Source organism: Lysinibacillus sp. NPDC096212 (genome assembly GCF_044763105.1).
GTDB lineage: Bacteria > Bacillota > Bacilli > Bacillales_A > Planococcaceae > Lysinibacillus.
This window is the reverse complement of record NZ_JBIWFQ010000035.1, coordinates 1-54,126: the sequence shown is the minus strand read 5'-3', so window position 1 is coordinate 54,126 and position 54,126 is coordinate 1. Positions and strand designations below refer to the sequence as shown.

Genomic DNA, 54,126 nt, shown 5'->3' with positions numbered 1-54,126 from the left:
AACTTGAAAAAGCTGCCGCCTGCAAAATACAGACAGCAGCTTCAAAAGGTTGCTTAGCTTTTTTTCAAAATGTCCTTTACAAAGGGTACACTTTATGTTGCTGAGATGGCTTGTTTTTCCTTATTGCACTTGCTCTTGTTGCTGTTTGCTTTTAATCAACTCGGATATTGTGACAAATGTATAACCTTGTTTTTTAAGTTCTGGTAAGATTTCTTCCAGCGCCTTAATGGTCTGCGTACGATCTCCGCCTCCATCATGGAACAAAATAACATCTCCAGGCTTCGATCCCTTCATCACTTTTTGGATAATTTTGTTAACTCCTGGCTGTTTCCAATCTTGAGTATCCTGATGCCAAGACCACATAACTACTTTGTATCCATCCTTAACAGCAGAATTGATCATTTGATCATTATAGTAACCACCTACAGGACGAAACAAAACTGGTGCAAATCCAGTAATACCATAAATTATTTCCTTTGTCTTACGTAGTTGTGCCTGTAATTCAGCTACGGAAGCTTTAAACGGATGTGAATACGTATGATTGGCCAGCTCATGCCCTTCAGAATAAGATCGTAAAACAAGGTCTGGATATTTTTCTGCATTTTTTCCAATAACAAAAAACGTCGCCTTTGCATCATACTTTGCCAATAAATCTAAAATAGCTGCGGTATATTTGGGATGAGGTCCATCGTCAAAGGTTAGAGCAATTATTTTGTCTTTTGTGTTAATATCCCACACAACTTCCCCTGTCTCCTCATAATAAGGTCGACCTTTATCCGCATAAGTTGTCAGCCCTGTAAAAAATACCGATATAATTAAAAAACAAAGGGATAAAACCAATATATATTTACGTGTCATAAGCATCACCTCCCAATTTCTAATTCACATAACTCCGTCAACTTACTATTTACGAATTACATTGAATTATACTTGTGAAGGTTTGGCTGTTTTCTCCTCTTAACTATTTCAAAAAAATTAAATTTCCTGTTATATTTTGAACGAAATGTGAAAACACTCACAAAGTACTTTCTTTTTTCACTAATTGATGTAAAATAAAAGACATAACTGATATATAACAACGCAAGAAAAAATCAATCATTCCACCATCTGTTATAATACAAAAAAAACAACAAAGGGGATCTTTCATTATGTGGATTATTACAGTTTTTGAACAAAATACTTATCGTATGTTCGAATATAAAACTAAAAACGAGGCAACGGTTGCGTTAAAAAATTTCAAGCAAACAGCTATGCTTTCTTATACAAAATAATTTTAAAGAATCAACTCATATGATACGGGTTGATTCTTTTGACTTTTTACGTATAAATCAATTTTCAGCAACATATCTTAACTTTTCAGGGTTTACCATATAATAAATTGCTTCGATTTGTCCATGTCCAACTTCGAAGCCAATTACTGCCTGAATTTTATTCTCGAGTATTAATGCTAAGCCAGTTGTACCATTAATATTCATCAATTCTAATGTATAATTTTCTTCATTATTTTCAAACTTACGAAAAAGAGCAGATAATAAACGGAAAACTTTTTCACGACCGTAAATAGGATGTAATGCAGCTGTAGCCTTTCCTCCACCATCTGCGTAATAAACAACATCTTCTTTTAAAATATGAACAAGCTCCTTGACCTTTCCTTGTTGAAAAGCAGACATGAAAACAGTCACTGTATTTTTTATTTCCAACTTGTCTGTAACTATACTATTTTTTCTAACTAGCTCAGGTAATTTCTTTTTTATTCTACTTAAAATTTTCCTGCAATTTATCTCACTTTTATCAACGATTGCAGCAATTGTTGGATACTCATACTCAAAAACTTCTCTCAGAATAAAAATAGCCCGCTCAATTGGATTTAGTTCCTCAATCAAAATCATAATTGCTAGTGAAATACTCGTATCATTTAAAATAGTAAACAAAGGATCATTCTCATGTAATGCTAGAGGTTCAGGCAACCATGTTCCCGTATATAATTCTCTTTTTTTCCTTGAAGACTTTAACAAATCCAAGCAACGATTCGTCACCATCTTGCATAAAAGAGCTTTTATATTGTCCATATGATTTACTCTGGTTTTCCCTATCTGCGCAAATACATCCTGTACGATATCCTCGGCATCTGATGCACTACCTGTCATGCGATAGGCAATTGAAAAAAGCAGTGATTTATACTCTTTATACAACTGACTTATTAACTCATTATCCATTGCTCACCTCATAAGCTGTTTATTTTTGAAGACTTGCTAATTCCCAAGTGTAGTATCTTATTCTTGCACCTATTTTTCCAGTTATCGTAAAATCAAGCCCCCATTTTCGTGTCCACACAAACCCATTATTTGGTCCTAAACTAATACAAAAGAATTTTACGGGATATGACTCGTGTAATATGTTCACTGGTGTTTGGTTTATTGATGCCTTCAATATTTTACTTAGCCTTGTCGCTTGTGGAATAGCTTCCTTACATGTCATACCATCTGGAAGATTATTTTTATAATCTACTACTAATGCGCAATCTCCAATGGAATAAATATGTTCCTCATCTTTAACCTGATAGAAATGATTAACAATAATTCGATGCTCTTCTGAGATAGGTAAACCTAATCTAGAAATGATTGGATTTGCTTCTACCCCAGGATTAAAGATACAAGTTCCTACAGAATATTTTTGGCCATCATTAGTAGATAACTGACCATCTTTACAATGAGAAACCCTTGTTTCATTTTTGACGACTACCCCAATATTTTCAAGATGGTTGACGAGTTTCTCACTTACTTTCACAGGTGCTTCTGGTAAAAGTCGATCCTTTGCATCAAAAAGTAAAACTTCCACTAAACTTGGATTAACACCTGCTTCTGCCAACTTTTCTTTAGACCACACAGCAATTTCAGCAGCTGTTTCAATACCTGCGATTCCTCCACCTACAACAGCTACCTTAAATAAACTTTGGTTTTGTTGTGATTTCTCCAAGGCTTTAAATGATTCCATCAGTGACAATAGTTGTTCTCTTATTTCTATGGAGCTCTGCTTATCTTTTAAAGTGATTCCACCAAAACCTTTAGATATCTCTCTAATTACACTTCCAAATGCCAGCACCAAGTAATCATAATGTAAATCTATAGTTTTCTCGTTTTCCATCTTAATAGTAATTTGTTGATTTTGCTTCTGAAGAGCTAATGCTTCCCCTTGAATAAATTCAATCCCGTTCTGACAATATTCGGTAAAAGGTATTTTCAAATTTATATCCCTTATCGCAGCCCGAACAAGTAATACTTTTTTTAAATGATAACTATTTTTATCAATTAAAATAACTCTTACTGATTTTCCGATTTGACCTTGAAATTCCTTTTTTAATCCCTCTAATAAATTTATTCCAGCATAACCCCCGCCTACAATGACAATATTCTTCATCATAACTCCTCCTTTTTTCCTTATAACGAATTTACTTAATCGGTTGTGACATCATTTATAAGGTTTTTAAAAGTTATGATCGAGGATAATACATTTGCGTCGTTCGTTTTAGGTAACAAATAATTTTTAATGAAAAGTCGAACACCTTTTTATCTATCGCCATATGTATATAGAGAAAAGGAGTGATTTCGGATGGTAATAATTGAGCCTATTATGATTAAAGGCCATTTTTTCACTGCAGTAGTTGTTCAATTGCCAAAAACAACACTGCTGACAATTTCAAATGATACGGGCTACATTATGTGTGGGGCTTTAGATGTTGGTCTATTAAATGACCGCTTAGCAGACCGGAAGATTATTGCTGGTCGAGCAGTTGGTGTGAAAACAATTGATGAGCTATTGACGGCTCCATTAGAATCCGTGACATATGAAGCGCATCAACTTGGTATTACTGAAGGAATGTCTGGCGTAGAGGCATTATTAAAAATGGTATAATCGATATTTTTGGATATAAATAAAGCGTCAAAGCATTAAACTAGGCGCTTTTTCTTCATTATAAAACTCAATTGAACGATTTCATCTTGCATAGTATGAGCCTTTTGAAAGGTGGTATTCTATGTATTATACAAATGTTAGTCAGCAAACTCCCCGTGTCATAGTTGTGACTGGAACCGGAAAAGTAATGGCTAAAGCAGGCTATGTCCAGCTTCAAGTAGAGGTAAGTACACAAGCGAAAAATGTACAAGATGCACAGCAGGAAAATGCGATGATTATGACTCGTGTCATACAATCCATTTTAGCTCTTCATATCCCAAAAGAACATATCCAAACGGCAGGCTACAATATTGCACCTCATTATGAATTTGAAAATGGTAAACAAGTTTTTAATGGCTATGAAGTGACAAATGCCATTTCCGTTAAAGTAACTAATACAAATCAGGTTGGCTCAGTCATTGATACAGCTGTGCAAAATGGTGCAAACCGCATTTCCTCTATACATTTTAACATTGAAAATACGGATACATACTACCAGCAGGCACTCAGCTTAGCTCTTCATAATGCCCAAATGAAAGCCAAAACAATTGCTGAAACGATGCATTTGCCCATCCAACCCCAGCCAATCGAAATCATTGAGGAACATGAAACTGGACCTGTCCTATATAGATCAATGGCGACGGTTGATTCCACCATTTCTACACCTATAGAACAAGGTCAAATTACTATTAATGCGAATGTCAGAGTGAAGTTTCAATATTAAATGAGCCTTCTACCTCATACCTGAAGGCTCTTGAGGTTATTGAAGCAGCCTCCAATCCAATCAACTTACACACTGAATACGTTTTAACTAGTGACATCGAACTTTTACTGAATAGGAGGCTATTTATTTTTATCATTCCCATATACGTTCTAGAGTCACTTCATGATCCTTAACACTTAACTGAAAAACATCTGGGTTACTTAGACGTGTCCAAAATTGAAAGTTAACATCGCTATTATAGTTTTTCAAAAGTAAGGTCATTATATTTCCATGACTAGCGATAATTGTATGTTCAGACTCACTTTTGAAAGTTTCCTCAACGACGTTAACGATACGTTCCATCGCTTCATTACTTGACTCTCCACCCTCAAACTTTAACTCCATATCGGTAAAAGTTGCTAGAAGTTTTTCATACCAATCGGGCAAATCACTTGTGCTTAATATGCGTTCTGAAAGGCGTTCGTCAATTTCAACATTTATATTTTCCCTCTTACTTAGCGGTTCTATAGTTTGAATTGCTCGTAAAAAGGGACTAGTAATAATTTGATCAATTTTTTTGTCAGCGAAAAACTCTGTTAAAACTTCAGCCTGCTGAAAGCCCTGTTCTGTTAAAGAAGCATCCGGTGACTGTCCCTTGGCTTCGCAATGCCTTATTACATAGATATGTTTAGCCATTTCTAACCTCCTAGAAGAAATATGGAGGACCGATCATTATTATCCACTACTTTTGAAACAAGTTCTCGTCTTAACAATATGCATTAACCTCACTGATTGTAAGTTTTTATTTTACGTTTATTATACCTCCTTTGCTAATTAGTTCCAATTCGTTTGATGCATCACCAATCTTACCTCTCTTTTGGTTTTCCGTATGTTTTTCTTTCTGGTAACCTTCTAAATTAACGCTTATGTCAGATGATTCACTGTTCGCTATAACCCCTAATGATTTTGGTGCCTCTTTGTATGAGATTGTAATATCCCCTGAAGACGTTTCTACAAATAGTGCTTTTCCTTCGCTGATTTCTTTCATTAAGACTTCACCGCTAGTCGAAGTAATTTTCGTTTTCGGACTGTTGACCCTAGTAATATAGCTATCACCATTTGTAGCAGCTATCGTTAATTCATTTAAAGAACTGTCTACGATACTTAATTCACCATCTTTTGATGTAATTGTACCTTTATCAGCCGATAGTCCTTTAATGATTTTAGCGCCAGAATCCGTTGAAATCGAAAGTTCTTCTGTTTCAATGTTGTTAATTTTGATATCACCATAACTATTTTTTAATGCAATCTTACTCACTGCATTTTTAGGGATATAAATGTGAATAGTATCTTTTTTTCCAAAGCTAAAGTTTTTCATAGCCCCTTTTTCAGTGTCTTGTTGAAGTACCTTTACTTTATTTCCGTCTTTCTTAATTTCAACAGGATTGCTTTGCTGCTTTTGTTGTTGCTTACCTTCAAATTCAATTGTTAGTTTATCAGATTCTGTATTTTCTAATGCTATATTCCAGGACTCTATGTTTAGTTCTAGTTCTTCTATTTGCTCAACACCAAAGGACTGTTCTTCAGTGATGCTCTTTTCTCCATTGATTTTAAGAGTGAAGAATATTCCTCCTACCGCAATAACGAATATTAAGGCTATGATTGCTTTTTTCACTTTACATCCTCATTTCTCATTTTTAAGTTAAATCTACTTTGTCGACTTTATAATAGGACAGATAGCCGATAATAAGCCCTAATAGACACATTATTGTTGGGACAATGATAAATTGAGATAAACTTGTAGATGTATCCCCATTTGAAACCGTTGCATTAATCAAAAATCCAATTAAAACAGCGGATGTAATTGTCGCAGCTGTTGATTTTTTTCGCATACCAAAATACAAAGGAATTAAGCTTACCCCAGCCATCATAAAAGCAATGATAAAAGTAGACGGTATAGTAGCTACCATATCCTGTATCTCAACAGGAGATTCAAAGAAGTTCATCATTGGATTTAAAAAATAAACAGCGATATTCATCATTAAGGTCGCAATGATAATGCTAAAGAAACAAAATCCGAAAACTAAAGACAGCTTAGCAAAAATAATTTTTTTCCTTTTTAATGGATACGTAAATAATAATTGAACCGTCTTATTTTTGTATTCGTCAATGACTAAACGAGATAGAATTACACTCGAAAAAATGATAAAAACAATGCGAATTAATATATTTGTCAAAGACATAAAATCTGTATAATCTTGAAACATCTTTTCATCTGCAGAACCAACTGCCATAAGTGCCACTGCCGCAAAAATTCCAATAATACAAATGGTTAAGCCTTTAAAATAGCTAGACATACTATTCTTTTTCCATTCAAGTTTTAATAGTTTAAGCAATTTGATTCCCTCCATTAATAAGGTTTAAGAAATACTCTTCTAAATGCTGTTGCTGTTTTTCAATGCTATTGACAGTAATATTATTGAATATAAGTTCTTTATTAATTTGAGATTGAGAAATATCATGTTCAAAAATTCGAATACAATGCTGATTGACAATCTCATATTTTCGAATTCCTAACTTGTTCTCTAGCACATGAATCGCTTTTTTCACATCGTCTATTTTAATCTCCAGATACTCCATGTTCTCTTTTCGAATATCGTCCATTTTTACTTCCTTTAATAATTTCCCATGATGAAGGATGCCAATTGTATCTGCTATTGATTCAATTTCTGACACGATATGACTTGATATTAATATAGTGATTCCAAGCTTCTCCTTTAGATATAACAAGAGCTCTCGAATATCTTTAATACCTATTGGATCAAGACCATTTATCGGCTCATCCAAAATAAGAATTTCTGGTTTAGCAACAATGGCACGTGCGATACCTAATCTTTGCTTCATTCCTAGAGAAAATTCATGTATTTTTTTATGTTCAACACCATTAAGACCTACTATCTCTAATGCCTCTTCGGTAGCTCCTTTTTCATAAACTCCAATATACTCACAGTGAAGCTCTAAATTCTCCTTCGCTGTTAGCCTGTCATAAAATTCCGGGTACTCGATAATACTGCCTATTTTACTTAAGTATTGATAGGAAGTAGTAGAAATGGATTGATTCAATATTTTAATTTCACCTGAAGTTGGTTTTACTAAATTTAAAATCATCTTCATAATCGTTGTTTTTCCAGCCCCATTCGGACCTAAAAACCCATAAATCTCTCCCTTCTTAACATTCATATTGACATTCGAGACAGTTTCGATTCCTTTAAAGCTCTTACTTAATTGATGTAGTTGAATAACAGTTTCCATGTTATGTGCTCCTTACCATTTTGAATTCGTTACATTAAGCTTAATAAACGAAAGTAAAATCAAAGTAAACTCGATGGAAAATGACAGTAATTTTTTCAAGATAGTAAAGATATAAAAATCAGAAGCTGTTATGATGAAATTGAAATGAGGGATAAAAATGGAAACTGCTGAAAAAATCCTAATCGTAGATGATGAGATTGGTATCTTAAAATTATTAGAAATTACGTTACGGAAAGAAAACTTTATCAATATTGATACTGCTTCAACAGGTAAAAGTACACTACAGCTTGTAAAAGACAAGCATTACGATATTATTTTGCTCGATATAATGCTACCAGATATAAGTGGCTTTGAACTTTGCACAGAAATACGCAAGCATACAAATACACCTATTATTTTTGTCAGTGCTCGCTCTACCGATTTTGATAAATTAACAGGATTGGGTATTGGCGGAGATGATTATATTACAAAACCTTTTAATCCTTTAGAAGTCGTCGCTCGAATAAAGGTCATCCTTCGACGTCAAAAAATGTATGAAAGTGCTCAACAACAGCAGACTACAAAATTTGATTTCGGTTATTTTGCTCTCAATCCTGAATCTGCAACATTAACCGTTCACAATCAGCTCGTCGAATGTACGGCTAAAGAGCTAGAGCTACTGCACTTCTTTTGTAAAAATCCAAATCGTATTTTTACAACTTCACAGCTCTACGAATTCGTGTGGGGAAATGATGTATATGGTGAGGAGAAAACCGTCACGATTCATATTTCGAAGCTAAGGAAAAAGCTTGGGGATGATACGCGTAAACCTAAAATAATTGTGAACTTAAGGGGCATTGGGTATAAATTCATTCCACTGAAAGAGGATTCACTATGCGAATAAACACTCGATTTACGTTACATCTTGCATTGGGGATTATTCTGTGGATGCTTTTGAGTGGAATTTGTATTGTGATCGGACTCGAAGGTATTCTCCCACTCTTTAAAAAATCTGTTAGTGAAGCTTATCAGAGTCTACTAGTCGCATGGATTTTCGGATTCAGCACTATTGTTTGTATCGCTGTATTTGGCTGGTATTTCGGGGGTCCTCTTGGTTTTATAATGTCTTGGATCCATCAGCTATCACAGGAAAACTATACACAACCTGTTGGACTATCTAAAATCTATACACGCAAAGGAAAGCTCCGTATGCGTTATATGTTATATCAAGAGGTACTTCAACACCTACAATCCTTATCAGGAAAATTAAAAGCTGCTGAAACAGAACGTGAAAAGGTTGAACAAGCAAAACAAGAATGGATTGCCGGTATATCCCATGATTTAAAAACGCCATTAACGTATATTACAGGCTACTCTACCCTACTATTAAACGATCAATACGATTGGTCCAAGGAGGAAGCTCGTTCCTTTATTCAAGAGATTGCAGATAAAGGCAAGCATATGGAGGAACTTATTCAAGATTTAAGTCTTGTCATTCAGTTTAATAATACAGACGGTCAGTTACCCTTGCATAAAACAAATCAGGATATTGTGGATTTCACAAAAAGAATTGTTGCCAATATAAGCAACAATCCACAGGCCAATGACTATATATTGCATTTTAAAACTGATACATCTGTTATAAACATTGACATTGATACAAAATTCATGCAACGCATATTACAAAACATTCTTATGAATGCCGTTATCCACAATCCACCTAATACAGATATTTATACACAGATTTTTAACAGGGCAGAGCATGTAGAAATCCACATTGTGGATAATGGCATAGGTATGTCTCAACACATGATGGACAATATATTCCAACAATATTATCGAGGAACTACTACAGAATCTTCTTCTGAAGGTACTGGACTGGGCATGGCGATTGTTTATAAACTCGTTCAAGCTCATAACGGCACTATCTCAGTACAGAGCGAACCTTCTAATGGGACAACGTTTATTATTACATTACCTAAAAAGTAATATGGGAATTGAACACTTTTGGATGTCGCCCGAGTTGTCAGTTGTTGGACTTGAGCAGTTCTTCGGCGGGCCTGATCACTTTCAGGGCGGACCTGATCACTTTTGAGTCATATCCGATCACTTTCGGGGCGGACCTGATCACTTTTGAGGCTTACCCGATCACTTTCGGGGCGGACCCGATCACTTTTGAGGCTTACCCGATCACTTTCGGGGCGGACCTGATCACTTTCAGGGCGGGCCTGATCACTTTTGAGTCATATCCGATCACTTTCGGGGCGGACCTGATCACTTTTGAGGCTTACCCGATCACTTTCGGGGCGGACCTGATCACTTTTGAGGCTTACCCGATCACTTTCGGGGCGAGCCCGATCAACTTGAAGGCCTGCCAGAACCATTCATGAAATCGTATTGTTTGACATATATTAAAGCATCATAAATCGGTTCAATAAGGAGGATTCCATGCAATCTGAAAAATTGCGACTAAGAAAGATTCAACATCTTGCTCATGAAATTACTGATGAAATGAATAAAGGTGAAGAACTTACTCACTTAGAAACTTTGATTCCCGTTATTGATAATTTATCTCGTGCTATTGGTGATTTAACAGATTCCTATGGACAGTATTCATTAGATTATGTAGAGGAAAAAGTGAAGAATGCTCATGCGCTTTTATTTAGCAAGGTAAAAGTCGATGTCTATTTATAAAGATATTGGAAAAGGGTAACCATTTATATGGTTACCCTTACTATTTAATGCGTTTCAGGATTAAATGTCTTACAATCTGTTTCTTCACTATTAGATGCCTGTTGTCCCTTTTGACTTACAACATAGATTTTTTCTGCACCACATCTGTTTCCAGAGTTCCAAAATGTACAGTTATTAACTTCACAAAGAATTTCTTGTGCCATTGTTTCCACACCTCCTCTTTTTTATCATTAACAAAATTGAAGTATTCAATACAGAAGGTGTAATGAAACAGAAGAATATGGATGTTTACTGGCTTTTGGTAAAGAAACTCATCCATAATTCCAAAAAATGCTATTACCTACGAAGGTAATAGCATTTTTTTCGCGCATTATTCAATAACTTTTGTCGGTGTTGCCTCTTGAACAATTATCATGCCATCATATGCCTCAGCAGGTGTCATTTTAATCGTATAAAGCATCTGTGTGAACTTGTACCAAAAGCTAAAATCATCGCCGATATTGCCCATTCTTTGTTCTTTTGCTACGATGTCAGCTAACTCCTGAGATTCATTAGCCTTTTTAAAGTCTACATAGAAAATATTGTCCTTGACCTCACTAAAGGCGTCTACTAAAGCATCATGATGTTCAATCGTATAATTTTTTCTTTCGCCTGACCCATTTTGTGCCTGAAACGTATTGTTAACAAAGTCAGTCCCAATAGCATAGTACGCATCTTTATACACTTCGTCTAAGTATTGGCCCATAGATTTGTATCCTGCCATATTCGCTGAAGTTTTCTCTATATGCCCATTATGAGCAGACATCAGTACTTTATCATGATCTTGAGCCGCTTCAAAATCAACGATCCATTGTAAGTTGTTCGCTAAATACTCATCACGAAGACTCATATAATTGCTGTCATTTAAAAATAATTGCGTGCGTTGCTTGATGATTTGTGCATATTGAGCAGCAAATAAATATGCTTCTTTCGAGGATTGCTTTTCATAAGAATCTTTATTTTTTTGCAAATCCTTGATGATTGCATCAATATTTTTATCAAGCTCCTCTAGCTGACTAGTTGATAAATCTCTCATTGTTTTATTCGTTACATCTTTTAGCTGTGCCTTATATTTCTTACCGCCTTCACTATTAACCACTTCGTAATAATCTAGTAACCCTTTTTTACTATAATCATAGCGTTGCATATCGTTACCGTAAAAATAAATTTTATCTTTCTCATCTGCAGCCATGTTATAATCATGCATCCACTGAACAAACTCAATCATTTGCTCCGTTTTATAGATACCATAATCCAAAGCTTTTACCGCTTCCTCAGCTGTGCCAGTACCATTTAAAATAAACTGATTAATTTGCTGAGCGCCACCAAAATCTCCTTCTAATACAAAAACACGAACATTTTCATTGTTAATTAAAGCCTGAAATACATCCTTCTTTAATGTTTGGAATTCAACGTTTCCATGTGTTGCTTCTCCAAAACCAATTACTTTCACATAATTTGGAATATCGATATCTTCAACCGCGGATGTATATTTCGAAGCATCCTTAACGGCTTCTCCCTTGCCACATCCCGCTAGAGATAACAAAAGAAATAATGCTGAAATTAATAAAAAGCTCTTTTTAACAAATACCATTTATAAAATTCTCCCTTAAAAGTTTATCCCTTATCGCCCTATTGGTGAAGACTAAGTGGGGATGAGTAAATCCCCATTTCACTTTATACAGCTTTTCGTTGGAAATATAAATACCCTCCAAGGAAAAACAGTACGAACCCTCCTCCTACAACTGTTAATAATTGATCCCAAGATACGAAGAATACATCATCCATATTGCCGCCTACATACATCATTGAGAATGGTTGAGCCCATGGATAGTAGGGTCCGATAGTTTTTGAATTGATTGCTAATATAGAAGGTAAAGTAAAAATTACATTAACAGCAAATGGAGCAGCGAAGCTTTTAAACATGATAGACATCCACAACTGCAAAGCCACTAGTGGCAATGTCGCTACCCATCCTCCGATAATGCTCTTCCAAACAATCTCCATCGGGAAAGGATCTGTATAGCCCTTTATCATGCCTACAGCAAATATAGAACATAAATATAATAATTGCATCGCCATCATAAGAATCATGATTAACACATATTTTGCAGCAAATACTTTTCCTCTTGTTACCGGCAATGCTAGAAGCTGTTTCCAACCACCACATTGATGCTCATATCTACAAATAAGACTTGCAAATACCCCTGCAATTAAAGGTAGAAACAATAATGCGTACGTTAAATTCATTGAAAACAAAGAAATGTACCAATGATTCACATCAATACCTTGCATATTAGATTCCATATTTGATGTTAATCCGATAAAAAGTCCGATTATCGGTCCTGCTAAAATGATTGGCACCATTTTTGATTTTCTCAATTTAAACCATTCAGCGCTCAGTATAGACCACATTTACTTTACATCCCTTCTAGCAAAATCTATCATTCCGATAATATACAGTAAAATACCAATACCTACTCCAAGCATGACATTAATAACAGGCTCATCCCATTGATTCATTAACGATGGCCATTTCCAAATCATCCAGTCAGGCAATACAAATGATGAATAAGCAAAAATCACGCCGAAAATACCTACTGTAATTGGGATCCCTTGATTATGACAAACACTCGCAATCCAAAGTTGCAGTGCCAATATTGGCAACGCTGCAAAGTATGGATAGTAAGCAAATTTAGCAATTTCCATATAGGGTGTGCTATCGCCTAAATCTAAAAAGATTCCGTAAGCCAGTGTCATTAACATTAAAATCGTGGAAGACAAGAACAGTAAAATCGCTAGAACCGTGAACTTTGATAAATACACCGTTAATTTAGACACCGGTAGTGCAATTAATTGCTTCCAAGCGTTCGTTTCATTTTCAATGCTCGCCATAAATGAAGTTAAAATAGCAATCCCTAATACGATAGCAAGTGGTGTAAATGAATGAACATTTAATAAATAGAAACCCCAATCGTCCTCGCTTTGCTCTAACAAATAGTCCTTCCTTACGCCGTAATTTACCATTTGCATGGCAACAACACCAATTGGTCCTAAAGCTGTTAAAAACCATAATCCTTTGCGTTTAATTTTCAAAAAGTCAGAAGTTAACAGTTTCCCTATCATAGCGCTTGCTCTCCTGTTGTCATTTGAAGGAAAATCTCCTCTAAAGATCGTTTCTCTTCCTCTACTCGATATACCGAAATACCTTCTTGTACAAGGATTTGTACAATATGTGCTACTTTTTCATCTGAACATTCATCAAATAAAATGAGGTCATCCTTATGTTCTGCCTTAATGCCATTTGCCACTAATGAACGCCAGCCCTTTTCACTATCGCTCACTTTAATTACTACCTTTGGCTGAGCAAATCTACGCATTGCTTCAATTGAATCTTGGAAAATCATTTTCCCCTTTGTCACAATGCCCACTTGCGTTGCCATTTGATCTATTTCAGATAATAGATGGCTTGAAATAATAATCGTCATTCCATATTCTTCAGGAAGTCGTTTAATCAAATTACGAATTTCAATAATACCAGATGGATCAAGACCATTCGTTGGCTCGTCTAAGATAAGTAATTCAGGATTATGTAACAAAGATGCAGCAATACCTAAACGTTGCTTCATTCCAAGTGAAAAGCCTTTTACTTTTTTATCTGCAGCATCCTTTAAACGAACAATTTCTAATACTTCATCGATGCGTGACTTCGGTACACCTAAAATTTTTCTTAACGCTTCTAAATTTTCATAGGCCGTCAAATGTGGATAATAAGAAGGATTCTCTACTAATGAACCAACCTTTGCTAAAATATTAATTCGTTCCTTCGTTAAATCTTTTTGGAAGATTTTAATGGTCCCAGAAGTTGGCTTCATTAATCCAAGAAGCATACGAATCGTCGTAGTTTTCCCCGCTCCATTCGGTCCTAAAAATCCGTATATTTCACCTTTGCGTATTTTTAAATTTATATTTGATACAGCTTGCTCTTTACCAAAGCTCTTTGATAAATTTTCTGTTTGTATGATATATTCCATTGTCCTCACCTCTGTAATTATCATAAGAAATGAAGGTTAAAAACAGGTAAGGCTCAAGTTTAAATTTTGTTTAAAAAAGATACTTTATCATAACGTGGGTTGATTTCCGTTCCGACTGGGTGCTTTGCCGCTGTCGCTTCGCTTTCGGGCAGATAAAACATTTGTTGCTGACGCTTCGCTTTCGCACAGAGCAAAGCTTCCTGGGGGCGTCCGATGAGCCGCTTCGCTTCGCTGCAGGGTCTCGGGCCAACACGATGTTGGTCACGAAGGCGTTATCACAGGATGTGATGGTTTTAGCCTTCGTTCCTCTATCGCTAATCCCCAAGGAGTCACCCAGCCTCCACTCCAATCAACTTATTTACATGGCGTACGTTTTAACAAATGGTATCCCTACTCTTGTGATGAGCATTAAAAAGAAGATAGCAATTCCGATTGCCTTACTCCATTCTACTTTCCCAAGGAGTCTGTATGCATTATGAATAAAAAAACAGCATGCCATAAGCTTTGCTGGCATACTGTTTGAACAATTACTGAAATGAAGCATGCCTTAGCATGCTTCACGAAATATTCTATTTGTAGTGTTTAATTTTAATCTTTGTGCCGGATTCGCTGGACTCTATATCCCACTCTAAATCCATGCCCTTCACCATAATATCAACAATCGATAAGCCGATACCAGCACCTTTCGCATTGGATTCATTTTTCATTCCTTTTCCGTGATCCTTTATGATAAATGCATCATAGCGCTCCGTCGATTCGGTTTCGACGCCAATATATTTCCCGCTACTCGCATGACGTAATATATTTTGAAACAAATTATCAAATATACGTCCAAGCCAAATCGGATCAATTTGCCATTCATTTTTCTCAAATGGATGTAGCTCAATATCGATTTCAAAGCCTTCCTTTTCAAACACTGGATACCATGTCGTCATTTGCTCACGTACAAAACGTATAACGTTGATTTCTTTCGCCTCAAATTTATATTTACTAGCCGTCAGCAATGTATAGGACATTAAATTTTCTATTAAGGCGTCAATATTAACAATCGACGTTTCCATTGCCTTAATCGCTTGTTTTCCATCCTCTGATAATACCTCTTTACTAACTGAATATGATTGTGCTCGTATTTTCGTTAATGGTGTTCGTAAATCATGTGATAAATTAGCAATCAATTCACGTCTTAACTGTTCTTCCTTCTGCTCACGATTCTTACTCTCCCTAAGCTCACACACCATGCGATTAAAGCTTTGTTCAAGCTGACCAATTTCATCCTTCTTCTTGACCTTCGTTTCAATAGGTAAGCCATCTACATCACGAATTTCCATCGCTTCCTGAAGACGCAATAGTCGTCTTCGAATCCCTCTGAAAAATAAAAAGGAGACTATAATGAAAAATAATATAATCGCAATAACACCGAAAAATACGAATGCTCCATATTGTTCATAAACATTTTTAAGAGGTGGATTAAACACTTCTCTTGGAATCTCAAAAACGATAAACCCATTTGATTCGTCCTGTCCTAAAAAAGCTATAACTGTAAACGGATCTTCCCCATATCGCTCTTTAATAAATTTTGTAGTATACGCTGGAGTCCATTTCGATGGAAGCTGTTCCTTCACATTCACTTTTGTTAGTAAAGTTCCATCCTCGTTTACCCAAAACATAGAAGATTTTGGATATTGCTTTTGCCAATCCTCAAAATGTTGAGAAACGGCTACATCTGTAAAACTTTTTATACTTTTAGCTTCCGTATGCCATTTTTTCTCTACTTCGTTTTCTCTGAGAACTTCACTTGAAAAATCAGTTTTTCCTATTCCAAAAATAAAAGCGGCACTAGCAAAGTATGATAATTGAACAATAGAGATGGCTAAAAAAATAATCAACATATACTTTGCTAATAATGATCGGAAAAATTTCATAGCTTCACCCTATACCCAATGCCTCGAATGGTTTCGATAATCGTCGGTTTGGCTGGATTTACTTCTATTTTTTCTCTTAAGTATCGAATATGCACCATTAATGTTTTATCACCTTCTATGTAACTTTCACCCCAAACACCTTCATAAAGCTGTTCCTTCGTTAAAATTTGATTTAAGTGGCGAATAAAATACTGTAATAGATAGAACTGCTTACCTGTTAATTGAATTTCTTCATCGGTCTGCTTATTGATAATCCGCATATCTTTCGTATAAATTTTTAGATGCTGAAGATCTAGCACATCATCATTCTTTTGATATCTTCTTAGTAAAACCTCAACCCGAGCTATAAGTTCATCTGGGTGAAATGGCTTTGTCAAATAATCATCTGCAAAATTGAGACCCTCTATTTTATCCTCTACAGCAGTTCGTGCTGACAGCATTAAAATCGGGATTTCTTTATTTTCCCGCTTAATTCTTTTGCCAATCGAAAAGCCATCTAAGCCTGGTAGCATCACATCCAATATAGCGATATCCTTAGAGGCTATGTGCTGATCGACTTCTTCACCAGATTCAAGCCATGTAACCTCGTATCCTCTTTCCGTTAAATCCTTTGTCACCCATTGGCCAATCTCTTTTTCGTCTTCTATGTACAATATGCGATACAATAGTAATCCTCCCAATCTAAGCTATATTTTAGAAATAATGTTATTCTGTATTATACGATTTCATAGATTTGTACTCAATCGTTGTTTGTAAAGTGAGAGATTCATTTAATAAATGCTCGAACATCATATCTAGTGCTAGGTATGTCGATAAAACTAAAAAGTTGGGCGATAACTATCAATTATGCCTCGGCATAATTACGTCCGTAGGCTTTAATTCCATCGATAAAACAAGCTAACAATAAAAAAACGTATTTGGATCCCCCAAATACGTCTATATCTTTAATTATTAATAATAATCAACATATCATTATCATCAAACTGCCACATGTCCCCATAAGCAACTTCCCAATAGTAGCCGTTTGGGTCTTGAAAATAGCCACTATAGCCTCCCCAGAATACAGTTTCTGGCTCCTTGACGATTTTTGCTCCTGCCTTTTTAGCTAAATCAAATACTTGATCTACCTCTTCTTTAGATTTTCCATTATAAGCGAGTGTAATTCCGTTAAAGCCATCTCCTATCGCAGGTGGATTTGCTTCATTAATATCTTTTACTAAACGGTCAATCGGAAACAGTGAGATTTTTGTCCCTCCATTATTAAAGAAAATAACATCCGGATTTGTTTCTTCACCATAAACAATTACTTCAAACCCTAGACCCTCTCGATAAAATTTAAGAGACTCTACCATATCTTTTACACCCAATGTGATTAAATTTAAACGATTCATCCTACTCTCTCCTTTATAAAAGATTCAATTACTTATTCTATCTTAAGCATTGAATCCCCTTCTAACTTCTTGCAATTCTCATGTTGCTCCTGTCCATATAATCTTTGTATAAGCCATCTTTAATCCACAGCGCTCCATATTATTTTGGCTAATGGATGCAAATTTTGCGTGACCTATCATGAAACTACAGTTTCGTTTGGAGGCTCATTTAAACGAAACTATATTAATGCTTGATAAACATTAGTTAACCTATGCGAGCGAAACTTCATAATAGATTAAATTAACTTTCTAAACATCTGTATTTGAGTACCTTTGTTGGAAGAAGTATAATTTACGGTAATACCTATTTTTTCTGAAACATTATTTATAATTTTGAGACCTGTATTCTCATTTTTACGCATTTCCTGTTCAAAATCAAAACCTGATCCAAAATCTATAATAGATATACATTCGTGTACTTCCCCGTTTGAAGATACATAATTAATTATAATTTTATCGCTATCTGATGCATGATTTACAATGTTTTGGAAGATATTATCTAAAATTCTTTCAAACCATAATTTATCGATTTTCCAAACTATTAAATGTTTAATATTGTTATGAATTGTTATGTTTTCTTTCTTAAATAAATAATTCCATTTCTTTAGTGATTCCAATATAATTTCTTGAATATTTTCTTCTATTAAAGGAATGTCTACATCTTCTTGTTTTATAAAAGTTTCATCATACATATGATCAATTAATTTAGTTAAATAGTTAATATTATAATTAATTTTTTGGATGGCTTGTGGAAGATTTTTTTCATTCTCAATATAATACAGTTGGGTTTTTATTACTGATAAAGGCGTTCTAATATCGTGAGATAATTGATTCATATATTCTTTTCTTAGTTTTTCTTGTTGAGCAATCTTTAATTGATTATAGATTAATCTATCTAGTAGCCTATTTATTGCTAAACTAAGTTTTGATATTTCATCTTCCCCTTTAACGGGAAGCTTAACGGGTATTTTAGAATTGCTGTAAATGTTATCAATCACATCTCTAATATTATTAATATCATCTGTTAGCTTATCAATTATTTTTGATGATAAATAACCGTATAAAAAAACTATACATAAAAAGAGTATTATAATATATGGATATGCATCTCCAGAGTTAAATATAGAATATCCCTTCGAGAAAAAATTACTAATTAAGAAAAATAAGTAAAAAAGGTAATTTGATATTAAAAACAAAAATGGCATACTTATTAAGGATAAATATAAGAATAATTTATATTTTCTTCTAAAACTCACCTTTTCTCATTCCAATCAAGGTTAATAATTTAAACGATAACCATAACCATATATTGTTTCTATAATAGTTGGGTTTTGAGGGTCAATTTCAATTTTATCTCTTAAATGCTTTATATGCACCGATAAATTTCCATAAGTACTATAATTTTCCCACAAATAAGACATAATTTGTTCTTTTGAAAGGTTAATATTTTTATTATGAATGAAATATAAAAATAGATTTAGTTGTTTATCAGTTAATGATATCTCTTCATTATTAAGTTTATTATGTAATCTTTTGGTTTGCATATTAAATAGTAAATGTTTAATTTCAATAATAGAATGATATTTTTTGTTTGCTATAGAGTTTACTCTAGCTAGTAATTCCAATGGGTCAAAGGGCTTTACCAGATAGTCATCAGCCATGGTTATTCCCTTTATTTTATCGTCTATATTATTTTTAGCTGTTAAGAAAATAATGGGCAATTCTGGATTTTGCAATTTTATCCTGGAACATAAACTAAATCCATCCTCGAATGGTAACATAATGTCCAGTATTACAATATGTACACCATTAAATATTGATAAGTTACATGTTCCATCTTTAAAACAAATGACACTTTTGAAGTAATTAGAGAAGAAGTCTTGTAAAAATTCGCAAATATCTTCATTATCTTCAATAATTACTAAGTTTAGATGTTTTAGCATTCCACAATCCATTTTTATCTCCCCTCTCCAAAATATAGTCCAAGTAAATAATATTACGAGGACTATATTTAATTCTTTTTCTTTTTGCAACAATCCATTATCAAGTTTATATGATTTACATCATCGATATTTTTATGTCTATGTGAAATAAATAGTATTGTTTTGTTAGTAGCAAATAAATTTTTAATTACTGCTTCCTCAGTATCAATATCTAGGTTACTTGTGCCTTCATCTATTAATAACATTTCAGGATTAGCGGCAAGGGTTCTTGCAATTGATAATCTCTGTCTTTGTCCACCCGATATTGTTGCTCCATAGTCTCCTAACACTGTATTATACCCCATTGGAAATTTAATGATTTCTTCATGGATGCATGCCATTTTTGCAGCATGTACAATATCCGAAGATGAAACATTATTATTATAGAAGCGAATATTATCTTCTATAGTCCCATATTCAAAAGATCCTTTTCTGATCTTTTGAATGTTACTCTTTTTTCTATTTTTCAATAATTAATTTTCTTGAAGTAAAAAATACATATAAACAATATAAAATTAAAATGGTACTACACCAAGCTATACTTCCCACTATTGTGGCAGACATAGTATTATCAAAATAGTAATCTTTATCTATTATATACAGACCTAGCCTATACGAGAATGTTGAAAAAATAGTATAAGCAAAGGGTGCAGCAATTAGAATCATTGAGAATAGTGAAAATACGATAGAAATAATGCTACATATAACAATATTTCTAGACCAGACCATTACAATTGTGCTTAAAAGTAAAATGGGCACACTTAAAGAAAAAGTCATAATCAAATATGAAATTGTGATATCAACAATATTCTTAATTAAACTTTCTTTCCCCCAATCAATAACTGTCCCATAGATCAATAATAATATATAATTTAAAGCTGCTAATAAAAACAAACAGAACGAAGCCGTAATAATTTTTGCCCAGAAAAGTTTATTTTTCGAAAAGTTATATGTTATCCAGTTTAGATAGGTACCATTTTTGTACTCTATATAAAATACCGAACTTACTAAAGTACCAACAATAATAGGGAAGAACATAAAATATTGATTATAGAAAATAAAATAAACATCTTTAATATTCGAATCTTTATTGTTAACAATATAATTAATTATATTCATCGCTATAGGTAATAGATTTAATGCCAGTAGAAACCAAATAAACTTTTCTCTTTTTAATTTTAACAACTCATTTTTAAATAATATTTTCATTTTAATAAGCTCCTTCTTAAGAACACATTATTTCCTCATATAAATCCTCTAATGTGTATTTTTCAAAAGTATAATTACCATCTTTAATCAACTTTTCATCATCCCCACTATAAATATATTTATTAAAGTTTGATTCTAAATGCAATTTAGAAACATATGGGTTTTCCGAAAAATCGCTGGCAAGACTCTCTTTATTTTTTAAAGTAACAACATAGAATAGCTTATTATTATTGTTCTTAATTTTTGTAATAATTTTCCCTTTTTTTATAAATATTAATTCATCTGAAATTGACTCGATTTCTGTAAGATTATGACTAGAAATTAATATACAGTTAGTAGGTTTTCTTAAAGAGTTTTTAATCAAATTTCTAACAGATTTAATACCGAGTGGATCTAACCCATTTGTAGGTTCATCTAATAAAATAACCGAAGGATCCCCCATAATGGCCCTAGCTATTCCTAATCGCTGTTTCATCCCTAAAGATATTTCCGAATATTTTTTATCCTTAGCTTCATAAATGTCAAAACCATTAAGGATTTCCTTATAATCTATATTTTCAAGGTTTGTGTATGCTCCATGAAGCTTCAAATTCTCTAACACGGTTAAATTATTATAAAACATGGGATATTCAATTAATTTACCAATATGCGCATCTTTTATAGGTCTATTGTTGTGTAATATTTCCCCATCATAATTAGTTAAACCTAATATAGATTTAAATAAAGTTGTTTTCCCTGAGCCATTAGGACCTAACAAACCGTATATTTTCCCATCTTTGAAGTTAAGATTAATATCTTCTAATATTATTTGTTTTTTTGTTTGTAAATTTAAATCAATAATTGAAATCATTTAAACATGTCTCCTCTAAATATTTTTAAATAACACATAATGTGCCATAAATACCCTACGAAAAATTAGCGTATTATAGATTTTTTCTACACGTAGCAACAGCAAACAGTATGCCACTTGAACAATTCAAAAAGAACTTGTAGTGTCTCAAATACTCATCATCGGCTTACGCAATGAAATTCCTAATTTAGAAATGCTTATTTAGAGTTATAGCCAATCACAAAAACAAAAAAGAAAACAACATAAACGACGAATAAAATTTTTACTATTTTAGACTCAAATACCAACTTACCGTTTTTTATAAATTCATAAAGAAAGACAACAAATGTACCTAACAAGGCACACATAGAAATGACTAAAGCGATTTTTTCCATAAAAACTACCTCCCTCTATAGTGCATTATTGGTTTTAACCATAAACTTTAAATGAGTAATTACCCTTTATTAATAAAATTACAGCACAATGTTTTTTGGATAGAATGAGAAATCTCTCATCAAAATGTTTAACTAAAGCATATTAATATCATGTTCTTATACAGATTTGGATACTTACTCAATTCGTTTATTAACAAATTGAAATGATCTTCAAATTACCTAAAATACATACATTGGAATTTTTCAAAATTTTCGTTTTAAAATACTCTTATTTACAGAATAAAAAATAATTATTAAAAAGTTATTAATTATCATCAAATGTATTAATTTGTATCCTCTAAATTTAGAAGAACTTCAATTAGATCTAAGTATGTAGTCTTTTTAACACCTCTTTTTACAACAAATATGTATATGTAATAATAATTGCCGGGTATTTTCATATCACCAATCACTGATTTCGCATAAAAAACTTTTATACCAGGTTGGTGGCAGCGACCTATCTGAATCCGAAAAAATGTAATATTCCTAAGGGTTAAATCCCCTTCTAACTTCCGCAATCCACTCATGTTGCCTCTGTCCATATACTCTTTGTATAAGCCATTTTCAGCCCACACAGTGCTCCATATTATTTTGGCTTATGGATGCAAATTTCGCGTGACCTATCATTAAACTACAATTTTGTTGAAGAGCTTCGTTGATACGAAACTGTATGAATGCTTGGTGAATCCCTTGATTACGGGCAATTAGTTTCACGGCAGATGCAGCTAATATGGCTGTCCCATCATTTATATACAAGGAGCCGATACCAACATCCTCATCTTGAAAAGAAGCGATATAAAACGACCAACCTGGTTTGTCATACAAAACTTTATTATTCGCTGTGACACTTTCTGCTAAAAATGCTGGCATACCAAAACCTTCAACATAGATATTTCCGTAACGATCAAATTCGGCTTCATCGATTTGTCTTATTTTAATGGAAGAATTCTTTGTTTTCCCTACCCTCTCCTTCATTTAGCTCACAATATAATGTTGCATGAAGATCACTCTGAAAAAGACCGGCGTTATGTAATTTTTGTAGTGAAGTAGCATTTGCGTATTGTGGCGCTAAATCAAAACGAGCTGGTATTTCTCTTTCCTTATAAAAGTTAAGGATTTTATCTATGGCATTCTTTGAACTAAAACAATTACCTTTTACCACATTGTAAGAGGGACCGGGGATATTTTTTATGGAGAAAGCATAGGCACCATCAAATTGGCCAATCTCAACTCTCATAGCATTGTCCTGAATTTCCTTAATTGCATTCAGCCTTGATTCAAACATCTTTATTTCGGTCTTTTCTAAGTGATTTGCCAAGTTTTTTGTTATTACCATGAGTCCCCAACTATTTTCAAATATTCAATTTTCTGCCATTAATTGTAACGCATATAGAAGGCTGAACCACGTAAACTAATAAAAATTTCTTATAGCGAACCATTGATATCTCACAAAAGTTACCTCCACGTTTCTATGAAACTAAAAAGTGCGTACTTTTTTTTGCAATGGCATGGAAGCATAATAAGAAAGCAACAAAGCACAAACGAAAATCGGAGGACAGAAAAATGATTAATCATTTACAAGATAAAATTACATTAAATAACGGCTTACAAATGCCTGGTATGGGTCTAGGCGTATTTCAAGTACCGAATGATGTTACAGCAGAAATGGTAAAAAATGCGATCGAGGTTGGTTACCGTAGTATCGATACTGCCGCTATTTATGGTAATGAAGCAGGGGTTGGCGAAGGTATTCGTCAGGCACTAGCAACTACTGGTTTAAAACGTGAGGATTTATTTATTACATCAAAAGTATGGAACGATGGCTTGAGCTATGAAGAGACAATTGCAGCATACGAAGACAGCTTAGAAAAATTAGGGCTAGATTATTTAGACCTATATCTTATTCATTGGCCAGGTAAAAATAAATTTGCAGAAGCTTGGAGAGCACTCGAAGATTTATACGATCAAGGGAAAATTAAAGCTATTGGCGTATGTAATTTCCATGTGTCACATTTACAAGCCCTTCTGAAAACAGCTCGTATCACACCAGTTATTAACCAAGTGGAATTACATCCACGATTACAACAAACTGAGGTACGTTCATTCTGCGAAGAGCACAATATACAAATGGAAGCTTGGGCACCATTAATGCAAGGTGGACTTCTTGAAAATGAAACTATTTCAAAAATAGCTGAAAAATACGGGAAATCAAACCCTCAAGTTATCTTGCGCTGGGATATTCAAAATGGTATCGTCACAATTCCAAAATCTGTGCGCAAAGAACGTATGATTCAAAACGCTGATATTTTTGATTTCTCACTAACTGATGAAGAGATGACTATCATTAACGCCATGAATCTAGATCAACGTGTTGGACCAAACCCAGATGAGTTTGATTTTGTCATGTAAACGATAGCTATGTAAACGTGAAAGAGACTGTCTTATTTTCTTAGTATAGAAAACTTTTTAGACAGTCTCTTTCCAATCTATTTAAGATGTATGCTTTATTGCGATATCTTCATCCCGTTGCATTAACAGAACATCTTCACCTTTTTCTTGTAGCACTTCGATATGTTTTTCACCCCAAGTGCAAAGGATGTTCAGCACAGGGTCCATCTCTTGACCATAAGGTGTTAATGAATATTCAACTTTTGGCGGTACTTGATTGAAAACCTTACGATTAATTAATCCAGACTGCTCCAATTCACGCAACTGGCTTGTTAGCATTTTTTGCGAAATGCCTGGAATCAATCGGCGAAATTCATTCGTACGAATCTGACCATGGTGGTTAAGATGACAAAGAATAATAGGTTTCCATTTGCCTCCAATGACTTCAAGAGTGGCTTCAACACCGATATTATAAACTTTTTTCATTGTAAACCCCCTGTAATATTCAAAAGTAACTAAAAGTACCCTATATAACTTTTAGGCATGTATGAATATTACTATATACTATACAAAAAATCAAAGGAGATATTAATAGAATGAAAAATACAAAAGTGCCGAATGCTAAACTAACATTACTCGCACTTGCGATCAGTGCTTTTGGTATTGGCTCTACAGAATTTATAAGCGTCGGACTTCTACCATTAATTACAGAAGATTTCGGTATAACGTTAAGTACTGCGGGTTTAACCGTATCCATATATGCACTAGGTGTAACTATTGGTGCACCGCTTTTAACAGCCTTAACATCGCGCCTTAGTCGTAAAAATGTATTGCTGCTCGTCATGGTGCTTTTTATTATCGGGAATTTACTTGCAGCTCTAGCACCCTCATTCTCATTACTACTTGCCGGCCGTGTTATTTCAGCATTAGCACATGGCGTGTTTATGTCTATTGCCTCTGTAATCGCTGCAGATGTTGTGGCACCTAATAAACGAGCAAGTGCAATAGCTTTTATGTTCACAGGGTTAACATTAGCAACTGTCACAGGCGTCCCGCTAGGAACTTTTATTGGACAAGTAACTGACTGGCGAATGTCATTCATTTTCATTGTTTTAATTGGTATTATCGGGTTAATTAGTAATACTCTGCTTGTGCCGAGTCAGTTATCGAAAGGTAAACCAATATCTATTCGAGATATCGGGAAAGTATTAGGGAACATACAAATGCTATTAATTCTCTTTATTACAGCAATCGGATACGGCGGCGTGTTTGTAGTATACACATATGTTTCCCCTATATTAGAGCAATATATGGGCTACTCACCTCAAGCAATTGTCATTATCTTAGTTGTATTCGGTATCTGTGTTGCTATCGGTAATACACTGGGTGGTCATTTTGCTAATAATAATCCATTACGTTCTATCTTTATTATCTTTATCGGCTTAGCATTAGCACTACTCGGCATCAACTTCTTTTTAGAATCATCAATCGTTGGATTAATAATGGTCTTTATGATGGGGCTATTTATGTTTATGAATGTACCGGGATTACAGCTTTATGCCGTTCAGCTTTCAGAAAAATATATACCATCAGCTATTTCAATGGCTTCAGCATTAAATATTTCAGCCTTTAACATTGGTATTTTTCTAGGATCATACATTGGAGGAATCATCGTTCGCCACCAATCATTAGCTCATACACCTATATACGGATTCGGCATGGTGATGCTTGCCGCAGCTACTACATTTCTATGGTTACTCTTTGATAGAAACAAACTTTGAAGATTTATCGGAACAATTTCAGTTTTTATCAACGGGTGACTCCTTGGGCAGACGAGACCCTGGAGTGAAGCGGTTCATCGGATGCCCCCAGGAAACACCGAAAGCCTTTGTTGTACATAATATATGGTATCAGCATAGGATAGGAGGAATTTAGTTGTATTACAATCCTTATCCGTATTTTGTCTATCCTAATTATTATCCAACATGGGCATGGGCAATGGCCAATCAACCAACTACTCAACAACCTTTTAGACAGCTAGCAATGCCAACAAACCCAACGAATAGAAGTCCATTTCCACCCGTCAATACAAATAGATTGAAGACTTCTGCGAAACGGATCAAAGCTATTATGAAGCAAGCACAGATACTTACGGATAAAATTGATGAATCCGAGCCATTTGCACATGATCTTATGAACGCAGCACAGCAATCAAATAAAACAGAAGTTGAAAAATTAATCACGTCAACAGGCATTACTTTAAAATTCGAAACGAACTATACACCAGATGGATTTCGAATAACATTTACTGATCAAGGCTGTTGTAAGCTAACATTAATTTTGAATTGGTGAAGAGTTGGCCCTTTGAAGAGGGCCACTTTTTTTGCCTTTAGCATCTTTATGAATTTTAACCTTGTATCCCTATTGAACTTGTAAACTATAAATAAATATGCTAAAGTGTTTGTAATCTTTATTTCTGAAAATTCTTATATTGTTTTTTCTTATCAAGAGAGACGGAGGGATTGGCCCTATGAAGTCTCAGCAACCAGCCTATAGGTATGGTGCTAATTCCAATTGGCGAAATTTAGCCTTGAAGATGAGAAGACTTACTTTAGTTGCTTTGCACAAGAGTCCTCTTTCTACAAGGAGGGCTCTTTTTTATTGTTACATCCAAAAATAATTAAAAGAAAGCAGGAAGATATTATGGCAAACGAACTTTTACAAGCAATTCAACTATTGAAATCGAAAGAATGGGTGGATTTAACACATACATTTGGTCCTAATTCGCCCCACTTCTTTATGTTTGATGATGCAAAATTTGAAACATTATTTTCCCATGATGATGGCTTCTTTGCGCAGCAATTCACTTTCCCTGGGCAATACGGAACACATATCGATCCACCTATCCATTTTGTGCGAGATACACGCTATTTAGAGGAATTGGAGCTAAAAGAACTAGTGCTACCACTAATCGTTATTGATAAATCAAAAGAAGCCGAAGTAAATAACGACTTCACGTTAAGTGTTCAAGATATTCTTGACTTTGAAGCTGAAAATGGGGAAATTGAAACAGGTACCTTTGTTGCGTTGCGTACCGATTGGAGTAAACGTTGGCCAGATAAAGAATCTTTCAGCAACAAAGACGCTGATGGCAATAATCATATTCCTGGCTGGGGATTAGAAGCGTTACAATTTTTATTCGGCGAACGAAAAGTAAGTGCTATTGGCCACGAAACCTTTGATACGGATTCAGCAACAGATTTTCGTAAAAATGGTAAGCTAGATGGCGAATATTTTGTGCTTGAGCAAGATACTTACCAAATTGAGCTCATGACAAATTTGGATAAGCTCCCTCCAAAAGGTGCTGCTATTTTCAATATTGTACCAAAGCCTGAGAAAGCCTCTGGATTCCCTGTGCGTTCATTTGCAATATTGCCTTAAAAGATAAAAAGGTCTGATTCACAACCTGAGTAGGTATTGAATCAGACCTTTTTTACTTTGGCGAATTCCTTTTTTTGAAAATAAAATAAACGATTAACATTAGTATTAGGAACAATACTATAAGATAAATACTGTAGCGGGATAAATATACCCCAACATAACGCCAGTTCTCCCCAAGTACCTTTCCTAAGGTAATAAAAGTAAATGTCCAAATAACTGCTCCCGTATAGGCAAAGAAAGCAAATTTTTTATAAGGATAATTATTGATAGCCGCAATATATGCTGTAAGATGACGCACACCAGGAATAAAATATCCTATTAATAATAATCCCGGCCCTATTTTTGCAAATAATTTTCTAGTAAAGTCAATTTTCTGTTCAGTAATGTGGATTTTTGGACCGTATTTTTGCAATAACGGTAGCCCAAATCTATAGCCTATATAGTAGCTCAGAGTAATTCCCCCTGCCGCACCTACCATAGCGCTGATTAAAGCTGGAATATGTGCGAGGGTTTCTTTATATACGCTATATCCTACATATGTTAAAAATATCTCATCGGGAAGTGGCAGCCCAACAATCCCGCCAACTAGGATAAGAATGATGCCAAAATACCCGTAATGTTCTATTAGAGATTGCACGTGATGCGCCATAAATCCTTCCCACCTAAAGCATAATGAATTTCTTTTTACAGATAGCTTTATAATAACTCAAAGCAAACAATATTATGAGTATTATGACTTTAATACAATTTTCTCCAGGATTTATTATCACTGCCTGTAGATTGTATAGATGGAAAAATTATTTCTTTTTAAAAACTTTCTCCAATGTTGTATAGTGGTCGATTCATGCTATAAATCTCATTTCTCGGCTACTACTCTATTAAATTATTTGTAGCTCCCGAAGAGCATAATCAATACCATCCTCAGTTGATTTCTTCGTTACATAATTAGCGACATTTTTTAATGCTTCACTACCATTGCCCATTGCAATACCAAAGCCAACCTGCTCCAGCATGTCAATATCATTATCTCCATCACCAAAAGCAAGTGCTTCCCCAGGACTCAAGTCGAAATAATCTAGTACAGCATGGACAGCAATAGATTTAGAAACATCATGTTGCAAAACATTTGTAATATACGGGTGCCACCTTTTAAATAATAAATGAGGGAATTTTGAAGTATACTTTTTCTCAATATCCTCATCGCCATATAAACACATTAAGTAAACCTCTTGCGTTAAAATATCTTCATTAATATCAGGAAACTCTAGCAAAGATAATGTTTCTTGCATAGCTTTTAATGTCTTTTCTTCTTGGACGTTATTCATCGATAATTGTTCTGTAAAAAATGATAGACTTTGTTTATTGTCTTCAGCAAAAGCCTTAACTGCGTGGACAATTTCCTTTGCAATAGGCATTTTATGTATTACTCGATCTTGATACTTAACATGGGCACCATTAGCTGTAATAAACGTTTCTATGCCTATGTTTCTTAAATCTTGGCACATTGACAAGGGTCTTCCTGTAGCAGCAACAATATGAATTCCTTTGTTTTTTAATTGCTTAATAGCGGTTCTTGTACTTTCTTCAATACGACCATCTTCATAATTAACAAGCGTTCCATCTACGTCAAAAAATACAATTTTATAATCCATCGTTCGCTCCTTATCGTTTTACACAATTTTATTAGGTATATCATTTAGAGGAACCTCACCATAACATGGCCCACTTCGGGTAACACCTGTGACGATGATCTCCAAGAAGTCGCTCAGCCCTACTCCGATCACCCTGATATAAATGTCATTTTCCACTACAGGCGAGTGTTGAGTGACTCCCCTTTGTTGCTTAATAATAATCCTATATTTCCCCAATCAATATACTTGTAATTTTACATTAAGAAACATCTTTATACCAAAATCACGAAATAGGCATTATCGCCTACACATTCAACTTTATAATAAAAACATCAATAATTATTTAAATTTGTACGTTATTTGACAAACTAAAACGAATGTATAACTTGCTTTAACTACACCGATAAATACTATTACGGGTACATATTGAAATTCCAAATAACTAAGAAAATAATGAACATTTTTATTTTAATAATTCTAAAGGAGTATACCAAAGAACATAGAATTGTTAATATAAAGGTAACTAAATTAAACACATTGAACGATACTGTCCATCGTATAAATAGAACAAAAGAAATAATAATCGTTTTTTATGTAAAGGAGTTGATTCTTATGGCATTTAACATTTACTACTATGAAAGTAGTGTGGATTGCAAGTTTTGCAAGAAGCATTTTACCACATATAAAGTACGCCCTAATCGATATAAAATTATCGAAGAACAAACAGACTTCATGCCCGTTTACGAAGGTTTAAACCCGTTATTGTATGAAGTTGCCGTCTGTCCACATTGTGGCTATGCTTACCACAAATCTATGACAAGAACATATGGGCCTTTCATGCTTCTTATTGATGAGCTATACATAAAAGCGCTTCAAAAACCAATGGATATGTGCAAGGAACGTACAATCGATGATGCCATTGTAAGCCTTAAATTAGCTTATCTTGTATCAAGGGCATCAATGGAAGAGTCACTTCTTATGGCTAATTTCGCACTAAAAATAGCCTGGCTATATCGCTTAAAAAATGATCATGAATCAGAATTGCGCTACCTCTTTGCTGCAAGGGACTTTTACAGCAAATCTTTTGCATCCAATCAAGAGGGCGGAGAGAGAATTCAATTTTTACATGCAGAATTAAGCCTTCGACTCGGAGATATTGCTGAAGCGAAAAAAGGATTCTCTCGACTAATAGCAGATCGAAATGTCTCCAATAAATATCGAAAACTAGCACGAAATCGCTGGGAAAATTATAAATATGATGAGCAACCTAACAATGTAAATGACCATATAGGAGAAGTCATCAATTGAAGTAAACGAGGAGAATAATCAACATGCAGCTATTTAATAAAAGGATTGATGTGAGAGAAGAAGATATTTTTTCAGAACTACATCATTTTTTACTGAGAAAAAATAATCGCTATTTAACGAACGATGAGGTAGTTACATTAACTGGGGTTTCATCTGAGCTACTCTATAAATGGGTAAAAACAGGAAAATTTAAAAAATCGATTTTCCCTAATTTAGGCGCACCCTGTGAGCGCTGCGGACAAGTTACTCAGGCAAAAATCTGTGTTAGTTGCTCATCAACCATCGTTAACACTTTAAAACAAGAGGAAAAGGATCGTGCATGGTTCAATCAAATACAGCGGAATAATCCGAGAGCTAGCACGTATCACTATAAATAAAATAGTTAACATCTCTACAGTGTACATACGCTATGGAGATGTTTTTTTATCTGCCTCCGCTCGAATAACCCAAAATAATGACACCCAACCAAATTTAAACAAAATTTAAACAAACTCCCCTTTTACTTTAAACTTCACTATCTATAATTGACCTTAACATATAGCGAAGGACTGATAGAAAGTGACAAAAGGTAAGAATCGTAAGGTTTTATTATCATTAAGTATTGCGTTAGCAAGCTTTACAGCGTTCAGCGGAGTATCAAATGCATCGGCAGCAGTTCCAGCGATAGAAGAACGTGTAGCTTTGGAGAACAATTTAGAAGTAAAGCAAGCCCGCACATCCAATGAAACACTTCAAGATTGGAAAAAGTGGACAAACGATCATGCTTACGGCTTAACATCTATTCAACCTGAAGCAATTAGTCAACAAAACATTCCATCCACTAAATTTGAAGATTTAGAGATGTTAAAGCCTTTATTGCATGATAAGCGCATCGTTTTTTTAGGGGAAAGTTCACATGGCGCAGCAGAATTTAGCCTAGCGAAAACACGTTTAATTCAATTTTTACACCAAGAAATGGGCTACAATGTCCTAGCCTTTGAAAGCGGTATGGGGAATGCCATGAATGCGCAAGGACAAATTGATAAACAAACAGCGCAACAAACGATGAAGGATGCTATTTTTGGTGTATGGTGGTCAAAAGAAACACTGCCGTTATTTGAGTATGCTAAAAAAACACAGAATACCGATAAACCTTTGAAATTAGCAGGCTTTGATATTCAACAGCAAGGTGCGTTCACGAATGGTGAGTGGCTGCAAAATAGTCAGCTTGCTAAACAGTTCAGTGAAGTAGAGAAGCAACTTGTAGACTGGAGCTTTGGTACGGATCTAAAAGGCTACCAAAAGGCGAAACCAAGCATTATCGAAGTGTATAAACAAGTAAAATCTCAAGTTCAGCTAAAAGAAAAAGAGTTAAAAGCAGCTTATCCGAGCGAGCCTCATATTGTAAAGCTTATGGAACGTACTTTAGCTGACCGTATCCGTTTAGCAGACGACTATGTAGAACTATCAATTCAATCAAATATTGATTTAGAACAAAATAAATATGATTCTTTTTTAAAGACAATGGAATGGCGTGACCAATCAATGATGGAAAACCTTCTTTGGTTAGCAGAGGAGATTTATCCAACTGAAAAATTTATCGTCTGGGCGCATAATGACCATATTCGTAAAGCACAATCCGAAGTAATGGGTTCTCCTTATCCGGTAAAATTGATGGGTGAACGTCTACCAGATATCTATAAGAAATATAGTTATGTACTTGGTCTTTATATGACTAGTGGCGAAACAGCAAACAATATGGGTGAACCTATGGCCGTTTTACCGACAGTAAAAGGATCAATCGAGGATATTCTATCATCTTCAAATAAACCATACACATTTATCGACATGCGAAACCGTCAAAATGAGCGAGGAAACTCATGGATGTTTGAGCCACGTTTATCGTATAGCTGGGGAATGATTCAAGAAAGTCTTGTTCCACGAGATCAATATGATGGCCTTCTGCTGATTGATAAAGTAAGTAAACCACATTATATAAAATAAGAATATAAAAATAGCAAACTAGTTTTTCTAGTTTGCTATTTTTTAGTTCTTTTCTAACTGCTTTGAATTAAATAGTATGTTGTTGACAATTAAAATGTCTCACTCTATTATTATAAATACATTCGAATGTATCTATAAGGAGATATTTTATGGCCAGAAATAAATATCCAGAAGTTACAAGAAAAAGAATTATTGAATCAGCTGTTAAATTATTCACTGTAAATGGTTGGGACAATGTAACAATTCAAGAGATTGTAGATGATGTGGGAGATATCACTCGAGGAGCTTTCTATCATCATTTTAAAACACGTGCTGATGTTATTGATGCCATTACAAAAGAAATGCTGATGGCAAATAATTATTTTAATGAAATATCCGATTTAGAAAACTTAAATGCTTTAGAACGTTTAAGGCAAGGAATTTCTTTTTCAATTTCTCAAAGTGTCAAAGAAGAAAACCTATCCACCATCCCTTTAAAAATGAATTCTGCTGAGTTTGTTTATAGTCGCATCACAGAAGGAATACTGGTTGTTGCGCCAGGCATTCAAAAAATTATTGAAGAAGGAAATCGAGACGGATCACTACAAATTGCTTTTCCGAAGCAAGCAGCTGAGACCTTCACAATGCTTTTTGACATTTGGATGAATCCAGAAATATTTCGTGTAAGCCGAGCTGAGTTTATTCAAAAAATCGAACATATTAGTTTACTGTTCGAAGGGATTGGAATGCCACTGGTAAATGATGAATTGAAGAACGTTTTTTTAGCTTTATTTGATAAAGTTCACGAATAGTAGACTACTTTATGTAGTTTATTATTTTAGTCACATACATACATTTGTATGTATGTATCGACTGCTTGTAATTCTACACCACCGAACAATTACATACATTCGCATGTATGTAAAAGGAGATGTAATATGAAAACCTTAGAAGTTATATTTACGATTGTTTTATTATTATCAAGCATTTTACTGACTTTTAGACAGCGTGGGATAACTAAAATTAATGTTTTTATGTTAGTTGCCAACTATATATTACTATTAGCTACAATTATTTCAATTGGCGCTAACTGGCGTATAATCCCTGCTTATATTGTTTCATTAGTATTGACACTGCAGGTTTTTGTAAAGCCTAAAAGCACGATTGTTTCAAAAAAATTAAGTATGAAGATTTTTAAACTTGTAGGTATTGCTGCAGCAGCATTTGGAATGTTCACCTTACCAAAGCTTTTTCCAATCATATCTTTTTCTGAACCTACAGGTGAATATTCAGTAGGAACCCAGGAATTTCACCTCATCGATAAGAATCGTAAAGAATTTGTCGTACCTAATCATCAGGTAAATCGAGAATTAATGATACAAGTCTATTATCCTGCTGAAAAAGGGACTGGACAGCTCTCTCCTTACTTTGAACATATAGAGGCCTTAACACAACAATTAGCAATCACACAAAGTTTTCCGTATATCGCTACAACACATTTAGGATTGACGGAAACCCATTCTTATAAAGATGCGACGCCGATAAAGGCAAAAGGCAAATTCCCGCTTCTATTCTTTGCCCATGGAATGAGTTTATATAGTCGCCAAAACACCTTCCAACTAGAGGAGTTAGCAAGCCATGGCTATGTAGTTGTCGCTCTAAACTTTACAGGTGATGCGACAACAACTGTATTTCCAGATGGAGATCGTGTGGATTTTACACCAATTGAAAATACAATTACCTTCCTGAGTGGTCGTATCAAGCTTTGGGAACAGGATACATCATTTGTTTTAGATGAGGTCATTAAAGGTGATTTTGATAAGAATTTTAAAGCAATTGCAGCGTTAATTGATTATGACAATATTGGTATGCTCGGCCACTCTTTTGGTGGTGCGACTTCTGCACAAATGCTTGTAAAAGATGATCGCATTAAAGCGGCAATTGATATGGATGGTGGTTTATATGGTGACGCTATGCCAACAAATGGCCCAGAAAAGCCGTTTATGCTTTTGAATGCGGAGGCATCCATTAATTTTATGAAAGAAGCATATAGCCAACAACCAGGTAATCGAGATGAATTGTTTGTAGAATCCTATTTAAGAAATAAAACGATTGAAAAGCCTGGTGTTTACACAGCTATTATTCCAAAAACAAATCATGGAAGTTTTACAGATTTAGCAGCAGTTTCACCAATTATTAATGAATCTGGCGCAGATGTGAATGCTATTTTTAAACTGATTAATGAATTGTCAGTAGGCTTTTTTAATAAAAATTTAAAAGGAATCAATGACAATAAATTAGAAGAAATTCAGAAGGAACATCCTGATATAAACTTAACGTTGCACTAAAGCATATTGGAAAGCCGGGTTGTTGATAGTTAACTTATCAACAACCTTTTTTAATTTCTATCATAATTTTCGTTACATAATCCTCTTCACGATTTCTAATAACAGCATCATAAATATATTCTTCAAATACGTACTGCCCTAGTTCAAAACCTTTTTCCTGCATAACCTTAAATAATCGCTCGTAAGTTTCACCAAGTGTAGTAGAATCTCCTACATGGTATCCAACAATAAAATCTCCTTCAATCGCCTCGAAATAAGGATGACCTTCTCGTGGGTGTGGTTGCTCTATATACAAATGACTATAATTATCATAGTTGCCGGCTAATACTTGCTCTCTTCTTGTAATCCCTCCTATGGGATAACCTGTGTCTAATTGAGAGCGATCTAATTCATCAATAAAATCTGAAATAGCCTTCGTAAACTGTTCTTCCGTCGAATCCTCGATATTTTTACTTAAATACAATGTGGCCACTGGCAGATGCTCAACCGTAATACTATCAAAATCAATGTGTAAGGCTTCCTCTGTTAAATCGATTTTTACATCAATAATGCTTTCAATCATCTCCAGCTCTCGACGTTTTTTCGCTACAATTTCCTTTTGCTGATACATTAATTCTAAGAAATTTTCAGGTGATTTTTCTGCCATATATTTTTGAATATCCTTTAAAGACATACCAACCGCCTTTAATAGCTCAATCACACTAAAAAATTCATATTGTGCAATGGAATAATAACGGTAGTCTTTACTATCCTTCATAATTGGGGATAATAAACCGATTTGATCGTAATAAATTAGCGTTTGTTTATTGACTTTACAAATTTTGGCGAACTCACCAGTTGTAAAATATTTTACATTTTTATTAAACATTTTTAAGTTTCCCTCCTTGACCATATAGTTACTATATACATTAGATTGTAGCTATTCACAATCAATTATGCCACGACATAATTGTAGCTGTCGCTACAGAAAACATTTGTTGCTGTCGCACAGATAAACAATGCGTCCGGGACCGGCTGAAAGAAATTAAAAATAGAAAGGTTTTGACATTATGTTCACGGAAATTCGTGACATTACGGCTTTAAACAAAGAGAAAGTATTAGCATTACGTATTGCTGATCATCAGCAAGATTTTATTGAAAGTACAAAGCAATGTTTAGCGGAAGCAGAAATAGACGAACGCTTTATTCCTGTTGGATTGTATAGAGGAGATATTGCAGTCGGCTTCGCTATGTATGGTGTGTTCCCACATAAGGACAATACAAAACGTGTTTGGTTGGATCGCTATTTCATTGATGAGCGTTATCAGAACAAAGGATTGGGAAAATACTTTTTACAGCAGCTAATAAATTATTTAGTAGCTAAATACAGCTGTCAAAATATATATTTAAGCGTTTATGACAATAATATAGTAGCTATTCAGCTATATAAAAAGTTTGGGTTCGTCTTTAACGGTGAGCTAGATGACAAAGGCGAAAAGGTGATGGTAAAGGAGGTACATGCTCATGACTACCATTAATCCAATTGAAACAAGACCACTGAAGCCCTTGTTTTTATCATACTTATTTCCAGCTATGATTGGTATGTTGCTGATGTCAGTCAATATTTTAGTGGATGGTATTTTCGTTAGTCACGGAGTGGGGCCAACCGCTTTAGCTGGAGTAAATATCGCTGTACCCATATTCTCGATTTTACTCTCTATTTCCCTTTGGATTGGTATGGGTGGGGCAACACTATTTTCAATTTCTCTCGGTGAGGGCAATAAAAAAAGAGCGAACCAGCTCTTTACATTAGCATTTACAGCAATGGTCGTTGTCGTTATGACGCTGATTCTAATACTTTTATTCAATTTAAAGGAAATCTCCTATATATTCGGCGCAAGTGATGCTACCTTTCCTTATGTACAAGACTACTTACATGTTATTTTGATTTTCGGTGTGTTCTACACAATTGAAAACTTACTAAGCATTTTCATTCGAAATGATGGCAATCCAAAGCTTGCGATGATGGGTTTAATCACTACATCTGTGTTAAACATTATTTTAAACTACATCTTTATTTTCGTGCTCCACTACGGCGTAACTGGCTGTGCCCTGGCTACAGCACTTTCCACAATAATCGGTATGTCGGTGCTTTGCCTACATTTCTTCCGAAAGCAATCCGAATTAAAATTTGTGCGTAATTTTATCAACCTATCTGATCTAAAGAAAATTTTTGCTATTGGGCTACCAAGCTTTATTGTTGAGGCCTCCGTCGCTGTTATGGTTATTTTATATAATGTGACATTTTTACACTATTTGGGCTCAGATGGAGTAACCGCCTACGCGATGATTAACTATATTCATACCGTACTATTAACTGTATTCCTTGGTATCGGCATGGCCCTACAGCCTCTCGTTAGTTATCACCACGGTGCGAGATTAATTGAGAGATTAACAGCGTTATTGAAAATCGGTATAGCCACTGCATTTATTCTAGGTTTAACTACTGTCATAATTGCTACATTATTCCCTTCTCAGCTAATAGCATTATTCGGTGATAGTACGTTTGAAATTCGTAATATGGCAGCTCAAGGCTTTGTACACTTTGCAATTGGATATGTATTCCTTGGAGTGAACATGGTCTTTGCGGAATTCTTCCAATCTATTGAAAGAATTCGTCTTGCAACAACCATAATGTTACTTCGCAGTATTATATTATTTATCCCTGCTCTCGTACTATTGCCTAAATTACTTGGCCCACAAGCTATTTGGTGGACATTCCCCGTCGCTGAAGGTATTACCGCATTATTAATTTTTATATTTATGAAGAAAAAAACACATACTATTTTCTCAGAAGCAAGTTCCTTAAAATAAAGCAATATAAATAAAGTTAACCCCCTTTCAATACAATAATCGAGAGGGGGTTAGCTATACTAATGGCTCTTTTTTAATTGCATATATTCATCACGGAGAATACTCATAATTATTTCATCAAAATACTTACCGTTCATATATAAGGATTGCCTTAAAGTTCCTTCCTTTTTGAAGCCTACCTTTTCGTACGATTTGATTCCCCGAATATTATGAGAGAAAACTTGTAACTCTAGGCGATTAAGCTGAAGCTCCTCGAACGTAAATTTTTGAACAAGCTGAACTGCCTCTGCCCCATATCCCTTGCCGCAATCTTCTATACTATGTAAAGCTATGCGAAATATTGCTTTTTTATTGTCTAAGTCTATTTCCATAATGGTTAAATCACCGATAATTTGGCTATTTTCTACTAAACAAATAGCAAAATCATGGCGTGTGGAATCTTCGCTAAATCGAATCAAAGCCTCTCTAATCTGATCCTTCGTTAAAATGTTACGTGTACCTGTCATATACATAATTTCTTCATCTTGAAAGCACTTGTAGATACTATCAACATCTTTTTCTGTAATTGGTCTTAAAAATACACCTTGCCCTGCAATCATAAAAAACCCCTCCCTTTAACTATTGAACAAGATTTGTAGTAGAAAGAATATGCCTAGTTTAATTTAGAAACGTTTTAGACATATGAAAAGCACTAACATATCCACTGCTAGTGCTTTAAAAATTACTTCGTATATACAATTTTTTTAATCGTTTCTACCGCTAAATGATACTCCGTAGATAATTGTTCAATTGAAGCTTCATTCGTAAACGCTTCTTTTATAGACTTATTCCTGTCCTCAATATATTTCTTTGTGCCTGAACGAGCACCCCACTCTAAATAAGTGTTTTCTATTTAAGGAATATAAATCGTTTCACCTTGAACATATTTTTGGATTTCTAATAAAAGCTCTTTTGGTAAGATAACTGAAGCCTTCTTATAAGCCATTTATTCCAACCCCTCATTTTTATTTTGAAATTAATAAAACAAGGTAGCAAAGCTAATTTTATAAGAAATACTTCAAGGCAAATATTGGAATTCACCCCATACAAAGTATTGCCATATCAAAATTAGGCTTTGCATGGGCTGCTTTCGTATCTAGCAACTTAATGATTTACTCACTTCTCTCCCCCCTAACTTGTCAACACATTCATAGTTCATCTTAGCATATGTAAATATTTTCTATAAACAAAAATAAAAAGGAATCATACACACTTGATTCCTTTTTGAACGAAAACTTTATTCAATTTTTTTATCCTCTTGTATTTCCATCGCCTGTTCCAGTTCATCCTCTGAGGATGTAACTCCTAGAATATCCAGAAGGAACATGAATAATGGAATACCAATAATTAATCCCCATACACCAAGAAAATGCTCTGAGAAGAGAATGACGATGAATGTATAGAAAATTGGAAGATTCGTCTTGGCAGACATCAGCTTTGGATTTAAGAAGTATGCCTCCAATGCATGTAGTACCATAACAATCATCAAAATATAGACAATGTACATAGGACCACCGATACTGTATGCGATTATAGTTAGAGGAATCAAGGACATGATGACCCCTGCAACTGGCACCAATCCCAGTATAAAGAGCATAATTCCTAGCGCAATTAAATGCGGGAAGCCCATAATGTATAATGCAATAACAGATAAACCACAGTTAACAGCGGCAATAATGAACTGCGCCTCAATAACTTTACCGAAAGAACGAATAAATATCTTTGAGAAATAATGTAGTTCATCGTAGAGATGGCTCATTTTACTATCTTTAAATTTTGCTGTAAATTCTATAATACGTTTCTTCTCAAGTAAAATAAACAAGCTCAAAATTAATGCGATGAAAATATGCAGAATGATTTTACCAATATTCGTAAGATTTTTTAGCGTGAGGTCTACACCCTGCTCTAAATATTTACCCAGTTCAATCTTGTCAAAGGTTGGAGCTAAATACCTCGCAATCTCGTTATCATTTGGATTGAGACTAAAGCTAGCAATAAGATCAAAGAGCTGTGTAATTTGTTGGGTCACGATAGGCAAATACTTGTAGATAATTGCAACAATACCTGCAACAAGTAAAAGATAGAGGGTAACTGTCACAGCCTTCTCGCCCATCCGTACGTACTTTCTAACCTCTTTTGTTGTCTTCGTGGTAAGTTGATTCATCAAGTAAGTAATAATGAACGTGAGAAGAATAAGATTGATCATACTTCGCATCATATATAGTGCAATAGCGATCCCAACTAGGATTAAAAAACGTTTAAATCCATTGCTTCGAAAGAAATTACTCATGTATTCACTCCTTCTACAAAACGGCTTTGCTGCCTTTACTGCCTGGGTTTCGCTATCAAATGAACAAAAACAATTAATAAATTGATGTAAAACATTACGTATCATTCTTATGTAAACGCCCCCTTCATTGGATTATTATTTCCATTAATACTTAGAATAAGACTTAAATACTTGCGCTTTATAAGTCTCATAATAAATTAATGCATCCAAGGAGCGAAAAGAATAGTATGCCTTATCAAATTAATAACAATATTTTTGAAAGCTGTATCAGCGTTATAAGCCTTAATTCTATTAGTCTATTATAACCCTTTGAACACCATCATATCCAATGTAAGTTCTTTTATAATAGTATTAAAATTATAATTTTTTTCTTTTGTTTCTGCTCTTCACCAAAATTTTCACATGACTTCCAGGGGTACACATTTCACAGGCTCTAAGCCTCCCTCCGTTCCATGTGCTTTCATCCAAAAATACTTTTGTAATCAAGAGCAGATTTTGGCATTACTCCTCAGTTTCAGTATGATATTCTTATAAAAATTTTAAACTGAAAATAATAGAAAGTATGGCGTATTTGAAAGTTACAAACCTTAAAGGACATTCATCACTAGTTGCTCCTTATGTACATCAATTTGAACTAACAGTACCTTAGAGTATCTGGACAAATTGGATGGAGAAAGCCGAAGAGCCATTCACTCAACTGAAGTTGGAACCAGAAATAGGTGAAGAATCTTGAAAACTTCAAGATTTAACGAAGATAATGTTTTTTAGATGGGGAAATAAATACGGCACAAAAAAGCTAATAATAAACGACTTTCTTGGCAATCACCTTTCATGTTTGAATTTGAATCCTGGATATGTAAGGGAATTTAAACTTATAATATGTCAATCTTTACAAGGATGTGCGTCCAGCTCTGATTTAATTTAGTTATAAAAACACCTCTTTAGAGCTAAAGAGGTGTTCATCATATTTATAGATCTTCATTTTTAGAGCTTATTTTAGCATGCTTGTATCCATAGCCTATATAAATAACTAAACCTATCGCTAACCAAATCAAAAAGCGCACGATAGTAAATAGCGGCAGACTAAAAATTAATACAATACATCCTCCAACACCTACAGTTGCTACAAGCCATAGCGCAGGTACTTTAAATACACGTGGTTGATTTGGTCGTGTATAGCGAAGAACAACAACACTAACTGTTGTTAAAGCAAAAGCAGTTAAACCGCCGATGTTAGCAAATTCCGCTAATTCTCCGATCGATAAAAATCCTGATAAGAGAATGCCTGTTACAACTACAATTAAAGTTGATAATACAGGTACTCCTGTTTTTTTATTTGTTTGTGCAATACGTTCTGGTAGAAGTCCATCTCGGCTCATTGCAAACAGCACGCGTGTCGCACTTGTTGTATTTGCAATCATCGTAGCAAGCAATCCAAAAATAACTGATACTGCAATGATAGCACCTCCCCATTGAATCCCAACAGATTCTAGTGCATATACAGTAGGATTTGGAACATCCAACTCAGGGGATGGTACAATACCTGTTAATACTAGTGCAACAATTGCATAAATAAGCGTTAGTATACTTAGACCACCAATTAAAGCTTTTGGTATTGTTTTTTGTGGATTTTTTACTTCCTCAAGAACTGTTGTTACACCATCAAATCCGGTAAAGGCAAAGAACACTAGTGCCGCTCCCGCCATTACACCTGACCAGCCAAATGGTGTAAACGGTGTCCAGTTTATAGGGTTAACGTGAAAAGCCCCTATAGCAAGGAATAAAATAATCGCGCCAACCTTAGCAGCTGTAAATAACATATTTGATCGGCCCACATTTTTAATTCCACTCATTGAAATCCAAGCTACAATAAGCCAACCAGCCACAGCAGGTAGATTCACAATCCCACCATGAGCAATATCCTTTGTTAAAACTTCTGGCAAGTGAATTCCCACAGATTGTAAAAACGAATTGACGTAGCCACTCCAGCCAACTGCGACTGTACTAGAAATAACGATAAATTCTAATAATAAATCCCAACCGATTATCCAAGCAATCATTTCACCTAACGCAATATAAGAATAGGTGTAAGCACTCCCGGCAACAGGGGCCATCGCTGCGAATTCGACATAGGCTAATCCAACTGCTATTGTTACAAGACCCCCTATTAAGAATGAAACAACGACACCAGGACCCGCATGTAGAGCAGCTGTAGTTCCTGGCAGTACAAAAATGCCAGCTCCTATTGTAGCCCCTAGTACATACAGCAATAATTGCAACGACCCTAGTTCACGCTTAAGTTTAAAACGTTCGACTTCAGTTATTTTATTGGCTTGCTCGATTGACTTCTTCCGTAAAAAATTCGCCATAATAACCACTCCACTTTCAAAAAAAGAAAATAAATTTCATTTTTATGTATTTTTATCAATAAACAGTATATTATCTGCATTTTCGAATTGAGTCAACAATTTGATTATTATAACAATTTACCTTTTTACTAGAAAACGAGTTAATAGTTCACTTATGTTACGTTGCTGATGAAGAAGCTAAACTTCACAGTGGGCAAGTCCAATTCCTCAATTAGTGCCATAATCAGCATTACTTGCCTGATAAGTCCTTTCTCTCGATCTCTCCTAATGCAATAGTTGTTATTGATTCCTGCAATTTATGTCATTCGACCTTTTAAGGATTAATCTATTTCCCGTTTATCGTAAAATAAGAGAAATAAATTCTTTACTAGCATAATGACTTTTGTTTATTTATCATTGTTAGATATAAGTGATCCAATCAGGAGGTGTAATCATTTGGAAGAAAAAAAATATTCAATAGGTGAAACAGCTAAAATGATAGGATCCACGATAAAGACAGTCCGTTACTATGACGAAATTGGATTGCTGAAACCTACAAGTTATACTGAGGGTGGACATCGATTGTACACAGCTGAAGATATATGGCGCCTTGAAATGATTACAAACCTGCGTTATCTGGATTTCGGAATTGATGAAATAAGCAAAATGATATCTGAAGAAATATCAGTTGATAAAACACTTGATTGGCAGATCGAATCGATGGAGACACAGGTTACTACGCTTATGGATATGATATCGATTCTTCGTCAAGCAAAGGAACATGACGGGGATTCATTGCAGTATATTCATAACTTAGTAAACGAACGAACAATAAATACCGAACATAAAAAACAATTTATCGATAAAAAATTGAAGGAATGCCAATTATTAATTGGCATTCCTAAAGAGTGGAAAGATTCGTTTTTTTATTATTTTGATAAATATATTATTAATCAAGTGAAAGGCTCCGCCAAACAAACAGCTACTTGGCATGAATTACAGGAGCTTATAAATGATCCTCAGTTTATAAAAGACTTGAAAAATACTGAATTTCTGTACTTTAATATTGTTCATCAGTCAAAATATAATGCTACAACATTGGTCAGAAAGCTTGAGAACATCCATGATCGATTGAATAAGGCGCTGAAGCAAAAATTGCCTGCCAACAGTCCAATTGTACAGACCATTATCGACGACACTGCTTGGCTGTATGCGAACTCACAGCAATTGGACAATAAAGAAGATCACTTCCGCTACTTTACAGAATATATTCAATTAACCAAAACCAAACGACTCGAACGATGCGAAACGTTATGTGCTATTCTAAGCCCACAATACTACCAACTCTCAAAAGCCAATCAATTACTATTTCAAGGAATAGAATGGCGGCTTGAACATATGGAAGAATCATAAAACGAATAATCGAGGGCTAAACACCCTCAACTATTCGTTTTGGTAGTCAACCTTTCAGTAACGTAAACTCTGGATGATCGCCTATATTTTGCTCCAATAGTTTGAATGGCTGTTGCTTCAAATAATGATCGAAGAAATCCAATGAATAATCGTTAATTAATCGGTATGCCTTTTGGATGTCGACCCCTTCCATCCGTTCATAAAGCGGTGAAAACAGGTATAAATCGGAGAAGCCCATATGCTTCATATCTTTAATTTTCATCCAATAGTTTCCTCCCACAGTTACATACTCGTACCGTGGCAAAGTTTCCTTTACAAACTCGATGAGCTCCTTACCATCCGTTTCCTTCGCCTCTCTGATTGTGTCATCGGCACTCATCATCATAAACGGCTTCTTCAGCCCATCCACAGGAACTCGGAGTTTTCCATATAAAACACCGTCCATATTAAGAGCTGCTTTTATTCTTGAATCTGTCATTAGCATTTGGGTGCTTGTTGCTCCACCAAAGGAATGACCAAACATACCTACATTCTCCATATCCATTCGACCTGTAAAACGGTTTTCAGGATCATTCTGGGCCAGCTGCTCCACTTGATCCAGCACAAATTTAGCATCTTCTACCCAACCTTCATTTGCTTTATCTAAATATGCAATTGATTCAGTTTTTTGAGGCACGTAATTTGCTACACGACCATCAGAAAAGACTGAAGTCGTGCTACTGTAAGTATGATCCATACCTACCACGATATAGCCTTGACTGACTAATTGCTCAATTTGAAAAGTGTTCTGATTTTTATGTCCACTAAAACCATGAGAAAACAGGAGCACCGGATAGGTTGTTTCCTGATTAGAAATCTCAGCGTTCTCAATAGCATGTGTTTTGACATAACCAAAATTTGCAAATAAAAACTTCGGTAAATTCAGGATTTTACTATACCCCTCTGCAAAAACATCAGAATCGGAAATATAAGGAGCCGTATTACCTTTAGCAGTCGTATCAGCAGGATACCAGATTTGTACCATTAATTCGCGTTTGTCATCAGGCTCCGGTGTAAGAGTCTCTTCCCTTTGAGTATCCACCCAATCGTAGGTGACTGTTCCAATTTTGTACGGACCCACTGGCTTTTCAAAAGTAAATACCGGAAGCACGATAGGCAGACTAACTGCTACAGCAGAATAAAGTACAGCTAATGTTGAATTAAGAACAACGCGTGATCGGCACATATTTGATTGTTGTTCTTTTTGATCTTTTGGGTTAAAAAAGTGCCTTATCACAACAACAACGATAAAAAATAATGTCATTAAATAGGTCGGAATCATTTGCCAGCGCATACCTTCTATGATCCCATGGACAAGCAGAAATAGAATAGACATACCACCACCTATCAGCACCCCTTGCCGTGACTTGTTTCTACCAAAGACTAACCAACCTAGCAAAACAATATTAAAGATGATATAAAACAATTCAATAGACCTCATAATGAAAAACCTCCTTGTTTTTTTGATCTTGCTGATTCAAATCAAAGTGTATTACCTCCAGTAAGAGGAGAATCAACACTTCATACAAAAAAACACTGACATTTTTTATAATTGTCCACTACTTTACAAATTTGAGATCGTTTATATTTGAAGATTGAGAAGTTATAAAAGATTACCGTTATAATAGTAAGAATGGTTACTATGAGTATTTCATGGCTTTGTATAGGCTATAATAAGTTATTTGAGAAGTTAGGGGAGGGCAACATGGATTCCTATGAAGTATCAACATTAAAAAAGGGTCTTTTGATTTTAGATGTATTACGTCAAAAGCATTCTCTTACATTAACTGAAATTATGGAAGAACTATCAATGAATAAGACGTCCGTTTTTCGCATGCTTTATACGCTAGAAAAAATGAATTATGTAATTAAATATAATAAGTATTATCAATTAAATCCGCATATCTTTAGGGATGAGCACTTATATTGGCACAAAGATATCCAATGGACGTCTCTCGTGGCGCCATATCAATTAGCTCGCCAAGAAGAAATAACTACTTACATTGGTATTTTGGAAGATTGTGAGATGGTGATAAAAAATGTGATTAGGGAGCCTTTTGAACATCCTGCTTATCAAGCAATCGATACTCGGACACCTATGCATTCAAGCGCACTCGGAAAAGTAGTATTAGCTCATCTGTCAGCTAAAAAACAACGTGAACTATTAAATAGTATTGAACTAAATACATTTACAACAAAAACCTTCTATGATTATGGCCTATTGATTCCTCATTTACAGGTCATTAAAGCACAGGGATATGCTGTTGATCACGAAGAAACGAATGTAGGTAAAATTTGTATTGCAGTTCCGATTTATGTGAATGAAGAAGTCATCGGCGCAATTGCTTTGCACGGTTCGACGAATCAAATTAAGAAAACGGCCATACGGTCATTTGTCAAAAGGTTAGAAGAGGCAAGCAAGCAATTGACGGAAGAAATCAATTACCTGTTAGCATAAAAGAAAATTTCAACCGATCTTCTATTTGCAATTAAAACGCTTTTGTTTCTATATATGAAACTATAACTTTGTATGTTGGTAAAATATTTTTTTTACTCTATTCTGATTACAGAAAACAGAGGAGGTAGGAATATGAAATTTCATACATTAAAAAAAACAAATATTAAGATTTCCGAAATTGGTCTTGGGACGAATGCTGTAGGTGGCCATAACTTATATGAAAACTTAAATGAACAAAATGGGAAAGAGCTAGTCTCCGCTGCCCTTGACTTAGGGATAACTTTTTTCGATACAGCTGACATATATGGAAAAGGGCGTTCAGAAGAACTTGTTGGCGAAGTATTAAATAAATATCAAAGGGAAAATTTTGTTTTAGCGACAAAGGGAGGTAGACACTGGTTTGAGGATGGTTCAGTAAAAACAAATAATCATCCGCAATATTTACGAAGTGCACTTGAAAATAGCTTAAATCGTCTACAGATGGATTATGTGGACCTTTACTATTTACACTTCCCAGACAACGAGACCCCTCTTGCAGAGTCGATTGGTGAATTATCACGCTTAAAAGAGGAAGGAAAAATCCGAGCAATTGGCATTTCAAACGTTACATTAGATCAACTTATAGAAGCTAATGTGCACAATGATATTTCAGTGTTACAATCTCCGTACAATATGTTAAACCGTTCAGCAGAGCAAGATTTATTGCCTTACTGTGTAAAAAATGATATTTCATTTATTCCATACGGTCCACTTGCATATGGTCTACTTGGTGGCAAGTATACAAAAGACTTTAAGTTAAGCACTGGAGACTGGCGAATTTCGGATCCTTTATTCCAAGGTGAATTATTTGAACAAACATTATTAAAAGTAGATGGATTAAAAGGAATTGCAGGGGAAAAACAAACGACATTACCAAATCTAGCGCTTGCTTGGTTATTAGCTCAAGATGGTATTGATGCAGTTATCCCAGGCGGAAAACATAAAAACCAAGTGGCTACCAATGTGAAAGCAAGCGATATCCCATTAACAAAAGAAGATTTAGTGAATATCGAAAGAATTTTTGGATAAAGTAAAAATGCGAAAATGCTGTTAAGTCAACATTTTCGCATTTTATTTTTTATTCTGGACGTTCTATCTCAAATATATCTCCAATTTTTGCGTAATTTGAGCCGGCTAGTCTGCTAACTGCTTTTAGTTTTCTTGGATCAATTCGTCCTTCATTATAAAGGGTCTCATCTATATGATATTGTACGACTTCACCAATAAACAAATCACCTGTCTGTTCGTCACCATTCATTAAAGGAATCGTCTGTACTAAACGGCATTCCATTCGAATCTTTGCCTCTTGAATACCTGGTACAGATATAAGCTCACTATCGGTTAATGTAAATTGAACTCGATCAATTTCACTTTCAGTTACAGGTAATGAAGCTGCCGTTTCATTCACCTGCTTAACATTATCCTCATCTACAATATGCACAACAAATTGCTGATGATGATGGATATGGCGAGCGGTATCTTTTAAGCGCCCATTTGGTCTTTGAACGGCCAGAGAAATCATCGGTGGATTGGAAGACACGATATTAAAAAAACTAAAAGGTGCACCATTGATGACCCCTTGCTCTGACTTTGTCGTAACAAAGGCAATAGGTCTCGGAATAATACTGCCAATCAATAACTTATAATTCTCACGTTCCGTATTTTTCTTAGGATCAATTGAAATCAAACGTCCCATCTCCTTTAATCAAGCGCACGCACTTTGATTGGAATTAATGTTCTTTCCAATTGTTCACGATGCTGTTCGTATTGAGATGGTAACATTAATTGGCTACCCATTGTCTCAGGTATTTCATCATGAGCGAATCCAGGTGGATCTGTCGCAATTTCAAATAAAATCTCACCGGGTTCACGGAAATAAATCGCATTAAAATAATTACGATCTTTCACTTCAGTTACATGTTGTCCATGATTCATTACATACTCTTGCCATTCTAGATGATCCGCATTATCCTGGGCTCTCCAGGCAATATGATGAACTGTTCCGACTCCCATTTGACCACGCATACCAGGAACAACTTTTAAATCTACCGTATTGCCGATATCTGCAATGGATTTATAACGAGTATACTCGCCTTCCGTTGCTACTTTCTCAAGCCCCATAACTTCGGTTAAGACTTTTGCTGTTTCTTCTGGGTGACTTGAATAAAGTGTTGCACCACCAAATCCTTTAATCGCAACCTCAGGAGTTACCTCACCAAATGTCCATTCATTCAATTCGCCTTCTGTACGTGCAACTAATTCAACATGAAGTCCGTGTGGATCATCAAATTGTATTACTTGTTCACCAAAGCGTTCAGCTTTTTGGAATGGAATACTGAATTTTGCAAGACGATTAATCCAAAAAGGTAGTGCTCCTTCTGGTACAACATAAGTAGTTACGCCAACTTGACCATCACCAATACGTCCTTGATAAGCATTTGCCCATGGAAAGAATGTAATAATTGTACCAGGTTTACCACCTTTGTTACCAAAATAAAGATGATATGTGCCCGGGTCATCGAAATTTACCGTTTGTTTAACTAAACGTAGGCCAAATACACCAGCATAAAAATCAATATTTTCTTGTGGATGCCCAACAATGGCTGTGATATGGTGAATACCCGCAGTATGTTTTTTCATGTTAACAGTCCCTTTCATGATAAATGTCTTTCTCACCTATACTTTATCCAATAACGTTCTACCTCAATCTTTGAACATATTATCGAATTGTATATAAAGCTTTTGACCAAGGAATTAATTGGTCTAACATTTGGTTAACAGAATCTGATTGCACTGCTTTTGGTTTGAAATCAGTACCATTTTCAAAGTCTGTGAATAGTGACAATGCTGGATGCACACGGACATCTGCAATTAAAAGCTCACCCATAATACCACGTAAATGTTCAGCTGCACGTGCACCACCTACAGAACCATACGATACAATACCTGCAGCTTTGTTATTCCATTCTACACGTAAATAATCTAGTGCATTTTTAAGAGCTCCTGTAATAGAGTGATTGTACTCTTGTACGATAAATACAAATCCATCTTGTTTTGCAACGATTTCTGACCAAGCTTGAGCGCCTGAAGCGTCTTGCCCTGGTTCACCTAGTAAAGGTAATTTGTAATCTGCGATATCAATAATTGTATAGTTTGCATCTCCTCGTTGATCTGCGATTTCTTTTACCCATTGTGCTACTTGTGGACTTACACGACCTTCGCGTGTTGATCCGATAATAATTCCGATATTTAATTCTGCCATTGTTTTTTCCTCCTCTTTTTTTGAAGCAAATAATTTATTTAAAAAACCCATATGATTACCTCCTTATGATGAAAAGTAAAACTTTACTTTCTACATGGATTAAAAGGTTCGAATTCATTTATCTTGAATTTATTTATCTTGAATTCGAGATAATAATAACACGATGGTTCAATTTACGTCAACATGTTTGTTTAATGTTTTAAAAAAGCAGAGATGTTATGGTATCAACATCTCTGCTTTTCTTAATTAATATGGCTCATCACTATAACGAGTGGTTGATTTCCGTTCCGACTGGGCGCTTTGTAGCTGACGCTTTGCTTTCGCTACAGAAAACATTTGTTGCTGACGCTTCGCTTTCGCACAGATAAAACACTTGCCGCTGTCGCTTCGCTTTCGCACAGATAAAACACTTGCCGCTGTCGCTTCGCTTTCGCGCAGATAAAACAAACCTATAGTTTTAAAATGGTATGTCATCGATTTTAATGGGCGTTGTGCTACCTAAAATCCAATCATCTTTGATTGCACCATAAACGATACTATCTGTTACAGTACCATCTGCATTTTCCCAAGCATTTCTTAAATAGCCCTCTTTTACAAAACTAGCTTTCGCAAAACATTTCCTCATACCAATATTATCAACTCTCGTATAACCCTCGATACGAATCTTACCTTTTTCTCCAAACAGGTAATCTTGTAACCAAAGAAGTGTTTTTACTCCGTATCCTCTTCCTCTATAACGCGTATCTAAACGGATATCGAATAACGGGATCGTATCGCTTATGTCATGAATTGTAATAATCCCGACCTTTTCTTCATTATCAATTATCCAATGCGTCTCGCGATCGCTGTGATAGTATCCTTCTGCAAATGCTTTTCGAACGGATTCCTCTTTTAGATTTTGGTCGGTATGATAAATCCACTTGTTTTGAGTTAATAATTCCACTAAATCTTCAATTTCATCTTCGAATAGTTTAAAGTTCATTCATATTATCCTCCATCATAAAATTGGGCTCATCACCATAGCGTATGGTTGATTCCCGCTCACAGTTATTTATGAGTATAGCTTCTTACTTCACAACCCTCAAAACAAAACCATCATATCCTTTGCTCCCAACTGTTTGAATGGCTGTAGCATCTATCTGTGATTCCTCAGATAATAAATCTATAAATTGACGAATTCCCTGAACATTTAAATCCTCACTGTCGTCGTCAATAACATGTCCTTGACGAACTACATTATCCCCAATAATAACTGTCCCTGGTCTTGAAATTTCTATCATCCATTTCAAATAATGGGGATTGTTTTGTTTATCTGCATCGATAAACATAAAATCAAAATAAGTAAAGCCCTTTTCTTTTAGGGTCGGTAATATTTCCAGTGCAGGTCCCACCATTACTTTAATTTTCTTTTCTAAACCGGCCCTTTTTATGTTCTCTTCAGCTACTTTTGCGTGCTTTGCATCAAATTCAAGTGTTATTAGATGTCCATCATCGGGTAATGCTCTCCCTAGCCAAATGCTACTGTATCCGCCAAGGGTTCCGATTTCTAAAATGTTTTTTGCTCCCTTCATTTTAGCAAGCAAGTACAACAGCTTACCTTGGTTCGGAGCTACATCAAAGCAGGCAAATCCGCTTCTAAATTCGCTTATAATACTGAATCCATAACATCATCAGAACTATAAAGTTTAGTGCTAAAATAATGATCTATCTCATTCCATTTCTTTGTCTTCATATACCTTCACCTCGAAATTACCTTAGTAGTTAGAATTACTTTACGCTTACTATCACGCTTCATCAGGGCCCATCGAGAAAAGAACATGCCAAGAAAAGCGAAAAGTACACAGACAATCCCAATTCCAATTCCGTTCAATACTTCTCCTACCATGATCCCGAGAACACCAAATATTTTGCCTATTTGAAAGACAAATCCATTAAAAGCCATATAAGCACCTCGACGGGAATCATCTACAATTTCCGCCAGCAAGGATTGCCTTGTAGGTACATACATTAATTCTCCGACTGAAAGCACAACAACACCAATAAATAAAAGCGTTAAATTATTTGAAAAGGCAAGAATTGAATAGCCTAACCCGAATAATAAAAATCCAAAATACATAACTTTTTGAACCGATTTTTCTTTAATCCATTTTGTGAAAACTACTGTAAACAACACAATTATCAATGTATTCTCCACTGTTAATAGACTTAAAAGCTTTACACCGTCCAGTGTAATATTTAAATCCCCTAATAATGTCACAACCCGTGTAAGAAATTCCTTTTCCAATCTTATTGCAATGAAATTGTTACGTTGAAATTCAATTGAAAGAATAGCAATACCTCCGAGCGTAAATAACACAAAGGGCACATTGGTAATAACAGTGCGATAGCTTTGTATAATAGATCTTATGCCATAGGAATCTTCACTTCTTTTTTCCTCACCAGCTGTGACACTGAAAGTTTCTTGGATCAACGACTTCGTCATCCACAATGTTACAAAGGAAATAATCAGCAATGAGATTAACAGTTGAAAAAAGTGCGTTTGGAAAAACCAACCGCCAATAATTAATCCAAGCATCATGGATAAGTTTACAGCCCAGTAATTGATGGAGTACATTAAAGCCCTGTTTTCTTTTGTGCTGACATCAATCAGCATTGCTTCAGCAGCAGGGTTAATAAAGCCAGTAGATATACTCATTACTAACAGCATTAAAAAAGTTACCCAAGCAGATGTAAAGGCTGGTGAATTGGCAACAATCATCCCCGCAAATGCTAGGACTTTCATCCATTCACCAATGACCATCATTTTTTTCCTGCCTATTGAGTCAGCTAAGTAACCCCCATATAAACTTGCGATAAATTGAACAATCAATTGGATTAAAAGAAGAATTCCTGCATAGATAGCATTCAGCTCTTTTGTAAAATAAATAGCCATGAATGGAAAAACCATTGAACCAACAACTCGGCTCATAAAAGATGTATAAATTCTTATTTGAATGTTACGATGTAAATTTTTGAACATTACTTCCACCCCCACCTCATTATGCTTTGTTCAATAGTGGAAAAAAAGGGTATAATCCAATCATAAATGTCCCCTTTTAAGTGGATAAGGAGAGATTGATGATGAAGAATTATTCTTATTTCCAGATGAGGGCTTTTTTATATCCTAGAGAAGAACAACAGACTGCTGAATGCAAACTTTATGAATTGGAGAGCTTATGGTTTTGTACACAAAAAAGTGTTAAACGTAAGCTAAAACAGTTCGGAGAGGCAGGCAAACTAATCTATGCTCCGGGTAAAGGTAGAGGAAATCCTTCACAAATTGTGTTTTATAAACCCTTTCAACAAGAAATTGAGGATGCCGTAAAACAGCTAGTTCAACGCGATCAATTGGAGGAAGTTATTTTACTATTGCAATTGCCTATTCCAAAAACTTGGATCGCCAATGTATCGCAAGAAATTCAAAGTTTATTCGGCATTCAATCATCCGGGCAACCAAGGGACGTGTTACGAACTGCTCGAACTAGAGAATTAACGACACTGGATCCATTACATACCTCTATTACCTTTGAGACCTTTATTATTTATCAACTAGGAGATACACTCGTAACCTATAATCAAGAACAAGACACAGTAATCCCTCACATAGCACACAACTGGGAAAGTGACAATGAAGGGAAAACATGGACTTTTTACTTAAGATGATTTGTCAAATTAAGTGCAACAATTGCTCATTAAAAGCCTCGTTTGCAGTTTTCCAACCAAGACATTTTCTTGGTCGGTTGTTGATAT

General features: G+C 34.9%; 59 protein-coding genes, 1 pseudogene and 1 riboswitch. Of the genes and pseudogenes, 22 read left to right on the top strand and 38 right to left on the bottom strand.

The window, feature by feature from the left end; all coding sequences use genetic code 11:
• Positions 1-120: 120 nt before the first annotated feature.
• Complete coding sequence (locus ACIQ7T_RS24650) at positions 121-858, bottom strand: polysaccharide deacetylase family protein (RefSeq protein WP_370077169.1); 738 nt, start codon at positions 856-858, stop codon at positions 121-123.
• A 290-nt stretch (positions 859-1,148) separates the two neighbouring features.
• Between ACIQ7T_RS24650 and ACIQ7T_RS24645 the strand changes: the two genes are divergently transcribed.
• Positions 1,149-1,271: a hypothetical protein gene (locus ACIQ7T_RS24645; protein WP_256469487.1), complete on the top strand. Its 123-nt coding sequence runs from the start codon at positions 1,149-1,151 to the stop codon at positions 1,269-1,271.
• A gap of 57 nt (positions 1,272-1,328) precedes the next feature.
• Here ACIQ7T_RS24645 and ACIQ7T_RS24640 read toward each other — a convergent pair whose 3' ends face one another.
• Positions 1,329-2,216: an RNA polymerase sigma-70 factor gene (locus tag ACIQ7T_RS24640; RefSeq protein WP_402874379.1), complete on the bottom strand. Its 888-nt coding sequence runs from the start codon at positions 2,214-2,216 to the stop codon at positions 1,329-1,331.
• Positions 2,217-2,235: 19 nt separating this feature from the next.
• Positions 2,236-3,417, bottom strand: a complete 1,182-nt coding sequence (locus ACIQ7T_RS24635; RefSeq protein WP_402874376.1) for an NAD(P)/FAD-dependent oxidoreductase — start codon at positions 3,415-3,417, stop codon at positions 2,236-2,238.
• A 192-nt stretch (positions 3,418-3,609) separates the two neighbouring features.
• Here ACIQ7T_RS24635 and ACIQ7T_RS24630 point away from each other — a divergent pair, with 192 nt between their 5' ends.
• Together ACIQ7T_RS24630 and ACIQ7T_RS24625 are read left to right on the top strand one after the other, a co-directional pair.
• Positions 3,610-3,912 carry a YunC family protein gene (locus ACIQ7T_RS24630; protein WP_049663111.1) on the top strand — a complete coding sequence of 101 codons (303 nt, stop codon included), beginning with the start codon at positions 3,610-3,612 and terminating at the stop codon, positions 3,910-3,912.
• 121 nt (positions 3,913-4,033) lie between these two features.
• Complete coding sequence (locus ACIQ7T_RS24625; RefSeq protein ID WP_402874374.1) at positions 4,034-4,675, top strand: SIMPL domain-containing protein; 642 nt, start codon at positions 4,034-4,036, stop codon at positions 4,673-4,675.
• A 132-nt stretch (positions 4,676-4,807) separates the two neighbouring features.
• Here the strand turns inward: ACIQ7T_RS24625 and ACIQ7T_RS24620 are convergent, their stop codons facing one another.
• The 4 genes from ACIQ7T_RS24620 to ACIQ7T_RS24605 all read right to left on the bottom strand — a co-directional run bounded on the left by ACIQ7T_RS24620 (position 4,808) and on the right by ACIQ7T_RS24605 (position 7,966).
• Positions 4,808-5,350: a histidine phosphatase family protein gene (locus tag ACIQ7T_RS24620; RefSeq protein ID WP_402874371.1), complete on the bottom strand. Its 543-nt coding sequence runs from the start codon at positions 5,348-5,350 to the stop codon at positions 4,808-4,810.
• 106 nt (positions 5,351-5,456) lie between these two features.
• On the bottom strand, positions 5,457-6,329 hold the full coding sequence (locus tag ACIQ7T_RS24615; RefSeq protein WP_402874368.1) for a DUF4097 family beta strand repeat-containing protein: 873 nt from the start codon (positions 6,327-6,329) through the stop codon (positions 5,457-5,459).
• Between the two features lie 22 nt (positions 6,330-6,351).
• The gene (locus ACIQ7T_RS24610) at positions 6,352-7,050 is read right to left on the bottom strand and encodes an ABC transporter permease (protein WP_370077179.1); all 699 of its coding nucleotides are present in this window, start codon (positions 7,048-7,050) and stop codon (positions 6,352-6,354) included.
• On the bottom strand, positions 7,043-7,966 hold the full coding sequence (locus ACIQ7T_RS24605; protein WP_370077181.1) for an ABC transporter ATP-binding protein: 924 nt from the start codon (positions 7,964-7,966) through the stop codon (positions 7,043-7,045). The genes ACIQ7T_RS24610 and ACIQ7T_RS24605 overlap by 8 nt, the downstream gene beginning before the upstream one ends.
• Positions 7,967-8,123: 157 nt before the next feature.
• Here ACIQ7T_RS24605 and ACIQ7T_RS24600 point away from each other — a divergent pair, with 157 nt between their 5' ends.
• From ACIQ7T_RS24600 to ACIQ7T_RS24585, 4 genes are read left to right on the top strand one after another with little or no spacing between them, the layout of a single operon-like run.
• Complete coding sequence (locus ACIQ7T_RS24600) at positions 8,124-8,849, top strand: response regulator transcription factor (RefSeq protein ID WP_402874364.1); 726 nt, start codon at positions 8,124-8,126, stop codon at positions 8,847-8,849.
• Positions 8,840-9,934: a sensor histidine kinase gene (locus ACIQ7T_RS24595; protein ID WP_402874361.1), complete on the top strand. Its 1,095-nt coding sequence runs from the start codon at positions 8,840-8,842 to the stop codon at positions 9,932-9,934. Before ACIQ7T_RS24600 ends, ACIQ7T_RS24595 begins: the two co-directional genes overlap by 10 nt.
• A gap of 44 nt (positions 9,935-9,978) precedes the next feature.
• Positions 9,979-10,335: a hypothetical protein gene (locus ACIQ7T_RS24590; protein ID WP_402874358.1), complete on the top strand. Its 357-nt coding sequence runs from the start codon at positions 9,979-9,981 to the stop codon at positions 10,333-10,335.
• Positions 10,336-10,393: 58 nt separating this feature from the next.
• Complete coding sequence (locus ACIQ7T_RS24585) at positions 10,394-10,639, top strand: group-specific protein (RefSeq protein ID WP_370077188.1); 246 nt, start codon at positions 10,394-10,396, stop codon at positions 10,637-10,639.
• Positions 10,640-10,683: 44 nt separating this feature from the next.
• On the opposite strand, the gene ACIQ7T_RS24580 is transcribed toward ACIQ7T_RS24585, so the two are convergent.
• From ACIQ7T_RS24580 to ACIQ7T_RS24505, 16 genes are all read right to left on the bottom strand, one after another.
• Complete coding sequence (locus tag ACIQ7T_RS24580) at positions 10,684-10,842, bottom strand: DUF1540 domain-containing protein (protein WP_082172635.1); 159 nt, start codon at positions 10,840-10,842, stop codon at positions 10,684-10,686.
• A gap of 167 nt (positions 10,843-11,009) precedes the next feature.
• The gene (locus ACIQ7T_RS24575) at positions 11,010-12,272 is read right to left on the bottom strand and encodes an erythromycin esterase family protein (RefSeq protein WP_402874355.1); all 1,263 of its coding nucleotides are present in this window, start codon (positions 12,270-12,272) and stop codon (positions 11,010-11,012) included.
• Between the two features lie 83 nt (positions 12,273-12,355).
• Complete coding sequence (locus ACIQ7T_RS24570) at positions 12,356-13,093, bottom strand: ABC transporter permease (protein WP_370077192.1); 738 nt, start codon at positions 13,091-13,093, stop codon at positions 12,356-12,358.
• Positions 13,094-13,804 carry an ABC transporter permease gene (locus ACIQ7T_RS24565; protein WP_370077194.1) on the bottom strand — a complete coding sequence of 237 codons (711 nt, stop codon included), beginning with the start codon at positions 13,802-13,804 and terminating at the stop codon, positions 13,094-13,096. It abuts the gene before it with no gap.
• Positions 13,801-14,712: an ABC transporter ATP-binding protein gene (locus tag ACIQ7T_RS24560; RefSeq protein ID WP_370077196.1), complete on the bottom strand. Its 912-nt coding sequence runs from the start codon at positions 14,710-14,712 to the stop codon at positions 13,801-13,803. Before ACIQ7T_RS24560 ends, ACIQ7T_RS24565 begins: the two co-directional genes overlap by 4 nt.
• Positions 14,713-15,281: 569 nt before the next feature.
• On the bottom strand, positions 15,282-16,634 hold the full coding sequence (locus tag ACIQ7T_RS24555; RefSeq protein WP_370077198.1) for a HAMP domain-containing sensor histidine kinase: 1,353 nt from the start codon (positions 16,632-16,634) through the stop codon (positions 15,282-15,284).
• A complete protein-coding gene (locus tag ACIQ7T_RS24550) occupies positions 16,631-17,299 on the bottom strand; it encodes a response regulator transcription factor (protein ID WP_370077200.1) in 669 nt (222 codons plus the stop codon). The genes ACIQ7T_RS24555 and ACIQ7T_RS24550 overlap by 4 nt, the downstream gene beginning before the upstream one ends.
• 279 nt (positions 17,300-17,578) lie before the next feature.
• Positions 17,579-18,025, bottom strand: a complete 447-nt coding sequence (locus ACIQ7T_RS24545) for a VOC family protein (RefSeq protein WP_402874351.1) — start codon at positions 18,023-18,025, stop codon at positions 17,579-17,581.
• A 275-nt stretch (positions 18,026-18,300) separates the two neighbouring features.
• Positions 18,301-19,320 (bottom strand): sensor histidine kinase, encoded by a 1,020-nt coding sequence (locus ACIQ7T_RS24540; protein WP_402874348.1) that lies wholly within the window; start codon positions 19,318-19,320, stop codon positions 18,301-18,303.
• Positions 19,321-19,341: 21 nt separating this feature from the next.
• Positions 19,342-20,019, bottom strand: coding sequence for a response regulator transcription factor (locus tag ACIQ7T_RS24535; protein ID WP_386844672.1), 678 nt, complete (start codon positions 20,017-20,019; stop codon positions 19,342-19,344).
• 56 nt (positions 20,020-20,075) lie between these two features.
• A complete protein-coding gene (locus ACIQ7T_RS24530) occupies positions 20,076-20,516 on the bottom strand; it encodes an ATP-binding cassette domain-containing protein (protein ID WP_370077208.1) in 441 nt (146 codons plus the stop codon).
• Complete coding sequence (locus ACIQ7T_RS24525) at positions 20,506-21,255, bottom strand: ABC transporter permease (RefSeq protein ID WP_370077210.1); 750 nt, start codon at positions 21,253-21,255, stop codon at positions 20,506-20,508. The genes ACIQ7T_RS24530 and ACIQ7T_RS24525 overlap by 11 nt, the downstream gene beginning before the upstream one ends.
• A 16-nt stretch (positions 21,256-21,271) precedes the next feature.
• On the bottom strand, positions 21,272-22,105 hold the full coding sequence (locus ACIQ7T_RS24520; protein WP_402874342.1) for an ABC transporter ATP-binding protein: 834 nt from the start codon (positions 22,103-22,105) through the stop codon (positions 21,272-21,274).
• A gap of 197 nt (positions 22,106-22,302) precedes the next feature.
• Positions 22,303-22,479, bottom strand: a complete 177-nt coding sequence (locus tag ACIQ7T_RS24515) for a hypothetical protein (RefSeq protein ID WP_370077214.1) — start codon at positions 22,477-22,479, stop codon at positions 22,303-22,305.
• A 603-nt stretch (positions 22,480-23,082) separates the two neighbouring features.
• Positions 23,083-23,493: a hypothetical protein gene (locus ACIQ7T_RS24510; RefSeq protein ID WP_370077216.1), complete on the bottom strand. Its 411-nt coding sequence runs from the start codon at positions 23,491-23,493 to the stop codon at positions 23,083-23,085.
• Complete coding sequence (locus ACIQ7T_RS24505) at positions 23,453-23,854, bottom strand: hypothetical protein (protein ID WP_370077218.1); 402 nt, start codon at positions 23,852-23,854, stop codon at positions 23,453-23,455. Before ACIQ7T_RS24505 ends, ACIQ7T_RS24510 begins: the two co-directional genes overlap by 41 nt.
• Positions 23,855-24,081: 227 nt before the next feature.
• Between ACIQ7T_RS24505 and ACIQ7T_RS24500 the strand changes: the two genes are divergently transcribed.
• Positions 24,082-24,927, top strand: a complete 846-nt coding sequence (locus ACIQ7T_RS24500; protein ID WP_370077220.1) for an aldo/keto reductase — start codon at positions 24,082-24,084, stop codon at positions 24,925-24,927.
• A gap of 81 nt (positions 24,928-25,008) precedes the next feature.
• Here ACIQ7T_RS24500 and ACIQ7T_RS24495 read toward each other — a convergent pair whose 3' ends face one another.
• Positions 25,009-25,392, bottom strand: coding sequence for a winged helix-turn-helix transcriptional regulator (locus ACIQ7T_RS24495; RefSeq protein ID WP_370077222.1), 384 nt, complete (start codon positions 25,390-25,392; stop codon positions 25,009-25,011).
• A gap of 110 nt (positions 25,393-25,502) precedes the next feature.
• Here ACIQ7T_RS24495 and ACIQ7T_RS24490 point away from each other — a divergent pair, with 110 nt between their 5' ends.
• The 3 genes from ACIQ7T_RS24490 to ACIQ7T_RS24480 all read left to right on the top strand — a co-directional run bounded on the left by ACIQ7T_RS24490 (position 25,503) and on the right by ACIQ7T_RS24480 (position 28,347).
• A complete protein-coding gene (locus tag ACIQ7T_RS24490; protein ID WP_370077224.1) occupies positions 25,503-26,687 on the top strand; it encodes an MFS transporter in 1,185 nt (394 codons plus the stop codon).
• A 154-nt stretch (positions 26,688-26,841) separates the two neighbouring features.
• Positions 26,842-27,258 carry a YuzC family spore coat inner layer protein gene (locus ACIQ7T_RS24485; RefSeq protein ID WP_370077226.1) on the top strand — a complete coding sequence of 139 codons (417 nt, stop codon included), beginning with the start codon at positions 26,842-26,844 and terminating at the stop codon, positions 27,256-27,258.
• A gap of 146 nt (positions 27,259-27,404) precedes the next feature.
• Positions 27,405-27,509: riboswitch (SAM riboswitch) on the top strand.
• 100 nt (positions 27,510-27,609) lie between these two features.
• Entirely contained in the window at positions 27,610-28,347 is a 738-nt protein-coding gene (locus ACIQ7T_RS24480; protein WP_370077355.1) for a cyclase family protein, read from the top strand.
• Positions 28,348-28,399: 52 nt separating this feature from the next.
• On the opposite strand, the gene ACIQ7T_RS24475 is transcribed toward ACIQ7T_RS24480, so the two are convergent.
• Together ACIQ7T_RS24475 and ACIQ7T_RS24470 are read right to left on the bottom strand one after the other, a co-directional pair.
• Positions 28,400-28,996, bottom strand: a complete 597-nt coding sequence (locus ACIQ7T_RS24475) for a DedA family protein (protein WP_370077228.1) — start codon at positions 28,994-28,996, stop codon at positions 28,400-28,402.
• Positions 28,997-29,225: 229 nt separating this feature from the next.
• On the bottom strand, positions 29,226-29,999 hold the full coding sequence (locus ACIQ7T_RS24470) for a Cof-type HAD-IIB family hydrolase (RefSeq protein ID WP_402874336.1): 774 nt from the start codon (positions 29,997-29,999) through the stop codon (positions 29,226-29,228).
• A gap of 591 nt (positions 30,000-30,590) precedes the next feature.
• Between ACIQ7T_RS24470 and ACIQ7T_RS24465 the strand changes: the two genes are divergently transcribed.
• From ACIQ7T_RS24465 to ACIQ7T_RS24445, 5 genes are all read left to right on the top strand, one after another.
• Positions 30,591-31,286: a DUF2225 domain-containing protein gene (locus ACIQ7T_RS24465; RefSeq protein WP_402874333.1), complete on the top strand. Its 696-nt coding sequence runs from the start codon at positions 30,591-30,593 to the stop codon at positions 31,284-31,286.
• Between the two features lie 23 nt (positions 31,287-31,309).
• Positions 31,310-31,663, top strand: coding sequence for a hypothetical protein (locus tag ACIQ7T_RS24460; protein ID WP_402874330.1), 354 nt, complete (start codon positions 31,310-31,312; stop codon positions 31,661-31,663).
• Between the two features lie 181 nt (positions 31,664-31,844).
• Positions 31,845-33,269: an erythromycin esterase family protein gene (locus ACIQ7T_RS24455; protein WP_402874327.1), complete on the top strand. Its 1,425-nt coding sequence runs from the start codon at positions 31,845-31,847 to the stop codon at positions 33,267-33,269.
• A gap of 149 nt (positions 33,270-33,418) precedes the next feature.
• Complete coding sequence (locus ACIQ7T_RS24450; RefSeq protein WP_402874325.1) at positions 33,419-34,060, top strand: TetR/AcrR family transcriptional regulator; 642 nt, start codon at positions 33,419-33,421, stop codon at positions 34,058-34,060.
• A gap of 126 nt (positions 34,061-34,186) precedes the next feature.
• Positions 34,187-35,596, top strand: a complete 1,410-nt coding sequence (locus tag ACIQ7T_RS24445) for an alpha/beta hydrolase family protein (RefSeq protein WP_370077240.1) — start codon at positions 34,187-34,189, stop codon at positions 35,594-35,596.
• Between the two features lie 37 nt (positions 35,597-35,633).
• Here ACIQ7T_RS24445 and ACIQ7T_RS24440 read toward each other — a convergent pair whose 3' ends face one another.
• Positions 35,634-36,464 carry a MerR family transcriptional regulator gene (locus tag ACIQ7T_RS24440; RefSeq protein WP_370077242.1) on the bottom strand — a complete coding sequence of 277 codons (831 nt, stop codon included), beginning with the start codon at positions 36,462-36,464 and terminating at the stop codon, positions 35,634-35,636.
• A 181-nt stretch (positions 36,465-36,645) separates the two neighbouring features.
• On the opposite strand from ACIQ7T_RS24440, the gene ACIQ7T_RS24435 reads away from it, so the two are divergent.
• Together ACIQ7T_RS24435 and ACIQ7T_RS24430 are read left to right on the top strand one after the other, a co-directional pair.
• Entirely contained in the window at positions 36,646-37,113 is a 468-nt protein-coding gene (locus ACIQ7T_RS24435; RefSeq protein ID WP_370077244.1) for a GNAT family N-acetyltransferase, read from the top strand.
• Positions 37,100-38,449, top strand: coding sequence for an MATE family efflux transporter (locus ACIQ7T_RS24430; protein ID WP_370077246.1), 1,350 nt, complete (start codon positions 37,100-37,102; stop codon positions 38,447-38,449). Before ACIQ7T_RS24435 ends, ACIQ7T_RS24430 begins: the two co-directional genes overlap by 14 nt.
• Positions 38,450-38,508: 59 nt before the next feature.
• Here ACIQ7T_RS24430 and ACIQ7T_RS24425 read toward each other — a convergent pair whose 3' ends face one another.
• The 4 genes and pseudogenes from ACIQ7T_RS24425 to ACIQ7T_RS24410 all read right to left on the bottom strand — a co-directional run bounded on the left by ACIQ7T_RS24425 (position 38,509) and on the right by ACIQ7T_RS24410 (position 43,147).
• A complete protein-coding gene (locus tag ACIQ7T_RS24425) occupies positions 38,509-39,048 on the bottom strand; it encodes a GNAT family N-acetyltransferase (protein ID WP_370077248.1) in 540 nt (179 codons plus the stop codon).
• A gap of 122 nt (positions 39,049-39,170) precedes the next feature.
• Positions 39,171-39,434, bottom strand: a pseudogene (locus tag ACIQ7T_RS24420) (CD3324 family protein).
• Positions 39,435-39,725: 291 nt separating this feature from the next.
• On the bottom strand, positions 39,726-40,778 hold the full coding sequence (locus ACIQ7T_RS24415; RefSeq protein ID WP_370077250.1) for an AI-2E family transporter: 1,053 nt from the start codon (positions 40,776-40,778) through the stop codon (positions 39,726-39,728).
• A 968-nt stretch (positions 40,779-41,746) separates the two neighbouring features.
• Entirely contained in the window at positions 41,747-43,147 is a 1,401-nt protein-coding gene (locus tag ACIQ7T_RS24410; protein ID WP_370077252.1) for an amino acid permease, read from the bottom strand.
• Positions 43,148-43,582: 435 nt separating this feature from the next.
• Here ACIQ7T_RS24410 and ACIQ7T_RS24405 point away from each other — a divergent pair, with 435 nt between their 5' ends.
• Complete coding sequence (locus ACIQ7T_RS24405) at positions 43,583-44,539, top strand: MerR family transcriptional regulator (protein ID WP_402874317.1); 957 nt, start codon at positions 43,583-43,585, stop codon at positions 44,537-44,539.
• Between the two features lie 46 nt (positions 44,540-44,585).
• Here the strand turns inward: ACIQ7T_RS24405 and ACIQ7T_RS24400 are convergent, their stop codons facing one another.
• On the bottom strand, positions 44,586-46,019 hold the full coding sequence (locus ACIQ7T_RS24400; RefSeq protein WP_370077254.1) for an alpha/beta hydrolase family protein: 1,434 nt from the start codon (positions 46,017-46,019) through the stop codon (positions 44,586-44,588).
• Between the two features lie 264 nt (positions 46,020-46,283).
• On the opposite strand from ACIQ7T_RS24400, the gene ACIQ7T_RS24395 reads away from it, so the two are divergent.
• Positions 46,284-47,036 (top strand): IclR family transcriptional regulator, encoded by a 753-nt coding sequence (locus tag ACIQ7T_RS24395; RefSeq protein ID WP_370077256.1) that lies wholly within the window; start codon positions 46,284-46,286, stop codon positions 47,034-47,036.
• Positions 47,037-47,168: 132 nt separating this feature from the next.
• A complete protein-coding gene (locus ACIQ7T_RS24390) occupies positions 47,169-48,104 on the top strand; it encodes an aldo/keto reductase (protein ID WP_402874313.1) in 936 nt (311 codons plus the stop codon).
• A 49-nt stretch (positions 48,105-48,153) separates the two neighbouring features.
• Here the strand turns inward: ACIQ7T_RS24390 and ACIQ7T_RS24385 are convergent, their stop codons facing one another.
• The 6 genes from ACIQ7T_RS24385 to ACIQ7T_RS24360 all read right to left on the bottom strand — a co-directional run bounded on the left by ACIQ7T_RS24385 (position 48,154) and on the right by ACIQ7T_RS24360 (position 53,356).
• Entirely contained in the window at positions 48,154-48,762 is a 609-nt protein-coding gene (locus ACIQ7T_RS24385; RefSeq protein WP_370077260.1) for a flavin reductase family protein, read from the bottom strand.
• A 14-nt stretch (positions 48,763-48,776) separates the two neighbouring features.
• A complete protein-coding gene (locus tag ACIQ7T_RS24380; protein WP_402874310.1) occupies positions 48,777-49,715 on the bottom strand; it encodes a ring-cleaving dioxygenase in 939 nt (312 codons plus the stop codon).
• Positions 49,716-49,794: 79 nt separating this feature from the next.
• Entirely contained in the window at positions 49,795-50,388 is a 594-nt protein-coding gene (locus ACIQ7T_RS24375) for an NADPH-dependent FMN reductase (RefSeq protein ID WP_370077263.1), read from the bottom strand.
• A 406-nt stretch (positions 50,389-50,794) separates the two neighbouring features.
• A complete protein-coding gene (locus ACIQ7T_RS24370; protein ID WP_402874307.1) occupies positions 50,795-51,319 on the bottom strand; it encodes a GNAT family N-acetyltransferase in 525 nt (174 codons plus the stop codon).
• Between the two features lie 85 nt (positions 51,320-51,404).
• Positions 51,405-51,920, bottom strand: a complete 516-nt coding sequence (locus ACIQ7T_RS24365; RefSeq protein WP_402874305.1) for an O-methyltransferase — start codon at positions 51,918-51,920, stop codon at positions 51,405-51,407.
• A gap of 155 nt (positions 51,921-52,075) precedes the next feature.
• Positions 52,076-53,356 carry an MDR family MFS transporter gene (locus ACIQ7T_RS24360; protein ID WP_402874302.1) on the bottom strand — a complete coding sequence of 427 codons (1,281 nt, stop codon included), beginning with the start codon at positions 53,354-53,356 and terminating at the stop codon, positions 52,076-52,078.
• Between the two features lie 101 nt (positions 53,357-53,457).
• Between ACIQ7T_RS24360 and ACIQ7T_RS24355 the strand changes: the two genes are divergently transcribed.
• Positions 53,458-54,039 carry an SgrR family transcriptional regulator gene (locus ACIQ7T_RS24355; protein WP_402874299.1) on the top strand — a complete coding sequence of 194 codons (582 nt, stop codon included), beginning with the start codon at positions 53,458-53,460 and terminating at the stop codon, positions 54,037-54,039.
• Positions 54,040-54,126 lie beyond the last annotated feature (87 nt).

Excerpts from the sequence above, each read along its gene's own strand:
- ACIQ7T_RS24370 (WP_402874307.1), bottom strand. The coding sequence starts at position 51,319 with ATGAACTTTAAACTATTCGAAGATGAAATTGAAGATTTAGTGGAATTA.
- ACIQ7T_RS24560 (WP_370077196.1), bottom strand. The coding sequence starts at position 14,712 with ATGGAATATATCATACAAACAGAAAATTTATCAAAGAGCTTTGGTAAA.
- ACIQ7T_RS24430 (WP_370077246.1), top strand. The coding sequence starts at position 37,100 with ATGACTACCATTAATCCAATTGAAACAAGACCACTGAAGCCCTTGTTT.
- ACIQ7T_RS24640 (WP_402874379.1), bottom strand. The coding sequence starts at position 2,216 with ATGGATAATGAGTTAATAAGTCAGTTGTATAAAGAGTATAAATCACTG.
- ACIQ7T_RS24390 (WP_402874313.1), top strand. The coding sequence starts at position 47,169 with ATGAAATTTCATACATTAAAAAAAACAAATATTAAGATTTCCGAAATT.
- ACIQ7T_RS24425 (WP_370077248.1), bottom strand. The coding sequence starts at position 39,048 with ATGATTGCAGGGCAAGGTGTATTTTTAAGACCAATTACAGAAAAAGAT.
- ACIQ7T_RS24630 (WP_049663111.1), top strand. The coding sequence starts at position 3,610 with ATGGTAATAATTGAGCCTATTATGATTAAAGGCCATTTTTTCACTGCA.
- ACIQ7T_RS24450 (WP_402874325.1), top strand. The coding sequence starts at position 33,419 with ATGGCCAGAAATAAATATCCAGAAGTTACAAGAAAAAGAATTATTGAA.
- ACIQ7T_RS24520 (WP_402874342.1), bottom strand. The coding sequence starts at position 22,105 with ATGATTTCAATTATTGATTTAAATTTACAAACAAAAAAACAAATAATA.
- ACIQ7T_RS24415 (WP_370077250.1), bottom strand. The coding sequence starts at position 40,778 with ATGAGTAATTTCTTTCGAAGCAATGGATTTAAACGTTTTTTAATCCTA.
- ACIQ7T_RS24375 (WP_370077263.1), bottom strand. The coding sequence starts at position 50,388 with ATGGGTTTTTTAAATAAATTATTTGCTTCAAAAAAAGAGGAGGAAAAA.
- ACIQ7T_RS24475 (WP_370077228.1), bottom strand. The coding sequence starts at position 28,996 with ATGGCGCATCACGTGCAATCTCTAATAGAACATTACGGGTATTTTGGC.
- ACIQ7T_RS24650 (WP_370077169.1), bottom strand. The coding sequence starts at position 858 with ATGACACGTAAATATATATTGGTTTTATCCCTTTGTTTTTTAATTATA.
- ACIQ7T_RS24645 (WP_256469487.1), top strand. The coding sequence starts at position 1,149 with ATGTGGATTATTACAGTTTTTGAACAAAATACTTATCGTATGTTCGAA.
- ACIQ7T_RS24380 (WP_402874310.1), bottom strand. The coding sequence starts at position 49,715 with ATGAAAAAACATACTGCGGGTATTCACCATATCACAGCCATTGTTGGG.
- ACIQ7T_RS24400 (WP_370077254.1), bottom strand. The coding sequence starts at position 46,019 with ATGAGGTCTATTGAATTGTTTTATATCATCTTTAATATTGTTTTGCTA.
- ACIQ7T_RS24595 (WP_402874361.1), top strand. The coding sequence starts at position 8,840 with ATGCGAATAAACACTCGATTTACGTTACATCTTGCATTGGGGATTATT.
- ACIQ7T_RS24555 (WP_370077198.1), bottom strand. The coding sequence starts at position 16,634 with ATGAAATTTTTCCGATCATTATTAGCAAAGTATATGTTGATTATTTTT.
- ACIQ7T_RS24480 (WP_370077355.1), top strand. The coding sequence starts at position 27,610 with ATGGCAAACGAACTTTTACAAGCAATTCAACTATTGAAATCGAAAGAA.
- ACIQ7T_RS24395 (WP_370077256.1), top strand. The coding sequence starts at position 46,284 with ATGGATTCCTATGAAGTATCAACATTAAAAAAGGGTCTTTTGATTTTA.
- ACIQ7T_RS24580 (WP_082172635.1), bottom strand. The coding sequence starts at position 10,842 with ATGGCACAAGAAATTCTTTGTGAAGTTAATAACTGTACATTTTGGAAC.
- ACIQ7T_RS24605 (WP_370077181.1), bottom strand. The coding sequence starts at position 7,966 with ATGGAAACTGTTATTCAACTACATCAATTAAGTAAGAGCTTTAAAGGA.
- ACIQ7T_RS24435 (WP_370077244.1), top strand. The coding sequence starts at position 36,646 with ATGTTCACGGAAATTCGTGACATTACGGCTTTAAACAAAGAGAAAGTA.
- ACIQ7T_RS24495 (WP_370077222.1), bottom strand. The coding sequence starts at position 25,392 with ATGAAAAAAGTTTATAATATCGGTGTTGAAGCCACTCTTGAAGTCATT.
- ACIQ7T_RS24585 (WP_370077188.1), top strand. The coding sequence starts at position 10,394 with ATGCAATCTGAAAAATTGCGACTAAGAAAGATTCAACATCTTGCTCAT.
- ACIQ7T_RS24570 (WP_370077192.1), bottom strand. The coding sequence starts at position 13,093 with ATGTGGTCTATACTGAGCGCTGAATGGTTTAAATTGAGAAAATCAAAA.
- ACIQ7T_RS24635 (WP_402874376.1), bottom strand. The coding sequence starts at position 3,417 with ATGAAGAATATTGTCATTGTAGGCGGGGGTTATGCTGGAATAAATTTA.
- ACIQ7T_RS24505 (WP_370077218.1), bottom strand. The coding sequence starts at position 23,854 with ATGGTAATAACAAAAAACTTGGCAAATCACTTAGAAAAGACCGAAATA.
- ACIQ7T_RS24465 (WP_402874333.1), top strand. The coding sequence starts at position 30,591 with ATGGCATTTAACATTTACTACTATGAAAGTAGTGTGGATTGCAAGTTT.
- ACIQ7T_RS24565 (WP_370077194.1), bottom strand. The coding sequence starts at position 13,804 with ATGATAGGGAAACTGTTAACTTCTGACTTTTTGAAAATTAAACGCAAA.
- ACIQ7T_RS24525 (WP_370077210.1), bottom strand. The coding sequence starts at position 21,255 with ATGAAAATATTATTTAAAAATGAGTTGTTAAAATTAAAAAGAGAAAAG.
- ACIQ7T_RS24445 (WP_370077240.1), top strand. The coding sequence starts at position 34,187 with ATGAAAACCTTAGAAGTTATATTTACGATTGTTTTATTATTATCAAGC.
- ACIQ7T_RS24410 (WP_370077252.1), bottom strand. The coding sequence starts at position 43,147 with ATGGCGAATTTTTTACGGAAGAAGTCAATCGAGCAAGCCAATAAAATA.
- ACIQ7T_RS24355 (WP_402874299.1), top strand. The coding sequence starts at position 53,458 with ATGAAGAATTATTCTTATTTCCAGATGAGGGCTTTTTTATATCCTAGA.
- ACIQ7T_RS24360 (WP_402874302.1), bottom strand. The coding sequence starts at position 53,356 with ATGTTCAAAAATTTACATCGTAACATTCAAATAAGAATTTATACATCT.
- ACIQ7T_RS24500 (WP_370077220.1), top strand. The coding sequence starts at position 24,082 with ATGATTAATCATTTACAAGATAAAATTACATTAAATAACGGCTTACAA.
- ACIQ7T_RS24515 (WP_370077214.1), bottom strand. The coding sequence starts at position 22,479 with ATGGAAAAAATCGCTTTAGTCATTTCTATGTGTGCCTTGTTAGGTACA.
- ACIQ7T_RS24575 (WP_402874355.1), bottom strand. The coding sequence starts at position 12,272 with ATGGTATTTGTTAAAAAGAGCTTTTTATTAATTTCAGCATTATTTCTT.
- ACIQ7T_RS24470 (WP_402874336.1), bottom strand. The coding sequence starts at position 29,999 with ATGGATTATAAAATTGTATTTTTTGACGTAGATGGAACGCTTGTTAAT.
- ACIQ7T_RS24535 (WP_386844672.1), bottom strand. The coding sequence starts at position 20,019 with ATGGATTGTGGAATGCTAAAACATCTAAACTTAGTAATTATTGAAGAT.
- ACIQ7T_RS24510 (WP_370077216.1), bottom strand. The coding sequence starts at position 23,493 with ATGAAGGAGAGGGTAGGGAAAACAAAGAATTCTTCCATTAAAATAAGA.
- ACIQ7T_RS24600 (WP_402874364.1), top strand. The coding sequence starts at position 8,124 with ATGGAAACTGCTGAAAAAATCCTAATCGTAGATGATGAGATTGGTATC.
- ACIQ7T_RS24440 (WP_370077242.1), bottom strand. The coding sequence starts at position 36,464 with ATGTTTAATAAAAATGTAAAATATTTTACAACTGGTGAGTTCGCCAAA.
- ACIQ7T_RS24625 (WP_402874374.1), top strand. The coding sequence starts at position 4,034 with ATGTATTATACAAATGTTAGTCAGCAAACTCCCCGTGTCATAGTTGTG.
- ACIQ7T_RS24490 (WP_370077224.1), top strand. The coding sequence starts at position 25,503 with ATGAAAAATACAAAAGTGCCGAATGCTAAACTAACATTACTCGCACTT.
- ACIQ7T_RS24545 (WP_402874351.1), bottom strand. The coding sequence starts at position 18,025 with ATGAATCGTTTAAATTTAATCACATTGGGTGTAAAAGATATGGTAGAG.
- ACIQ7T_RS24460 (WP_402874330.1), top strand. The coding sequence starts at position 31,310 with ATGCAGCTATTTAATAAAAGGATTGATGTGAGAGAAGAAGATATTTTT.
- ACIQ7T_RS24620 (WP_402874371.1), bottom strand. The coding sequence starts at position 5,350 with ATGGCTAAACATATCTATGTAATAAGGCATTGCGAAGCCAAGGGACAG.